44 protein-coding genes and 6 pseudogenes are annotated in these 55,580 nt (G+C 52.6%); 24 read left to right on the top strand and 26 right to left on the bottom strand.

Annotated features, from left to right (window positions below; genetic code table 11):
• The first annotated feature begins 211 nt into the window (after positions 1–211).
• Positions 212–886: a 6-hydroxyaminopurine reductase gene (gene yiiM / locus ABZJ92_RS05540; protein WP_001270270.1), complete on the top strand. Its 675-nt coding sequence runs from the start codon at positions 212–214 to the stop codon at positions 884–886.
• A 105-nt stretch (positions 887–991) separates the two neighbouring features.
• Here yiiM and cpxA read toward each other — a convergent pair whose 3' ends face one another.
• Positions 992–2,365, bottom strand: coding sequence for an envelope stress sensor histidine kinase CpxA (cpxA, locus tag ABZJ92_RS05535; protein WP_000580436.1), 1,374 nt, complete (start codon positions 2,363–2,365; stop codon positions 992–994).
• Positions 2,362–3,060, bottom strand: a complete 699-nt coding sequence (gene cpxR / locus ABZJ92_RS05530; protein WP_001033722.1) for an envelope stress response regulator transcription factor CpxR — start codon at positions 3,058–3,060, stop codon at positions 2,362–2,364. Before cpxR ends, cpxA begins: the two co-directional genes overlap by 4 nt.
• A gap of 149 nt (positions 3,061–3,209) precedes the next feature.
• On the opposite strand from cpxR, the gene cpxP reads away from it, so the two are divergent.
• From cpxP to cdh, 5 genes are all read left to right on the top strand, one after another.
• A complete protein-coding gene (gene cpxP / locus ABZJ92_RS05525; RefSeq protein WP_001223800.1) occupies positions 3,210–3,710 on the top strand; it encodes a cell-envelope stress modulator CpxP in 501 nt (166 codons plus the stop codon).
• Positions 3,711–3,857: 147 nt separating this feature from the next.
• Positions 3,858–4,760 (top strand): CDF family cation-efflux transporter FieF, encoded by a 903-nt coding sequence (gene fieF, locus ABZJ92_RS05520; RefSeq protein ID WP_001076748.1) that lies wholly within the window; start codon positions 3,858–3,860, stop codon positions 4,758–4,760.
• Positions 4,761–4,940: 180 nt separating this feature from the next.
• A complete protein-coding gene (gene pfkA, locus ABZJ92_RS05515; RefSeq protein ID WP_000591795.1) occupies positions 4,941–5,903 on the top strand; it encodes a 6-phosphofructokinase in 963 nt (320 codons plus the stop codon).
• A 319-nt stretch (positions 5,904–6,222) separates the two neighbouring features.
• The gene (gene sbp, locus ABZJ92_RS05510) at positions 6,223–7,212 is read left to right on the top strand and encodes a sulfate/thiosulfate ABC transporter substrate-binding protein Sbp (RefSeq protein ID WP_001045689.1); all 990 of its coding nucleotides are present in this window, start codon (positions 6,223–6,225) and stop codon (positions 7,210–7,212) included.
• Positions 7,213–7,318: 106 nt separating this feature from the next.
• Positions 7,319–8,074, top strand: coding sequence for a CDP-diacylglycerol diphosphatase (cdh, locus tag ABZJ92_RS05505; protein ID WP_005050421.1), 756 nt, complete (start codon positions 7,319–7,321; stop codon positions 8,072–8,074).
• Between the two features lie 54 nt (positions 8,075–8,128).
• Here cdh and tpiA read toward each other — a convergent pair whose 3' ends face one another.
• Together tpiA and ABZJ92_RS05495 are read right to left on the bottom strand one after the other, a co-directional pair.
• On the bottom strand, positions 8,129–8,896 hold the full coding sequence (tpiA, locus tag ABZJ92_RS05500; RefSeq protein WP_001216325.1) for a triose-phosphate isomerase: 768 nt from the start codon (positions 8,894–8,896) through the stop codon (positions 8,129–8,131).
• 107 nt (positions 8,897–9,003) lie between these two features.
• Positions 9,004–9,603, bottom strand: coding sequence for a YiiQ family protein (locus ABZJ92_RS05495; RefSeq protein ID WP_000802226.1), 600 nt, complete (start codon positions 9,601–9,603; stop codon positions 9,004–9,006).
• 100 nt (positions 9,604–9,703) lie between these two features.
• On the opposite strand from ABZJ92_RS05495, the pseudogene ABZJ92_RS05490 reads away from it, so the two are divergent.
• The 3 genes and pseudogenes from ABZJ92_RS05490 to uspD all read left to right on the top strand — a co-directional run bounded on the left by ABZJ92_RS05490 (position 9,704) and on the right by uspD (position 11,110).
• A pseudogene (locus ABZJ92_RS05490) lies at positions 9,704–10,144 on the top strand (DUF805 domain-containing protein).
• A 211-nt stretch (positions 10,145–10,355) separates the two neighbouring features.
• Positions 10,356–10,655, top strand: a complete 300-nt coding sequence (locus ABZJ92_RS05485) for a DUF406 domain-containing protein (protein ID WP_000655986.1) — start codon at positions 10,356–10,358, stop codon at positions 10,653–10,655.
• A gap of 26 nt (positions 10,656–10,681) precedes the next feature.
• Complete coding sequence (gene uspD / locus ABZJ92_RS05480; protein WP_000323556.1) at positions 10,682–11,110, top strand: universal stress protein UspD; 429 nt, start codon at positions 10,682–10,684, stop codon at positions 11,108–11,110.
• A 4-nt stretch (positions 11,111–11,114) separates the two neighbouring features.
• Here the strand turns inward: uspD and fpr are convergent, their stop codons facing one another.
• The 4 genes and pseudogenes from fpr to glpF form a co-directional block, all read right to left on the bottom strand.
• Positions 11,115–11,861 (bottom strand): ferredoxin--NADP(+) reductase, encoded by a 747-nt coding sequence (gene fpr / locus ABZJ92_RS05475; protein ID WP_000796320.1) that lies wholly within the window; start codon positions 11,859–11,861, stop codon positions 11,115–11,117.
• A 96-nt stretch (positions 11,862–11,957) separates the two neighbouring features.
• Positions 11,958–12,968 (bottom strand): class II fructose-bisphosphatase, encoded by a 1,011-nt coding sequence (gene glpX, locus ABZJ92_RS05470; RefSeq protein WP_001250644.1) that lies wholly within the window; start codon positions 12,966–12,968, stop codon positions 11,958–11,960.
• Between the two features lie 229 nt (positions 12,969–13,197).
• A complete protein-coding gene (gene glpK / locus ABZJ92_RS05465) occupies positions 13,198–14,706 on the bottom strand; it encodes a glycerol kinase GlpK (protein ID WP_000136780.1) in 1,509 nt (502 codons plus the stop codon).
• A 22-nt stretch (positions 14,707–14,728) separates the two neighbouring features.
• A pseudogene (gene glpF, locus ABZJ92_RS05460) lies at positions 14,729–15,574 on the bottom strand (glycerol uptake facilitator protein GlpF).
• 425 nt (positions 15,575–15,999) lie between these two features.
• On the opposite strand from glpF, the gene zapB reads away from it, so the two are divergent.
• Positions 16,000–16,245 carry a septal ring assembly protein ZapB gene (gene zapB, locus ABZJ92_RS05455; protein ID WP_001296623.1) on the top strand — a complete coding sequence of 82 codons (246 nt, stop codon included), beginning with the start codon at positions 16,000–16,002 and terminating at the stop codon, positions 16,243–16,245.
• Between the two features lie 84 nt (positions 16,246–16,329).
• On the opposite strand, the gene rraA is transcribed toward zapB, so the two are convergent.
• The 7 genes from rraA to priA form a co-directional block, all read right to left on the bottom strand.
• Positions 16,330–16,815 (bottom strand): ribonuclease E activity regulator RraA, encoded by a 486-nt coding sequence (gene rraA / locus ABZJ92_RS05450; protein WP_000872908.1) that lies wholly within the window; start codon positions 16,813–16,815, stop codon positions 16,330–16,332.
• Positions 16,816–16,907: 92 nt separating this feature from the next.
• Entirely contained in the window at positions 16,908–17,834 is a 927-nt protein-coding gene (gene menA, locus ABZJ92_RS05445) for a 1,4-dihydroxy-2-naphthoate polyprenyltransferase (protein WP_005050436.1), read from the bottom strand.
• Positions 17,835–17,900: 66 nt separating this feature from the next.
• Positions 17,901–19,232 carry an HslU--HslV peptidase ATPase subunit gene (gene hslU / locus ABZJ92_RS05440; protein WP_001293341.1) on the bottom strand — a complete coding sequence of 444 codons (1,332 nt, stop codon included), beginning with the start codon at positions 19,230–19,232 and terminating at the stop codon, positions 17,901–17,903.
• 9 nt (positions 19,233–19,241) lie between these two features.
• The gene (gene hslV, locus ABZJ92_RS05435; protein ID WP_000208242.1) at positions 19,242–19,772 is read right to left on the bottom strand and encodes an ATP-dependent protease subunit HslV; all 531 of its coding nucleotides are present in this window, start codon (positions 19,770–19,772) and stop codon (positions 19,242–19,244) included.
• A gap of 92 nt (positions 19,773–19,864) precedes the next feature.
• Positions 19,865–20,824 (bottom strand): cell division protein FtsN, encoded by a 960-nt coding sequence (ftsN, locus tag ABZJ92_RS05430; RefSeq protein ID WP_000068834.1) that lies wholly within the window; start codon positions 20,822–20,824, stop codon positions 19,865–19,867.
• A 91-nt stretch (positions 20,825–20,915) separates the two neighbouring features.
• Positions 20,916–21,941 (bottom strand): DNA-binding transcriptional regulator CytR, encoded by a 1,026-nt coding sequence (gene cytR / locus ABZJ92_RS05425; protein ID WP_000644904.1) that lies wholly within the window; start codon positions 21,939–21,941, stop codon positions 20,916–20,918.
• Positions 21,942–22,096: 155 nt separating this feature from the next.
• Positions 22,097–24,295, bottom strand: coding sequence for a primosomal protein N' (gene priA / locus ABZJ92_RS05420; protein WP_005050440.1), 2,199 nt, complete (start codon positions 24,293–24,295; stop codon positions 22,097–22,099).
• 202 nt (positions 24,296–24,497) lie between these two features.
• Between priA and rpmE the strand changes: the two genes are divergently transcribed.
• Positions 24,498–24,710, top strand: coding sequence for a 50S ribosomal protein L31 (gene rpmE / locus ABZJ92_RS05415; RefSeq protein WP_000710768.1), 213 nt, complete (start codon positions 24,498–24,500; stop codon positions 24,708–24,710).
• 60 nt (positions 24,711–24,770) lie between these two features.
• On the opposite strand, the gene ABZJ92_RS05410 is transcribed toward rpmE, so the two are convergent.
• Together ABZJ92_RS05410 and metJ are read right to left on the bottom strand one after the other, a co-directional pair.
• On the bottom strand, positions 24,771–25,379 hold the full coding sequence (locus ABZJ92_RS05410; RefSeq protein WP_000797352.1) for a YiiX family permuted papain-like enzyme: 609 nt from the start codon (positions 25,377–25,379) through the stop codon (positions 24,771–24,773).
• A 183-nt stretch (positions 25,380–25,562) separates the two neighbouring features.
• Positions 25,563–25,880, bottom strand: a complete 318-nt coding sequence (gene metJ, locus ABZJ92_RS05405) for a met regulon transcriptional regulator MetJ (RefSeq protein WP_000852812.1) — start codon at positions 25,878–25,880, stop codon at positions 25,563–25,565.
• Between the two features lie 276 nt (positions 25,881–26,156).
• Here metJ and metB point away from each other — a divergent pair, with 276 nt between their 5' ends.
• On the top strand, positions 26,157–27,317 hold the full coding sequence (gene metB / locus ABZJ92_RS05400; protein ID WP_353765427.1) for a cystathionine gamma-synthase: 1,161 nt from the start codon (positions 26,157–26,159) through the stop codon (positions 27,315–27,317).
• Positions 27,318–27,319: 2 nt separating this feature from the next.
• The gene (gene metL, locus ABZJ92_RS05395; protein WP_000110746.1) at positions 27,320–29,752 is read left to right on the top strand and encodes a bifunctional aspartate kinase/homoserine dehydrogenase II; all 2,433 of its coding nucleotides are present in this window, start codon (positions 27,320–27,322) and stop codon (positions 29,750–29,752) included.
• A gap of 138 nt (positions 29,753–29,890) precedes the next feature.
• Here metL and ABZJ92_RS05390 read toward each other — a convergent pair whose 3' ends face one another.
• Positions 29,891–30,025, bottom strand: a complete 135-nt coding sequence (locus ABZJ92_RS05390; protein WP_000660586.1) for a hypothetical protein — start codon at positions 30,023–30,025, stop codon at positions 29,891–29,893.
• Positions 30,026–30,100: 75 nt separating this feature from the next.
• On the opposite strand from ABZJ92_RS05390, the gene metF reads away from it, so the two are divergent.
• The 3 genes from metF (at position 30,101) to yijE (ending at position 34,499) form a co-directional block, all read left to right on the top strand.
• Positions 30,101–30,991 carry a methylenetetrahydrofolate reductase gene (gene metF, locus ABZJ92_RS05385; protein WP_000007523.1) on the top strand — a complete coding sequence of 297 codons (891 nt, stop codon included), beginning with the start codon at positions 30,101–30,103 and terminating at the stop codon, positions 30,989–30,991.
• Positions 30,992–31,319: 328 nt separating this feature from the next.
• Positions 31,320–33,500 (top strand): catalase/peroxidase HPI, encoded by a 2,181-nt coding sequence (gene katG, locus ABZJ92_RS05380; RefSeq protein ID WP_005086164.1) that lies wholly within the window; start codon positions 31,320–31,322, stop codon positions 33,498–33,500.
• 93 nt (positions 33,501–33,593) lie between these two features.
• Positions 33,594–34,499 (top strand): cystine transporter YijE, encoded by a 906-nt coding sequence (yijE, locus tag ABZJ92_RS05375; protein WP_001577485.1) that lies wholly within the window; start codon positions 33,594–33,596, stop codon positions 34,497–34,499.
• Positions 34,500–34,525: 26 nt separating this feature from the next.
• Here the strand turns inward: yijE and ABZJ92_RS05370 are convergent.
• From ABZJ92_RS05370 to ptsP, 4 pseudogenes are all read right to left on the bottom strand, one after another.
• Positions 34,526–35,133, bottom strand: a pseudogene (locus ABZJ92_RS05370) (DUF1287 domain-containing protein).
• A gap of 274 nt (positions 35,134–35,407) precedes the next feature.
• Positions 35,408–36,509 (bottom strand): annotated as a pseudogene (gene gldA / locus ABZJ92_RS05365) (bifunctional L-1,2-propanediol dehydrogenase/glycerol dehydrogenase).
• Positions 36,510–36,519: 10 nt separating this feature from the next.
• Positions 36,520–37,182, bottom strand: a pseudogene (gene fsa, locus ABZJ92_RS05360) (fructose-6-phosphate aldolase).
• A gap of 11 nt (positions 37,183–37,193) precedes the next feature.
• Positions 37,194–39,695 (bottom strand): annotated as a pseudogene (gene ptsP, locus ABZJ92_RS05355) (phosphoenolpyruvate--protein phosphotransferase).
• A 308-nt stretch (positions 39,696–40,003) separates the two neighbouring features.
• Here ptsP and ABZJ92_RS05350 point away from each other — a divergent pair.
• The 5 genes from ABZJ92_RS05350 to ABZJ92_RS05330 are packed head-to-tail and all read left to right on the top strand — an operon-like array spanning position 40,004 to position 44,953.
• On the top strand, positions 40,004–41,083 hold the full coding sequence (locus ABZJ92_RS05350) for a PTS fructose transporter subunit EIIC (RefSeq protein WP_001004442.1): 1,080 nt from the start codon (positions 40,004–40,006) through the stop codon (positions 41,081–41,083).
• A gap of 14 nt (positions 41,084–41,097) precedes the next feature.
• Entirely contained in the window at positions 41,098–41,418 is a 321-nt protein-coding gene (locus ABZJ92_RS05345; RefSeq protein WP_000161265.1) for a PTS fructose-like transporter subunit IIB, read from the top strand.
• 50 nt (positions 41,419–41,468) lie between these two features.
• Positions 41,469–43,766, top strand: a complete 2,298-nt coding sequence (locus ABZJ92_RS05340) for a formate C-acetyltransferase (protein ID WP_000184806.1) — start codon at positions 41,469–41,471, stop codon at positions 43,764–43,766.
• Positions 43,732–44,610: a [formate-C-acetyltransferase]-activating enzyme gene (locus tag ABZJ92_RS05335; RefSeq protein WP_000204109.1), complete on the top strand. Its 879-nt coding sequence runs from the start codon at positions 43,732–43,734 to the stop codon at positions 44,608–44,610. The genes ABZJ92_RS05340 and ABZJ92_RS05335 overlap by 35 nt, the downstream gene beginning before the upstream one ends.
• Position 44,611: 1 nt before the next feature.
• A complete protein-coding gene (locus ABZJ92_RS05330; protein WP_000323849.1) occupies positions 44,612–44,953 on the top strand; it encodes a PTS fructose-like transporter subunit IIB in 342 nt (113 codons plus the stop codon).
• On the opposite strand, the gene ABZJ92_RS05325 is transcribed toward ABZJ92_RS05330, so the two are convergent.
• The 4 genes from ABZJ92_RS05325 to argE form a co-directional block, all read right to left on the bottom strand.
• Positions 44,940–45,791 carry an AraC family transcriptional regulator gene (locus ABZJ92_RS05325; protein WP_000274623.1) on the bottom strand — a complete coding sequence of 284 codons (852 nt, stop codon included), beginning with the start codon at positions 45,789–45,791 and terminating at the stop codon, positions 44,940–44,942. The genes ABZJ92_RS05330 and ABZJ92_RS05325 overlap by 14 nt on opposite strands.
• 148 nt (positions 45,792–45,939) lie before the next feature.
• Positions 45,940–47,673 carry a phosphoethanolamine transferase CptA gene (locus tag ABZJ92_RS05320; protein ID WP_000556326.1) on the bottom strand — a complete coding sequence of 578 codons (1,734 nt, stop codon included), beginning with the start codon at positions 47,671–47,673 and terminating at the stop codon, positions 45,940–45,942.
• A gap of 182 nt (positions 47,674–47,855) precedes the next feature.
• Complete coding sequence (ppc, locus tag ABZJ92_RS05315) at positions 47,856–50,507, bottom strand: phosphoenolpyruvate carboxylase (protein ID WP_001005601.1); 2,652 nt, start codon at positions 50,505–50,507, stop codon at positions 47,856–47,858.
• A gap of 351 nt (positions 50,508–50,858) precedes the next feature.
• The gene (gene argE, locus ABZJ92_RS05310; protein WP_005050468.1) at positions 50,859–52,010 is read right to left on the bottom strand and encodes an acetylornithine deacetylase; all 1,152 of its coding nucleotides are present in this window, start codon (positions 52,008–52,010) and stop codon (positions 50,859–50,861) included.
• Between the two features lie 153 nt (positions 52,011–52,163).
• Here argE and argC point away from each other — a divergent pair, with 153 nt between their 5' ends.
• The 3 genes from argC to argH are packed head-to-tail and all read left to right on the top strand — an operon-like array spanning position 52,164 to position 55,386.
• The gene (gene argC / locus ABZJ92_RS05305) at positions 52,164–53,168 is read left to right on the top strand and encodes an N-acetyl-gamma-glutamyl-phosphate reductase (RefSeq protein ID WP_000935388.1); all 1,005 of its coding nucleotides are present in this window, start codon (positions 52,164–52,166) and stop codon (positions 53,166–53,168) included.
• Between the two features lie 7 nt (positions 53,169–53,175).
• The gene (argB, locus tag ABZJ92_RS05300; protein ID WP_077696320.1) at positions 53,176–53,952 is read left to right on the top strand and encodes an acetylglutamate kinase; all 777 of its coding nucleotides are present in this window, start codon (positions 53,176–53,178) and stop codon (positions 53,950–53,952) included.
• A 60-nt stretch (positions 53,953–54,012) separates the two neighbouring features.
• On the top strand, positions 54,013–55,386 hold the full coding sequence (gene argH, locus ABZJ92_RS05295; RefSeq protein WP_001230091.1) for an argininosuccinate lyase: 1,374 nt from the start codon (positions 54,013–54,015) through the stop codon (positions 55,384–55,386).
• The last annotated feature ends 194 nt before the right edge of the window (positions 55,387–55,580 follow it).

Raw genomic sequence — 55,580 nt, 5'->3', positions numbered from 1 at the left:
TAGTCTAAAAACTAGTATTAAGACTATCACTTAAATAAGTGATACTGGTTGTCTGGAGATTCAGGGGGCCAGTCTAATCCCCACAGCCGGATGAACTAACGTTCGTCCGGTTTGCTATTGAGTTCCTGCCTGGATACTTACCGCGAAAACAGCACGGCTGACATAAAATAAATATGGTCTAATGGGGAAATTTCTCGTGGAGAGGGAACAGATGCGATATCCGGTTGATGTATACACAGGCAAGATTCAGGCTTATCCCGAAGGCAAACCCAGCGCAATTGCCAAAATCCAGGTTGATGGTGAGTTGATGCTGACGGAGCTGGGGCTGGAAGGTGACGAGCAGGCGGAGAAAAAGGTTCACGGCGGGCCAGACAGAGCGCTGTGTCATTATCCTCGTGAGCACTATCTCTACTGGGTGCGGGAATTTCCGGAACAGGCGGAGTTGTTTGTTGCGCCTGCGTTTGGCGAAAATCTCTCAACCGACGGTCTCACGGAAAGTAATGTTCATATGGGCGATATTTTCCGCTGGGGAGAGGCATTAATTCAGGTCAGCCAGCCGCGCTCGCCTTGCTATAAACTCAATTACCATTTTGATATCAGCGATATAGCGCAGTTGATGCAAAACACAGGTAAGGTGGGGTGGTTGTATAGCGTGATAGCGCCAGGGAAAGTGTCTGCGGACGCGCCGCTGGAGTTGGTTTCCCGTGTCAGCGATGTGACCGTGCAGGAGGCTGCCGCCATCGCATGGCATATGCCGTTTGATGACGATCAGTATCACCGTTTACTCTCCGCCGCCGGGTTATCGAAAAGCTGGACGCGGACGATGCAAAAGCGCCGACTGAGCGGCAAGATCGAAGATTTTTCCCGCCGGTTGTGGGGAAAATAACCCCCGGAGTGTAGGCCTGATAAGACGCTATCAGCGTCGCATCAGGCATCCTGCTCAAATGCCGGATGCGGCGTAAACGCCTTATCCTGCCTACAAATGCGGAGTTTAACTCCGCTTATACAGCGGCAACCAAATCACCAGCCGTAAACCGCCCAGCGGGCTGTCTTCTGCCTTCACCCAGCCACGATGCTGCTGAATGGCGGTTTCAACAATCGCCAGCCCCAATCCTGTACCGCCAGATTCACGATCGCGTGCTTCATCGGTCCGATAGAACGGACGGAAAATCTGTTCGCGATCTTCCGGGCTAACGCCAGGACCATCGTCGTCCACCGTAATGGTGATACCGTCTTTATCTACCGCAAAGCCCACTTCAATCTTCGTATGGGAATAACGCAGAGCATTACGAACAATGTTTTCCAGCGCACTTTCCAGGGCGTTCGGATTGCCGTACAGCGGCCACGGCCCAGGCGGGAAGTTAACTGTCAACGACTTGCCCATTTGCTCGGCTTCGAACGCCGCGTTATCCAGCACTTCACTCCACAACTGGTTGGCTTTGATGGTTTCGCTAACCAGCGCGTTTTTTTGCTGATTACGTGACATCACCAACAGATCGTTGATCATGCTGTCCAGACGTTGCGCTTCGGTTTCAATACGCTCGAGTTCCTTGCTTTCACCGCTACGACGGCGCAGTAACGCCGTACCCAGTTGCAGACGCGTCAGCGGGGTGCGCAGCTCGTGAGAGATATCAGAAAGCAGACGCTGCTGAGAGGTCATCATGCGCTCCAGCGCGGTGACCATCTGGTTAAAACTGGCACCTGCGGCAAGGAATTCCTGTGGCCCCGCTTCCAGTTCCGGGTGCTGGCGTAAGTTTCCCTGGGCAACTTCATCGGCAGCGTTTTTCAGCTTACGCGCCGGTTTTGCCAGACTCCAGGCCAACCACAACAGCAGCGGCGTACTGACCAACATGGTGACAATCAGCAGTAATAGCGGGCGGTCAAACAATAAGTTAATGAAATCGGATTGAGAACTACTGGCCGGACGAATCAGATAAAGTTGGTAATTATCTTCGCCATCACGCACGGAGAACGGACCGACCAGTTCCACGCGGCCATACTTTTTCTTCTGCGGATGATCGGCGTTATCGGCCTGACCAATAAAGTTACGAATGATCTGCATTTCGCTGCGTTCAGCGCCGATCACGCGGCCTTCGGTGGTCACCAATAACAAACGCTGTCCTGGCGGTGCCCACTTATCAATCGCCCGGAACAGACGCCGCCACCACATTAAATCGTTGGGCGGATCGTTCGCCAGCTCCGCTTCGACATGCTGCTCAATCATCAGCCCCTGACGCTGTTCGCTATCCAGAAGCTCGGTCATCTGGCGTGAATCGAGCTTGGGTAACATCAAAACCAACATCAACACCAGCACCAGCGTCAGCCAGAAGATGGCGAAGATGCGCGCGGTTAAGCTGCCTATCATGAAGCAGAAACCATCAGATAGCCGCGACCACGCAAGGTTTTAAACCACGGGTGACCATCTTTACGATCCGGCAGTTTACGACGCAGGTTGGAAATGTGCATATCAATAGCGCGGTCGAAAGGCGTCAGGCGTTTGCCCAACACTTCCTGGCTTAAATGTTCACGGGAAACCACCTGACCCAGATGCTGTGCCAGCAAATAGAGCAGGGTAAACTCAGTACCGGTTAACTCCAGCGTTTGCCCGTCGAAGCTGGCTTCCTGACGGCCTGGATTCAGCACTAAGGCATCAACTTCCAGTGTCGGTGAACCGTTGTCGTTGTTTTGCTGTTGCTCGCTCCAGTGCGAACGGCGCAGGATTGCGCGAATACGTGCCACCAGCTCACGATCATTAAACGGTTTCGGGAGATAGTCATCTGCGCCCAGCTCAAGGCCGAGAACGCGATCAAGTTCACTGCCGCGCGCCGTCAACATAATGACAGGCGTCTGGTGTGTCTGGCGAAGTGCTTTTAATGTGTCGATACCATTTTTCTTCGGCATCATTACGTCAAGCAAAAGTAAATCAATGCTGTCGTCCAGAAGATCAAGCGCCTGTTCCCCATCGTGGGCAACAATCACGTTGAAGCCTTCCATCTCGAGCAGCTCCTTTAATAGGGAAGTCAGCTCTCGGTCATCATCAACTAACAGGATTTTATTCATTGTTTAAATACCTCCGAGGCAGAAATTACGTCATCAGACGTCGCTAATCCATGACTTTACGTTGTTTTACACCCCCTGACGCATGTTTGCAGCCTGAATCGTAAACTCTCTATCGTTGAATCGCGACAGAAAGATTTTGGGAGCAAATGATGCGCATAGTTACCGCTGCCGTCATGGCCTCAACGCTGGCAGTCAGTTCATTAAGCCACGCTGCTGAAGTCGGTTCAGGCGATAACTGGCATCCGGGTGAAGAACTTACGCAGCGCAGTACGCAGAGCCATATGTTCGACGGCATAAGTTTAACCGAACATCAGCGTCAGCAGATGCGAGATCTTATGCAACAGGCCCGGCACGAACAGCCTCCTGTTAATGTTAGCGAACTGGAGACAATGCATCGCCTTGTCACCGCAGAAAATTTTGATGAAAACGCTGTGCGCGCACAGGCAGAAAAAATGGCGAATGAGCAAATTGCTCGTCAGGTTGAGATGGCAAAAGTCCGCAACCAAATGTATCGCCTGTTAACGCCGGAGCAGCAAGCGGTTTTAAACGAGAAACATCAACAACGAATGGAGCAGTTGCGTGACGTGACGCAATGGCAAAAAAGTTCATCGTTGAAGCTATTGAGTAGTAGCAACTCACGTTCCCAGTAGTAAACCCTGTTTTCCTTGCCATAGACACCATCCCTGTCTTCCCCCACATGATGTGGGGTTTTTTTTATCCTCAATTTGCCTGCTGCTTAATGCATTGCAGATGATTTGCTTCCGTTATACTAGCGTCAGTTGATAGCGGGAGTATTTATGAATCAATCTTATGGACGGCTGGTCAGTCGGGCGGCGATTGCTGCGACGGCGATGGCTTCGTTGCTATTGCTGATTAAAATTTTTGCATGGTGGTATACCGGGTCGGTGAGTATTCTCGCCGCGCTGGTGGATTCGCTGGTGGATATCGGCGCGTCGTTGACGAATTTACTGGTGGTGCGATATTCCCTGCAACCTGCCGACGATAATCACTCGTTTGGTCACGGTAAAGCTGAGTCCCTCGCGGCGCTGGCGCAAAGTATGTTTATCTCCGGTTCGGCACTATTCCTGTTTTTGACGGGTATTCAACATCTGGTATCTCCAACACCGATGACAGATCCAGGCGTCGGGGTTATCGTGACAATTGTGGCGCTAATTTGTACGATTATCCTTGTCTCGTTTCAGCGGTGGGTGGTGCGCCGGACGCAAAGCCAGGCGGTGCGGGCTGATATGCTACATTACCAGTCTGATGTTATGATGAACGGCGCAATTCTGCTGGCGCTGGGGTTGTCTTGGTACGGCTGGCATCGCGCCGATGCTCTGTTTGCATTGGGAATCGGCATCTATATTTTATATAGCGCGTTACGCATGGGATATGAGGCGGTACAGTCATTACTGGATCGCGCATTGCCTGATGAAGAACGGCAAGAAATTATTGATATCGTGACTTCCTGGCCGGGTGTTAGCGGCGCTCACGATCTTCGCACGCGGCAGTCAGGGCCGACCCGCTTTATTCAGATTCATTTGGAAATGGAAGACTCTCTGCCTTTGGTTCAGGCACATATGGTGGCGGATCAGGTAGAGCAGGCTATTTTACGGCGTTTTCCGGGATCGGATGTGATTATCCATCAGGACCCCTGTTCCGTCGTACCCAGGGAGGGTAAACGGTCTATGCTTTCATAATCAGTATAAAAGAGAGCCAGACCCGCATTTTGTGTATAAAATACCGCCATTTGGCCTGACCTGAATCAATTCAGCAGGAAGTGATTGTTATACTATTTGCACATTCGTTGGATCACTTCGATGTGCAAGAAGACTTCCGGCAACAGATTTCATTTTGCATTCCAAAGTTCAGAGGTAGTCATGATTAAGAAAATAGGTGTGTTGACAAGCGGCGGTGATGCGCCAGGCATGAACGCCGCAATTCGCGGGGTTGTTCGTTCTGCGCTGACAGAAGGTCTGGAAGTAATGGGTATTTATGACGGCTATCTGGGTCTGTATGAAGACCGTATGGTACAGCTAGACCGTTACAGCGTGTCTGACATGATCAACCGTGGCGGTACGTTCCTCGGTTCTGCGCGTTTCCCGGAATTCCGCGACGAGAACATCCGCGCCGTGGCTATCGAAAACCTGAAAAAACGTGGTATCGACGCGCTGGTGGTTATCGGCGGTGACGGTTCCTACATGGGTGCAATGCGTCTGACCGAAATGGGCTTCCCGTGCATCGGTCTGCCGGGCACTATCGACAACGACATCAAAGGCACTGACTACACTATCGGTTTCTTCACTGCGCTGAGCACCGTTGTAGAAGCGATCGACCGTCTGCGTGACACCTCTTCTTCTCACCAGCGTATTTCCGTGGTGGAAGTGATGGGCCGTTATTGTGGCGATCTGACCCTGGCTGCGGCCATTGCCGGTGGCTGTGAATTCGTTGTAGTTCCGGAAGTTGAATTCAGCCGTGAAGACCTGGTAAACGAAATCAAAGCGGGTATCGCGAAAGGTAAAAAACACGCGATCGTGGCGATTACCGAACATATGTGTGATGTTGACGAACTGGCGCATTTCATCGAGAAAGAAACCGGTCGTGAAACCCGCGCAACTGTGCTGGGCCACATCCAGCGCGGTGGTTCTCCGGTGCCTTACGACCGTATTCTGGCTTCCCGTATGGGCGCTTACGCTATCGATCTGCTGCTGGCAGGTTACGGCGGTCGTTGTGTAGGTATCCAGAACGAACAGCTGGTTCACCACGACATCATCGACGCTATCGAAAACATGAAGCGTCCGTTCAAAGGTGACTGGCTGGACTGCGCGAAAAAACTGTATTAATGATTTCGGAAAAAGGCAGATTCCTTTAGCCTGAAACCGATGACAGAAGCAAAAATGCCTGATGCGCTTCGCTTATCAGGCCTACATGAATTCTGCAATTTATTGAATTTGCAAACTTTTGTAGGCCGGATAAGGCGTTCGCGCCGCATCCGGCATGGACAAAGCGCACTTTGTCAGCAATATGAGGCGGATTTCTTCCGCCTTTTTAATCCCTCAACATATACCCGCAAGTTATAGCCAATCTTTTTTTATTCTTTAATGTTTGGTTAACCTTCTGGCACGCTTTGCTCATCACAACACAACATAAGAGAGTCGGGCGATGAACAAGTGGGGCGTAGGGTTAACATTTTTGCTGGCGGCAACCAGCGTTATGGCAAAGGATATTCAGCTTCTTAACGTTTCATATGATCCAACGCGCGAATTGTACGAACAGTACAACAAGGCATTCAGCGCCCACTGGAAACAGCAAACTGGTGATAACGTGGTGATTCGTCAGTCACACGGTGGTTCAGGTAAACAAGCGACGTCGGTAATCAACGGTATTGAAGCTGATGTTGTCACGCTGGCTCTGGCCTATGACGTGGACGCGATTGCGGAACGCGGGCGGATTGATAAAGAGTGGATCAAACGTCTGCCGGATAACTCCGCACCGTACACTTCCACCATTGTTTTCCTGGTGCGTAAGGGCAATCCGAAGCAGATCCATGACTGGAACGATCTGATTAAACCGGGTGTTTCGGTGATCACGCCTAATCCGAAAAGCTCTGGTGGCGCACGCTGGAACTACCTGGCTGCCTGGGGCTACGCGCTGCATCACAACAACAACGATCAGGCAAAAGCACAGGATTTTGTTCGGGCACTGTATAAAAACGTCGAAGTTCTGGATTCTGGCGCGCGCGGCTCCACTAACACCTTTGTCGAGCGCGGGATTGGCGATGTACTGATCGCCTGGGAAAACGAAGCTCTGCTGGCAGCGAATGAACTGGGGAAAGATAAATTCGAAATCGTCACGCCGAGTGAGTCTATCCTCGCAGAGCCAACGGTGTCGGTGGTCGATAAAGTGGTCGAGAAAAAAGGCACCAAAGAGGTGGCGGAAGCCTACCTGAAATATCTCTACTCGCCAGAAGGTCAGGAAATTGCCGCGAAAAACTACTACCGTCCGCGCGACGCTGAAGTAGCGAAAAAGTACGAAAATGCGTTTCCAAAGCTGAAGTTATTCACCATTGATGAAGAGTTCGGCGGCTGGACGAAAGCGCAAAAAGAGCATTTTGCTAACGGCGGTACGTTCGATCAGATCAGCAAACGCTGATTTCCCTAGGATAATTATCAAACCCGGTGGTTTCTCGCGACCGGGTTTTTTATTTGTCACGATTTTGCGTTACCCTTGCATCTCTTTGAGGTACAGGGAAAAAAAGATGAAAAAAGCGGGTCTTCTTTTTTTGGTGATGATAGTTATCGCCGTTGTGGCTGCCGGTATTGGTTACTGGAAATTAACCGGTGAAGAGTCGGATACATTACGTAAGATTGTCCTTGAGGAATGTTTGCCCAATCAGCAGCAAAATCAAAATCCTTCGCCATGTGCGGAAGTCAAACCCAATGCCGGATACGTGGTTTTAAAAGATCTTAATGGTCCACTGCAATATCTGTTGATGCCAACGTATCGTATTAACGGTACTGAAAGTCCTTTGTTGACCGATCCTTCAACGCCGAACTTCTTTTGGTTGGCCTGGCAGGCGCGTGATTTTATGAGCAAAAAATACGGCCAGCCGGTTCCCGATCGCGCGGTTTCTTTGGCGATCAACTCCCGCACCGGGCATACGCAAAACCATTTTCATATTCATATCTCTTGTATTCGTCCTGATGTGCGCGAACAACTGGATAAAAATCTGGCGAACATCAGCAGCCGCTGGTTGCCACTGCCAGGTGGTTTGCGCGGGCATGAATACCTGGCGCGTCGGGTAACGGAAAGCGAACTGGTACAACGCAGCCCATTTATGATGCTTGCAGAAGAAGTGCCTGAGGCGCGGGAACATATGGGAAGCTACGGGCTGGCGATGGTACGGCAGAGTGATAATTCGTTTGTGTTGCTGGCGACACAACGAAATCTACTGACGCTGAACCGTGCTTCAGCCGAGGAAATCCAGGATCATGAGTGTGAGATTTTGCGTTAAGGCGAGGAGTTAAGGAAAGTAAGTGCCGGATATGAAATCCGGCACCTGTCAGACTTAAGCCTGTTTAGCCGCTTCTGCAGCTTTAACGATCACTGCGAAAGCGTCAGCTTTCAGAGAAGCACCGCCAACCAGCGCGCCGTCGATGTCTGGCTGAGCAAACAGTTCTGCAGCGTTAGACGCGTTTACAGAGCCGCCGTACTGAATGATCACTTGTTCAGCGATGTTAGCGTCAACTTTAGCGATGTGGTCACGGATGAATTTGTGAACAGCCTGTGCCTGAGCCGGAGTTGCAGATTTGCCAGTACCGATTGCCCATACAGGTTCGTAAGCGATAACCGCACCTTCGAATGCCGCAGCACCCTGAGTTTTCAGTACCGCGTCGATCTGACGTGCGCAAACTTCTTCAGTTTTTCCCGCTTCGTTTTCAGCTTCGGTTTCACCGATGCACAGAACCGGAGTCAGACCCTGCTCTTTCAGCACCGCGAATTTTTTCGCAATCAGTTCGTCAGACTCTTTGTGGTAAGTACGACGTTCAGAGTGGCCGATGATGATGTACTGAGCGCCGATGTCTTTCAGCATAGCGGCAGAAGTTTCACCGGTGAATGCGCCGGACAGGTTCAGGTCCACGTTTTGCGCACCCAGCATGATGTGGCTGCCTTCAGCTTCGCGCTTCGCCATATCGATGTACATTTCCGGTGGTGCGATTGCAACCGCACAGCCAGCAACACCTGCCAGCTCTTTACGCAGGTTAGAAACCAGCTCGTGAACCATGTGGCGGCTGCCGTTCAGTTTCCAGTTACCCATCACTAAAGGATGTCGCATTTTAATTCTCCACGCTTATAAGCGAATAAAGGAAGATGGCCGCCCCGCAGGGCAGCAGGTCTGTGAAACAGTATAGAGATTCATCGGCACAAAGGCTTTGCTTTTTGTCATTTATTCAAACCTTCAAGCGATTCAGATAGCGCCAGCTTAATCGGTTCAACAGCGAAGGTCAGCCCCTTTTCGCCGTTGTCCGCGACAACATAACGCAGTGCACCTTCTGTCTCGGTGTAATAACGTTTGTTTTTCCCCGCCGTTAGTAGCGACTGCAGTTTTTTCTGGCTTTGTGTTTTGGTCATTAATGGGGTGAGTGTGCGGATCACTGCTGCCATGTATTCCTGAGCTTTCGCTTTCGCTGCTTTTTGCTCTGGCCCCTGGATGGGTAGCCAGGTCATTTGAATGCTTTTGATTTTTAAGGTACCGCGCTCCAGCGCTGTAGAAGCATACAAGTTCTCGTTAATTTTACTTGCAGCACGAGTGAGATTGGCTTTGTCGGGACTGCTGTCGATGGCACGAAATTCGTTCAGTGGCAGGCTGGGATTCTGGCTGTTAAAGTCTTCTCGAAACTGGCTGATGGAGAGATCGAAAGTAGGGGCTCCAGCCAGCAGATAAGGCGCGGTCGTTGCCGTATCTGGTGTTTGTGCATGCGCCGTTGTTGTAACGGTTAATGCAGAACATAAGAGAAAAAACAGCGTACACCCTGGCTTCATTGACAGTACCTTTTGTTATGACTGGCTCCGATTAAAACGATATCTGTCGCCCTTGTCAAAAGGGTAGAATCCTGGAAAAGACAACCATCAAGGAACTTACATGACCATACAGCAATGGTTATTCTCATTTAAAGGGCGTATTGGACGCCGTGATTTCTGGATTTGGATAGGCCTGTGGTTCGCAGGCATGCTGGTGCTTTTCTCACTGGCGGGTAAGAATCTACTCGATATTCAGACCGCGGCGTTTTGCCTTGTGTGCTTGCTCTGGCCAACAGCGGCAGTAACTGTTAAGCGCTTGCATGATCGCGGGCGTTCCGGCGCATGGGCATTTCTGATGATTGTGGCGTGGATGCTGCTGGCGGGTAACTGAGCGATTTTACCGGGTGTCTGGCAATGGGCGGTGGGGCGTTTTGTCCCGACGTTGATTCTGGTGATGATGCTTATCGATCTTGGTGCGTTTGTTGGCACACAAGGCGAAAATAAATATGGTAAAGATACTCAGGATGTGAAGTATAAAGCCGACAATAAATCAAGTAATTAACCTTTAATATATCTCTTACTGCTATTTTTTTCCGGGATTGTTATTTCCACGATGCAAATGACAATACCCGGAAAATCCTTCTGAACTCTTCACCTTAAGCAATATCAAAAAAAATGGTAATCCATAAGATCATTACTTGTTTGTTCTTCCCTTAACGGCGCATTATTCTTAAGTCGTAATCGACAGAGAGGCGAATATACAGAGGTGCCCTATGAAAGATGTCGTAGATAAATGCAGTACTAAAGGATGTGCGATTGATATCGGTACGGTGATTGATAACGACAACTGTACCAGTAAGTTTTCGCGCTTTTTTGCCACCCGCGAAGAAGCAGAGTCTTTTATGACCAAACTGAAAGAGCTTGCCGCCGCTGCATCCTCTGCAGATGAAGGGGCCAGCGTGGCCTATAAGATTAAGGATCTGGAGGGGCAAGTTGAGCTTGATGCGGCCTTCACTTTCTCATGCCAGGCCGAGATGATTATTTTTGAGTTATCACTGCGTTCGTTAGCTTGATGGAGTTGCTTTAGAAGGAGTTAAACATGGCTTATAAACACATTGGCGTGGCAATTTCCGGGAATGAAGAAGATGCCTTACTGGTGAATAAAGCCCTGGAGCTCGCCAGACATAATGACGCTCACCTGACGTTAATTCATATTGATGATGGCTTAAGCGAGTTGTATCCGGGTATCTACTTCCCTGCAACAGAAGATATTCTTCAATTGTTGAAGAATAAGTCGGATAACAAGCTGTATAAACTGACGAAAAATATTCAATGGCCGAAGACAAAACTGCGTATTGAACGCGGAGAAATGCCGGAAACACTGCTGGAAATTATGCAAAAAGAGCAGTGCGACCTCCTTGTCTGTGGTCATCATCACTCATTTATCAACCGTTTGATGCCGGCATATCGCGGGATGATCAATAAGATGAGTGCGGATTTGCTCATCGTGCCGTTTATCGATAAGTAACCGCTTACCAGTAATGCTCCGCTGTCATATGGCCCGGTCGGCGACGTAAATGTTTCGTCATCTGCCGGGTCTCTTTCAGCAACTGTTGTGTATCGCGCACCATCTGTGGATTGCCGCACAGCATCACATGGCTGGTTTCTTTATTCATCGGCAGGCCAATCGCGCTTTCCAGTTCCCCACTTTCAATTAATGCCGGTATCCGTCCGGTGAGCGACCCCGCTGCCGTTTCCCGACTGACCACCGTCTGAATGCGCAGTTTGCCTTCGTAGCGTTTTTCCAGTTCTTGCATCAGTGGCAAATAGCTTAAGTCGGCGGCATAACGTGCGGCGTGAACCAGGACCAGATTTTTGAAGCGATCTAAATCTTTGCCTAGTTGCAGAATCGATAAATAAGGGCCAATCGCTGTACCGGTTGCCAGCATCCATAGCGTTTCGCAGTCCGGTACTTCATCCAGAACAAAGAAGCCAGCTGCTTCGCTAACCACCTGCACTTCATCGCCCGGTTTCAGTGCCGCCAATCGTGGGCTTAATTTGCCATCGGGGACGGTGACCAGGTAAAACTCCAGATCGGGATTATCGGGCGAGTTAACATAGGAGTAGGCGCGCTGGACGCGTTCGCCGTCGATTTCAAGGCCAAGCTTGGTAAATTGCCCGGCGGTAAACGGAAGCACGGGGGCGTGAACGGTGAGACTAAACAGGGCGTCGGTCCAGTTCTGCACTTTAGTGACTTTGCCTGTTACCCAATCAGCCATGTTTTTCTCCTGTTTTGATTGACTTGCCTTATCTTCGTTCTCCGAACAAAAAAATTCCAGTCCCGAAGGACTGGAAGGCTCAATCGATCAAATCACTCAGAGAATGTGCACCTGCATTTCCGGGTCTTTGCGATCCAGATAGTGGATGGACTGAATGCGGCGAATGGTGCGTGACTTGCCGCGGATCAGCAGCGTTTCGGTAGTCGCGATATTGCCTTTGCGGCTAATACCTTCCAGCAGATCGCCTTTGGTAATACCGGTGGCAGAGAAGATGACGTTATCGCTGCGCGCCATATCGCCCAGACGCAATACTTTACCGGCTTCGATGCCCATCGCTTTGCAGCGTGCCAGCTCCTGCTCGCCAATGCGACGATTCTCTTCGTTGTCGCCTTTGACGTCATGACGCGCCAGCAGACGACCGTTCATGTCGCCATCTAATGCGCGGATCACCGCCGCAGAAACCACGCCTTCCGGCGCGCCACCAATACCGTACAGCACGTCAACTTCGCTGTCTGGCATACAGGTGAGAATTGAGGCCGCAACGTCGCCGTCCGGAATAGCAAATACGCGTACGCCGAGTTGCTGCATTTCAGCGATAACGGCATCGTGGCGTGGTTTAGCCAGAATCGTTACCGTCAGTTCGCTCAACGGTTTGCCGAGCGCCGCCGCTACATTGCGCAGGTTATCCGCCAGCGGCAGGTTCAGATCAATGGTGCCTTTGGCTCCCGGCCCGACAATCAGCTTCTCCATATACATATCCGGCGCATTGAGGAAGCAGCCTTTATCGCCTACTGCCAGCACCGCCAGCGCGTTAGCCTGGCCCATCGCCGTCATGCGCGTGCCTTCAATCGGATCAACAGCAATATCTACCGCGTCGCCGCGACCAGTACCGACTTTTTCACCAATGTAGAGCATCGGTGCTTCGTCGATTTCACCTTCACCAATGACGATGGTGCCGTCAATGTTGACCTGGTTGAGCATAATACGCATGGCGTTTACCGCCGCGCCGTCCGCGGTGTTTTTATCGCCGCGTCCTAACCATTTGTAGCCAGCCAGCGCCGCAGATTCGGTGACGCGGGAAAATTCGATGGCAAGTTCTCGTCTCATAGCAAACTCTAAGCAGTAAGGAATGGCGCGAAGTGTAGCACAGGGGAAGGGTGGGATTATTGATGTGTGCGGGGTTGCCCCCGCACGGTTTCAGAGTCTGCGTGATGCCGGATGCGGCGTGAACGCCTTATCCCGCCTACACAAAATGGCATTGGCTCGTAGGCCTGATAAGACGCGTAAGCGTCGCATCAGGCGATCAGCATCAGGCAATCGATTCAGGTGCCTGACATTACTCGTCGTGTTCTTCCCACGCCATCGCGCGTTTGACCGCTTTTTTCCAGCCTGCGTAACGGTAATTACGCTCAGTGGTTTCGATGCCTGGACGGAACTCGCGCTCAATCACCGCTTTCTCTTGCAGCTCGTCGAGGTTCTGCCAGAAGCCAACCGCCAGGCCTGCGAGATAGGCCGCACCCAATGCGGTGACTTCGCGCACTTCCGGGCGCTCAACGCGGGTGCCGAGAATATCGGACTGGAACTGCATCAGGAAATTGTTTGCTACTGCGCCACCATCCACGCGCAGGGCGTGCAGACGGATACCAGAGTCGGCCTGCATCGCTTCCAGCACGTCACGCGTCTGATAAGCAATAGACTCCAGCGTCGCGCGTATAATGTGGTTAGCGTTCACCCCACGAGTCAGACCGAAAATCGCCCCGCGCGCATACGGGTCCCAGTACGGCGCACCCAGCCCGGTAAATGCCGGAACCACATACACACCATTGGTGTTTTGCACTTTGGTGGCGAAATATTCGGAATCGTAGGCGTCGTTAATCAACTTCATCTCATCGCGCAGCCACTGAATGGATGCGCCTGCCATAAACACCGCACCTTCCAACGCATAGTTCACTTCGCCAGTCGGGCCGCAGGCGATGGTGGTCAGCAGGCCGTTTTCTGATTTCACCGCTTTCTCGCCAGTGTTCATCAGCATAAAGCAGCCAGTGCCATAGGTGTTCTTCGCCATCCCTTCTTTCACGCACAACTGACCAAACAGCGCGGCCTGCTGGTCACCGGCGATCCCGGAGATTGGAATACGCGTGCCGCCTTTGCCGCCAATGTTAGTCTGACCGTATACTTCGGAAGAACGACGCACTTCTGGCAGCATCTCGCGCGGAATATCCAGCACTTCCAGCATTTTGTCGTCCCAGTCCAGGGTATGGATGTTGAACAACATGGTACGAGAGGCGTTGGTGTAATCGGTCACATGGACACGGCCCTGAGTCATTTTCCAGATAAGCCACGTATCAACCGTACCAAACAGCAATTCACCACGACGTGCACGCTCGTGAGAGCCTTCCACATGGTCGAGGATCCACTTCACTTTGGTGCCAGAAAAGTACGGGTCAATCACCAGACCGGTATTGCTGCGGATATAATCTTCTAAACCGTCACGTTTTAAATGCTCGCAGATTTCTGCGGTACGACGGCACTGCCAGACAATGGCGTTATAGATAGGCTTGCCGGTTTCTTTTTCCCAGACAATAGTGGTTTCACGCTGGTTCGTAATACCGATAGCTGCAATTTGATCGGAACTGATATCGGCTTTCGCCAGCACTTCTACCAGCGTGGAGCTTTGGGTGGCCCAGATTTCCATTGGGTCGTGTTCTACCCAACCTGGTTTTGGGTAGATTTGCTCAAATTCGCGCTGCGACACGCTAATGATATTGGCATCGTGATCCATTACGACCGCGCGGGAGCTGGTGGTGCCCTGGTCGAGCGCAACGATATATTTTTTTTCAGTCATGTTTAATTGTCCCGTAGTCATATTACAGCGAAGCTTTTTGTTCTGAAGGAGTTGTGGTTTCCTTTTCTTCCACAACACAGATATCGCAAGGCAAATGGCGACCAATCAGTTTGCGGTAGGCAAATGCACCTACAATCGCGCCAACGATAGGGCTGAAAAGCGGCACCAGGAAGTAAGGAATGTCTCTGCCGCCGGTAAAGGCGACATTGCCCCAGCCCGCCAGCTAGGCAAAGACTTTCGGACCGAAGTCACGCGCTGGGTTCATGGCAAAACCTGTCAATGGGCCCATAGATGCGCCAATGACCGCAATCAGTAGACCAATCAGCAAGGGAGCCAAAGGGCCGCGTGGTACACCGTTGCCATCGTCCGTTAACGCCAGGATCAGCCCCATCAGAATAGCGGTAATCACCATCTCAACTGCGAAAGCCTGCACAAAATTGATATGAGGATTAGGGTAAGTAGAGAAAGTGCCAGCCAGATCAACACTTTCAACGCTGCCGCGAACAATGTGATGAGTCTGCTCGAAGTCGAAAAATAAATTGTAGTAAAGCCCGTAAACTAAAGCCGCAGCGCAGAAAGCGCCGGCAACTTGTGAAACGATAAAAGGAATAACTTTGCGCTTGTCGAAACAGGCAAACAGCCACAATGCAATGGTAACAGCGGGATTAAGATGCGCGCCGGAAACCCCTGCGGTCAGGTAGATGGCCATTGCCACCCCCAGTCCCCAAATGACACTGATTTCCCACTGACCAAAAGACGCACCAGCGACTTTTAGTGCTGCAACGCAACCCACACCGAAAAAAATCAACAACCCGGTACCGAGGAATTCAGCAATGCACTGGCCTTTCAAGGTTGATGTTTGACTCATAATCGGATCCTGAAGAGTTAATGTTTGTTGTATGCGTGAAAGTCACGGACCTCCACGATGCTTGTAGGCATGCTGTTAACTTATCGTTAACGAGCAAAAACGAGAAATATCGAACTTAAAATGTGTGTGCTTCGTCATAAAATGAGCGTTATCGCGCCATTTATTCCATCTGATTGTACATGATGCATGTTTGTTAGATCATTCGCGCAACAAATTTATTAACATTTTCGATTGATGTGGATTATGTCACTAGGAGAAGGATGAAAAGTGTGGCAAACCGTAATCTGCAAGGCGTGCCGCTGGACAGCGATGGCGCGGCTTCATACAATCGGAGCTAACTAAAGTGCGCTCGTATTTATTAAGGCGTCACCGGTAATCGGGACGAGGATTTTTTATCCATCAACGCCTTGCAATTCAGGAGAGGTATGACAATGTCATTAGAAGTGTTTGAGAAACTGGAAGCAAAAGTACAGCAGGCGATTGATACCATCACTCTGTTGCAGATGGAAATCGAAGAGCTGAAAGAAAAAAACAACTCACTGTCGCAGGAAGTTCAAAATGCCCAGCATCAGCGCGAAGAGCTGGAGCGTGAGAACAACCATCTGAAAGAACAGCAGAACGGCTGGCAGGAACGTCTGCAGGCCCTGCTGGGTCGCATGGAAGAGGTCTGATTACGCTTCATCTTTCGCGTAATTTCTTTACTGTGTAGGCCAACAGGTAACGCAGAAAAAAGGCACCTTGCGGTGCCTTTCTTATCATTCAATATCCAGCGGATCTTCTGAAAGAATAATCCCGGTATTGTCGGCATAAAGATGGTCGCCGGAGAAGAAGGTGACACCGCCAAAATTGACGCGGACATCGCTTTCGCCAATGCCTTCGCCAGCGGCACCAACCGGAATTGCCGCCATCGCCTGGATGCCGATATCCAACTCTTCCAGGTCATCTACCTGACGCACCGCGCCGTAAATGACCAGACCTTCCCATTCATTTTGTACTGCCAGACGCGCCAGTTCAGCATCGACCAGTGCGCGACGAACAGAACCACCGCCATCGACGACAAGAACACGACCACGGCCATTCTGTTCGAGCAGATCGTACAGCAACCCGTTGTCCTCGAAACATTTTACCGTGATTATTTGTCCGCCAAACGACGCCCGTCCGCCAAAGTTGGAGAACAGCGGTTCCACGACGTTAACATCTTCTTGATAGATGTCACAAAGCTCGGAAGTATCGTATTTCATAGGCTTAACATTCAGTTGCTGCGAGAATTTTCAGTATATCGCGCTATGTGGGCTGTTGGCAAAATCATCAATTGTTAATTGATATTTGTCAGTTATGCTGCCCACTGGCTTAGGAATATCCCTAAAACAAACAGCAGGTTAGTCAGTAACGCTCCCTTGACAGTACGTTCCAGCATTGGTCGCATCGCCACCGGGTCCATTTCCCGCATCACATAACGGGCTTGCTTCACCAGTAATGGTGCCGCCAGCAGGAACAGCCAGCCCCACAGGCTATGCAGCGAAAAGAGATTAAACAGCGCCAGACACACCAGCGAGCCCATCAGCAGGCAGGCATGATAACGACGCGCGTTCACTTCACCTAAGCGCACCACCAGCGTGTTTTTGCCATTTTCGCGGTCGCTATTGATATCACGCAGGTTATTAATATTCAGTACTGCCGTTGCCAGCAGGCCGCATGCGGTCGCCGGAAGGATCAGTGCCGGAATCAATGTATGAGCCTGTAAATACCAGCTCCCCATGACACTCAACCAGCCAAAGAAAACCAGTACGGAAATATCACCCAGACCGATATAACCATAAGGACGATTGCCCACGGTGTAGGTGATAGCGGCAATGATCGACAACCCGCCAAGAATCAGGAAACCGACAAAATCGGCCAGCGTATGGCATGCCACTGCAACCAGTGCCAGCCCGGAGAGACAGATGAGCACGACGGTAATAATGAGCGCCCGTTTCATCTTTTGCTGGGTAATGACCCCTTTTTGCATGCCGCGTAGCGGCCCAATGCGGTCAGGTTTATCGCTGCCTTTTACCGCATCGCCGTAATCATTGGCGAGGTTAGAAAGGATCTGTAATAGCCCGGCGGTAATTAGTGCCAGCAGGGCGACCAGCGGATCGAAGTGACCTTGCCACCATGCCAGCGCCGTCCCGACGATAATTGCAGCAAAGGCGAGGGGGAGGGTTTTAGGTCGTAAACTTTCCAGCCACGCCTGAGTTCGGCTAATTTGTTGTTCAGTCATAATACGCGCCAATAAAAATGGGGCCTTTCAGCCCCATCAAACAATGATGAAAATGATTGAACGCGATTATAGGATAAAACGGCTCAGATCTTCATCTGCCACCAACGCATCCAGATGTTTGCTCACATAATCTGCGTCAATAGTGATATTTTGACCGCTTAAATCGCTGGCGTCGTAGGAAATCTCTTCCATTAAACGCTCCAGAACAGTGTGTAAACGACGAGCACCGATGTTTTCGGTAGATTCGTTCACCTGCCATGCCGCTTCCGCGATGCGTTTAATACCGGAGTCGGTAAACTCGATATTTACGCCTTCAGTCGCCATCAGTGCTTTGTACTGCACGGTGATAGAGGCATTCGGCTCGGTCAGAATACGCTCGAAGTCGCTGGTGGTCAGTGCCTGCAGTTCAACGCGGATTGGCAGCCGACCTTGCAGTTCCGGGATCAGGTCAGACGGTTTCGCAATCTGGAACGCGCCAGAAGCGATAAACAGAATGTGGTCAGTTTTGACCATCCCGTGTTTGGTGGAAACGGTGCAACCTTCTACCAGCGGCAGCAGGTCACGCTGAACGCCTTCACGAGAAACATCCGGACCGGAAGACTCGCCGCGCTTACAGATTTTGTCGATTTCGTCGATAAACACGATCCCGTGCTGCTCAACAGCGTCGATAGCGTCTTGCTTCAGCTCTTCCGGGTTCACCAGTTTCGCCGCTTCTTCTTCAATCAGCAGCTTCATGGCGTCTTTGATTTTCAGCTTACGCGCTTTTTGCTTCTGGCCGCCCAGGTTCTGGAACATGGACTGCAGCTGGCTGGTCATCTCTTCCATGCCCGGAGGAGCCATAATTTCAACGCCCATCGGTGCTGCGGCAAGATCGATCTCGATTTCTTTGTCATCAAGCTGGCCTTCACGCAGTTTTTTGCGGAATGCCTGACGAGCAGCGGAAGGTTCCTGCTGCTGTTCAGTCTGTCCCCAGTTGTTTTTAGCAGGTGGGATCAGCACGTCGAGAATACGTTCTTCTGCCAGTTCTTCAGCGCGATAACGGTTTTTCTCGATAGCCTGGACGCGTACCATTTTCACGGCGGCATCGGTCAGATCGCGAATAATAGAATCAACTTCCTTACCGACGTAGCCCACTTCGGTAAATTTGGTCGCTTCAACTTTGATGAACGGCGCATTCGCCAGCTTAGCCAGACGACGGGCGATTTCAGTTTTACCGACACCGGTCGGGCCGATCATCAGGATATTTTTCGGGGTCACTTCATGGCGCAGCTCTTCGTTGAGCTGCATGCGACGCCAGCGGTTACGCAGAGCAATCGCCACAGAACGCTTGGCGTTGTCCTGGCCGATGATGTGCTTATCCAGTTCGCTGACGATTTCGCGTGGGGTCATTTCAGACATGGGAGATCCTTACGCTTTGTAGCTTAATTCTTCGATGGTGTGGAAATGGTTGGTATAGATGCAAATGTCGCCTGCAATATCCAACGCCTTTTCAGCAATTTCACGGGCGCTAAGTTCAGTGTTTTCTAACAGCGCGCGCGCCGCAGCCTGGGCGTAAGGGCCGCCGGAGCCGATAGCAATAAGATCGTTTTCTGGCTGCACCACGTCACCGTTACCGGTGATGATAAGCGATGCAGTTTCATCCGCGACTGCCAGCAGTGCTTCAAGTTTGCGCAGCATGCGATCGGTACGCCAGTCTTTTGCCAGCTCAACGGCGGCTTTAACCAGATGGCCCTGATGCATTTCCAGTTTACGTTCAAACAGTTCGAACAGCGTAAAAGCATCCGCAGTACCGCCCGCAAAGCCCGCGATGACTTTGTCGTTGTACAGACGGCGGACCTTTTTCACGTTGCCTTTCATTACGGTATTGCCCAACGTGGCCTGACCATCACCAGCGATGACCACATGGCCGTTACGGCGTACGCTTACTATAGTTGTCACGAGCTGACCCCTTGGTTACGAATACAGAGTACAAACCCCGTACAAAAGTACGGGGCATAATGCAATTATAGATGGGGGGGATTTTGAGGGTTTCAACCCCCGGCGGCGAGCCGAATGCAGTTTGTATGACCCGCCATCTTCAACCGATTGAGGGTGCTGTCTGCGTTCTCTTTGCCTTTCACCGGGCCAATGACCACACGATTCCAGCCATTGTTGGTGGTGATTTTCGAGTCAAATCCTTCGAACGCCAGCTGAGCACGTACCGTCTCTGCCTGTTCCGCGCCTCTGAACGAACCGCACTGCACCATCCAGCGGCGTTCGTCTTTTTTCTCCGCCGTCGGTTTTGGCGCGTCAGCGGCACGAGCAACCGGCGCAGCTTGCTGCGGCTTCGACTGCGCGGTCGTGTGCGCAGGGGTTTGCAGCAGATCCTGGTACGGCTGCTGAGTAGAAGCTGGTTTAGACTGGCGCGGTTGCGCCTGTACCGGCGCGGCTTGCGACGTACGCGTCTGCTGCTGCCAGCTTTGTTCAGTCGTACGCGACTGCTGAGCCAGGCGTTGCTGCTCCGCTAATTGCTGCGCCTGACGCTGGCGTTGTAGCGTTTGCTGACGCTGTTCCGGCGTCTGTTCATTCCACGGAACCTCAACCAGCTGCGTTGGCTGCTGGCGCATATCAGCCTGCATTTGTTCAAGAAGCTGACGTTGTTCTGGTGTCAGTTGCTCCGGCGTTTTCACTTCACCACCGGCAGAAGGTTCTGTGGGCGCACGCACACCCGGCTGGCGACTTTCCAGCTCTTTAATGTAGCGCCAGCGTTCTTCTGGTTTTGGTGGTAGTCCGTTTCCGGTCACTTTCTGGCTTTGCAGCGTCTCGGACTCTTCTTTCTTGTGATGCGTAATGAAGTACAGACCACCGATAAAGGTCACAAGAACGGCGGCAGCAATAGCGACCATAGCGGGAGAAACCGCAGGCAGATTTCGTTGCTTTTTCCGTGAGGTGCTCTTTTTTCGCCGCGAAGGTGCCGGTTGGCTGCGGCGTACATAATCTCGTTGTGCCACTATCGTTTCGCTGTATTTATTCGTTCGTCAGCCCGCCATGTTACTTAAGCGGCGGGCCTTTGACCAGTCACGGCAGTCTTAAAGGTTTACTTTAAGGTAACGCGCGTGTTGATCCCCGGATGATAAGTTCGCAGTCCATTAAACGAGAGCCACTGCCAACGTGTTGCCCCTGCATTTGATCAAGCAATAACAGCATAGCTTCCCGACCGATTTCGTAACGCGGCTGCGCGATGGTTGTCAGCGGCGGATCACAAAATTGCGTCAGGTCGATGTTATCAAAACCGATTATGGAAAGGTCTTCCGGGACTTTCAGCCCCTGGCGTTTTGCCTGAGAAAGTGCGCCGAGCGCCATCACATCGCTATGGCAGAAGACTGCAGTAGGCGGTTGTGGAAGATCAAGCAGCTGTTGCATTGCTTTGCTTCCGGCTTCGAAGGTGAAGTCGCCACGGGCGATGTATTGTGGATCAACCATAATTCCGCAGCGACGCAGCGCCTGAACATAGCCTTGCAGGCGGTAGTGACACAGTGGCATCTCTTCGGGACCGGCTATACAGCCAATCCGTTTATGCCCTTGCTCATATAAATAATTTACTGCATCAAATGCGGCGGTCAGATTGTCGATATGAACGGTAGGCAGCTCCAGTTCCGGTGCAAATTCGTTCGCCATCACCATCGGCGGCAGATTACGCTGTTCCTCAATGCTGGCATCAAACGGCAGCCTTGAACCCAGCAGCAACATGCCATCAATTTGCTTGGTGATGATCAAATCGATAAAGGTTTTTTCCTGCTGATTTTGATGCGCACAGTCGCCAATCAGCACCAGATATCCGTGATTTGCCGCCGTAACTTCGATACCGCGAATAATTTCGCTAAAGAAGGGATCGCAGATATCCGGGACAATCACCAGAATGGTGCGGGATTCATTACGCTTGACGTTGCGCCCCATAGGCTGCGGTAAATAACCCACTTCCCGGGCCGCTTTTTCAACCCGATTACGGGTGGCCTGGGAGACTTTATCGGGATTCATTAATGCTCGGGAGACAGTCGCTGTAGAGACTTTTGCCTTGAGGGCAACGTCTTTCATGGTCGCGGCAGTTTCCTGCTTCTTCGCTTTCACACTCACTCCTCGCCTGGCACGTCAGGCGTACTACATCCATGTTTACTTCACATCGGCAACATTTTTAGCAGATAGCGCGTGAAAACGGTTACAGAATTTTCATGAAAAGTGTGATGAATATTGAATTTTTCGATCCGCCTCGCATCGTAAGCGGTTTAACCCTCAATCGGATCAACATCCAGTACCCATTTCACCTTGCGGGAATCCGGTATTGTATTGATGAGCGCCAGCGTACCACTAATGATGTGTTGCAAGCGCACGCGGGAAGGGTGCTGCAACAATATCTGCCAGCGCCAGCGACCGCCACGTTTAGGTGCCAGTGCCGGAACCGGACCGAGAACCCACAGTTTGTCGTCTGCCAGCGGGCTGGAGAGGATCAGATTACGCAGTTGTTGCAGGAACAGCGGCGCATGCTGATTGTTATGATCTTCCGCACGCACAATCACATGGCTGGTCCATGGCGGCAGTTGCATCATCCGTCGCTCAGCCAGCGCCTGTTCGGCAAAGGCATCGTAGCCTTTATAGAGCAACGTTTGCAACAGAGGATGTTCCGGATGGTGCGTTTGCAGCACCACTTCGCCTTGTTTACCCGCACGCCCGGCACGACCAGCGACCTGGGTGTAAAGCTGAGCGAAACGCTCTGCCGAGCGAAAATCGGCAGAAAACAGCGCGCCGTCCACATCCAGTAACGCCACCAGCGTCACATCCGGAAAGTGGTGACCTTTCGCCAGCATTTGTGTGCCGATCAAAATCCTCGCACCGCCGCGATGTACTTCCGCCAGTTGCTGTTCCAGCGCCCCTTTGCGGCTGGTGGTATCGCGGTCGATACGAGAAATGGGCACATCAGGGAACAGCGGCGCAAGCGTCTGTTCAAGCTGTTCGGTGCCCAGCCCCACGGGTACCAGGTGCGTGGAACCGCAGGAAGGGCACTGGCGCGGCACCGGACGCTGACTGTCACAGTGGTGACAGCGCAAATGCTGTTGCGCCTGATGCAGCGTGTAGTAGTGATCGCAACGTGGGCATTCGGCAATCCAGCCGCAGTCGTGGCACAGTAGCGCAGGCGCAAAGCCACGGCGGTTAAGAAAGAGGATAACCTGATTGTTGGCCTGTAAATGCTGGCGCATACGGGTGATTAACGCCGGAGCCAGACCTGCCTGCACCTTCTGACCTTTTAAATCCAGCACGTGTTGAATTGCCGGACGCGCATTCCCCGCCCGGCGCGTCAGGCGCAGCAGGCGGTATTTTTTCTGCTGGACGTTGCACAACGTTTCCAGCGCGGGCGTTGCGGAGCCAAGAATAATCGGGATTTGCTCGCTATGCGCACGATACACCGCCAGGTCGCGGGCATGATAGCGCCAGCCTTCCTGCTGCTTGTAGGAACTGTCGTGCTCTTCGTCAATGACAATCACGCCGAGATTTTTAAACGGCGTAAACAGCGCGGAGCGGGTGCCGATCACAATCGCCGCCTCGCCATTTTTCGCTTTCAGCCACGCCGAAAGACGCTCGCTGTCGTTCAGACCGGAATGCAGAACTTCCACGGGCGCATTAAACCGTTCACGAAAACGGGCGATAGTTTGCGGTGTCAGGCCGATTTCCGGCACCATCACCAGCGCCTGTTTGCCCTGAGCGAGCACGTTTTCCAGTACACTGAGATAAACCTCCGTTTTACCGGAACCGGTAACGCCCGCCAGCAGCCAGGCAGAAAAAGTATCTGCCGCGCTATGAATTGCGCCAACGGCGGTGGCCTGTTCGGTATTCAATCGCAACCGCTCACCAGAAACGGCATAGTTCGTTCGCCAGTCGCTAAACTCTGGTGTTTCACTTGCTAAATCACACAGACCTTTTTTGCGCAGCGCCTGCAACGCGGCATCATTAAATTCGAGCGTGGCAACCTGGTCGCGCCAGATTTTGCCTTGCCGTAACGCTGCCAGCGCCTGTTGTTGCTTGGGTGAGCGTTTCAGGCTGTTCAGATCCACCGCCTGACCTTGTTCAGTGGCAAACCAGTACCACATCGGCGCGTTCGCCGCAGGCCGCCCCTGGCGTAGTAAAATCGGCAAGGCATGAAACAGCACATCGCCAATCGGATGATGATAGTAATCTGCCGCCCATAGCAGCAATCGCCAGACGGAGTGAGTAAACACCGGCTCACCATCCAGCACTTCGACTACCGCTTTTAGCTCAGTGAGCGGCAGTTCGCTGGCATCGCTAACTGATACCACAATCCCGATGCGCTCCTGCTGTTTGCCAAACGGCACGCGCACGCGACACCCAGCTTTAACCGTCATGCCTTCTGGCAGCAGATAGTCAAAGGTACGAGGAAGCGGAACGGGCAAGGCAACGTGGGCAACGGGCATAGCATCATCCTGACTTGAAATTCGGTGGGTTAGTATACACATTGCCGTAGAAGAGTGCGGATCAGTTTGCATACGCTGGTTAATTTCTGTATGATTTCGCGCCTTCGTACGAAATGATCGTATTGAAGCTATACTTTTAACATCGCGTGGTGTCTGGCGTTAGGGCTGGAAGAGCGACGCGGCCTTAAACCGAGGTTTTCCCATGAAAAAAGATATTCACCCGAAATACGAAGAAATTACTGCTAGCTGCTCTTGCGGTAACGTAATAAAAATCCGCTCCACCGTTGGTCATGACCTGAACCTCGACGTGTGCAGCAAGTGCCACCCGTTCTTCACTGGCAAACAGCGTGATGTTGCTACCGGTGGCCGTGTTGACCGCTTCAACAAGCGTTTCAACATCCCGGGCAGCAAATAAGACCGGATTTCCGAAAAAAGCGCCGCACGGCGCTTTTTTTGTGCCTGAATTTTGGTCGTATCACCACGAAAACAGCGGCCACTCTTTGGCAACCGTGGTGAGTTGTGGCGCGTCGAAAACGGCTTGTGGTGAAACTACCGTTTCCTCAAGCGGAATATTTTTACCGTAGCGTTCTTTGAGCTTCGCCTGGACCAGCGGGTTGCTGAGATCAAACTCTTTCAACTTCTGCTGTTCGCCCACGCGCATTCCCAGCGCGTTCTGGTAAACCTTCCACACCACTTCCGAACAGTACTGGCGATCGTCGCTCCATGAGAAGCTGAAATCATACGGTTTACCGAGATAACGTTTTGCCGTTTGCGTCAGTTTTTGCTGTTGTTCAACACTCAGTCCGCCTTCAACGCGGCGAACAACGTAGTTGCCCTTTTCACCATGGGCAATCCACTGCTTGAGCGGGGTGTATTTCACCGGGCCGACCGCTTCAAAAACGTAGGGCTTTTTGTTACGCATCACCAGCATACCGGTGTGGCTGTAATCGGAATGGGTTGCCAGTTGGATCGCTTTACTTTGCGATGAGCGAGAGATTTGAAAGATGATGTCGCCAGTTTGCGGCTGCCAGGCAAAGGCAGGTACAGAAACCAGCAGGCTGAGGATCAGCAGCCTGTTTTTCATAGTTAAACGTCCATGTATAAAAAGCGGTGGGTCGCAGACAACGTGCTCGTTGTTTATGCCGGATGCGGCGTGAACGCCTTATCCGGCCTACAAGTTCGTGCAAATTCAATAAATTGCAATATGACGTAGGCCTGATAAGCGTAGTGCATCAGGCGATTCCACTCCGCGCCGCTCTTTTCCGCTTTAGTATTCCCACGTCTCCGGGTTAATCCCCATCTCACGCATGATCTCTTTTGCCGCTTCCGGGATTTCGTCGCTGCGCTCTTTACGCAGATCGGCATCATCCGGCAAAGGTTGCCCGGTAAAGGCATGCAGAAACGCTTCGCACAGCAGCTCGCTGTTGGTAGCGTGACGCAGGTTGTTCACCTGACGACGCGTGCGTTCATCGGTGAGGATTTTTAACACCTTAAGAGGAATGGAAACCGTAATCTTTTTGACTTGTTCACTCTTCTTGCCGTGCTCAGCGTATGGGCTGATATATTCGCCGCTCCATTCAGCCATGAGATACTTAATCCTCTTCGTCAATAAATTGAGACCAGACCCCACAATTTATGTGGGTACTGACCGTAAACCCGCATAGTTTACCGTACAGGCGTTACCGTGACATCGTGTAATGCACCTGTCGGCGTGATAATGCATATAATTTTAACGGCTATTTGGGATTTGCTCAATCTATACGCAAAGAAGTTTAGATGTCCAGATGTATTGACGTCCATTAACACAATGTTTACTCTGGTGCCTGACATTTCACCGACAAAGCCCAGGAAACTTCATCACATGACGCGTAAACAGGCCACCATCGCAGTGCGTAGCGGGTTAAATGACGACGAACAGTATGGTTGCGTTGTCCCTCCCATCTATCTTTCCAGCACCTATAACTTTACCGGATTTAATGAACCGCGCGCGCATGATTACTCGCGTCGCGGCAACCCAACGCGCGATGTGGTTCAGCGTGCGCTGGCAGAACTGGAAGGCGGTGCTGGCGCAGTACTTACTAATACCGGCATGTCCGCGATTCACCTGGTAACGACCGTCTTTTTGAAACCTGGCGATCTGCTGGTTGCGCCGCACGACTGCTACGGCGGTAGCTATCGCCTGTTCGACAGTCTGGCGAAACGCGGTTGCTATCGCGTGTTGTTTGTTGATCAAGGCGATGAACAGGCATTACGGGCAGCGCTGGCAGAAAAACCCAAACTGGTACTGGTAGAAAGCCCAAGTAATCCATTGTTACGCGTCGTGGATATTGCGAAAATCTGCCATCTGGCAAGGGAAGTCGGGGCGGTGAGCGTGGTGGATAACACCTTCTTAAGCCCGGCATTACAAAATCCGCTGGCATTGGGTGCCGATCTGGTGTTGCATTCATGTACGAAATATCTGAACGGTCACTCTGACGTGGTGGCTGGCGTGGTGATTGCTAAAGACCCGGACGTTGTCACTGAACTTGCCTGGTGGGCAAACAATATTGGCGTGACGGGCGGCGCGTTTGACAGCTATCTGCTGCTACGCGGGTTGCGAACGCTGGTGCCGCGTATGGAGCTGGCGCAGCGCAACGCGCAGGCGATTGTGAAATATCTGCAAACCCAGCCGTTGGTGAAAAAACTGTATCACCCGTCGCTGCCGGAAAATCAGGGGCATGAAATTGCCGCGCGTCAGCAAAAAGGCTTTGGCGCAATGTTGAGTTTTGAACTGGATGGCGATGAGCAGACGCTGTGTCGTTTCCTGGGCGGGCTGTCGTTGTTTACGCTGGCGGAATCATTAGGGGGAGTGGAAAGTTTAATCTCTCACGCCGCAACCATGACACATGCAGGCATGGCACCAGAAGCGCGTGCTGCCGCCGGGATCTCCGAGACGCTGCTGCGTATCTCCACCGGTATTGAAGATGGCGAAGATTTAATTGCCGACCTGGAAAATGGCTTCCGGGCTGCAAACAAGGGGTAAAAATGAGTGTGATTGCGCAGGCAGGGGCGAAAGGTCGTCAGCTGCATAAATTTGGTGGCAGTAGTCTGGCTGATGTGAAGTGTTATTTGCGTGTCGCGGGCATTATGGCGGAGTTCTCTCAGCCTGACGATATGATGGTGGTTTCCGCCGCCGGTAGCACCACTAACCAGTTGATTAACTGGTTGAAACTAAGCCAGACCGATCGTCTCTCTGCGCATCAGGTTCAACAAACGCTGCGTCGCTATCAGTGCGATCTGATTAGCGGTCTGCTACCCGCTGAAGAAGCCGATAGCCTCATTAGCGCTTTTGTCAGCGATCTTGAGCGCCTGGCGGCGTTGCTCGACAGTGGTATTAACGATGCGGTGTATGCGGAAGTGGTGGGCCACGGTGAAGTGTGGTCGGCGCGCCTGATGTCTGCGGTACTTAATCAACAAGGGCTGCCAGCGGCCTGGCTTGATGCCCGTGAGTTTTTACGCGCTGAACGCGCTGCGCAACCGCAGGTTGATGAAGGGCTTTCTTACCCGTTGCTGCAACAGCTACTGGTACAACATCCGAGCAAACGTCTGGTGGTGACCGGGTTTATCAGCCGTAACAACGCCGGTGAAACGGTGTTGCTGGGGCGTAACGGTTCCGACTATTCCGCGACACAAATCGGTGCGCTGGCGGGTGTTTCTCGTGTAACCATCTGGAGCGACGTCGCCGGGGTATACAGTGCCGACCCGCGTAAAGTGAAAGATGCCTGCCTGCTGCCGTTGCTGCGTCTGGATGAGGCCAGCGAACTGGCGCGTCTGGCGGCTCCCGTTCTTCACGCCCGTACTTTACAGCCAGTTTCTGGCAGCGAAATCGACCTGCAGCTGCGCTGTAGCTACACGCCGGATCAAGGTTCCACGCGCATTGAACGCGTGCTGGCCTCCGGTACTGGTGCGCGTATTGTCACCAGCCACGATGATGTCTGTTTGATTGAGTTTCAGGTGCCCGCCAGTCAGGATTTCAAACTGGCGCATAAAGAGATCGACCAGATCCTGAAACGTGCCCAGGTGCGTCCACTGGCGGTTGGCGTGCATAACGATCGCCAGTTGTTGCAATTTTGCTACACCTCAGAAGTGGCCGACAGTGCGCTGAAAATCCTCGACGAAGCGGGATTACCTGGAGAACTGCGCCTGCGTCAGGGGCTGGCGCTGGTGGCGATGGTCGGGGCGGGTGTCACCCGTAACCCGCTGCATTGCCACCGCTTCTGGCAGCAACTGAAAGGCCAGCCGGTCGAGTTTACGTGGCAGTCCGATGACGGCATCAGTCTGGTGGCAGTACTGCGCACCGGCCCGACCGAAAGCCTGATTCAGGGGCTGCATCAGTCCGTCTTCCGCGCAGAAAAACGCATCGGCCTGGTATTGTTCGGCAAAGGCAATATCGGCTCTCGCTGGCTGGAACTGTTCGCCCGCGAGCAGAGCACGCTTTCGGCGCGTACCGGCTTTGAATTTGTGCTGGCAGGCGTGGTGGACAGCCGCCGCAGTCTGTTGAGTTATGACGGGCTGGACGCCAGCCGCGCGTTAGCCTTCTTCAACGATGAAGCGGTCGAGCAGGATGAAGAGTCGCTTTTCCTGTGGATGCGCGCCCATCCGTATGATGATTTAGTGGTGTTGGACGTTACCGCCAGCCAGCAGCTTGCTGATCAGTATCTCGATTTCGCCAGCCACGGTTTCCACGTCATCAGTGCCAACAAACTGGCGGGAGCAAGCGACAGCAATAAATATCGCCAGATCCACGACGCCTTCGAAAAAACCGGGCGTCACTGGCTATACAACGCCACCGTTGGTGCGGGCTTGCCGATCAACCATACCGTGCGCGATCTGATCGACAGCGGCGATACCATTTTGTCGATCAGTGGGATCTTCTCCGGCACGCTCTCCTGGCTGTTCCTGCAATTCGACGGTAGCGTGCCGTTTACCGAGCTGGTGGATCAGGCGTGGCAGCAGGGCTTAACCGAGCCTGATCCGCGTGACGACCTCTCCGGCAAAGACGTAATGCGCAAGCTGGTGATTCTGGCGCGTGAAGCGGGTTACAACATTGAACCGGACCAGGTACGTGTGGAATCGCTGGTGCCTGCTCATTGCGAAGGCGGCAGCATCGACCATTTCTTTGAAAATGGCGATGAACTTAACGAGCAGATGGTGCAACGGCTGGAAGCGGCCCGCGAAATGGGGCTGGTGCTGCGCTACGTGGCGCGTTTCGATGCCAACGGCAAAGCGCGTGTGGGCGTGGAGGCGGTGCGTGAAGACTATCCGCTGGCATCACTGCTGCCATGCGATAACGTCTTTGCCATCGAAAGCCGCTGGTACCGCGATAATCCGCTGGTGATCCGTGGGCCTGGCGCTGGGCGCGACGTCACCGCCGGGGCGATTCAGTCGGATATCAACCGGCTGGCACAGTTGTTGTAATTTCAGAAATTTAATAATGCCCGGTACTCATGTTTTCGGGTCTATGGTTTCTAATGAAATATATTGAATTATCATAGAATTAGGCCGGATGAAGCGTTTACGACGAATCCGGCAAGAAGCAATAAGTACATGGTTAGTTTATATTTGCAGTCCGGTTTGCTTTGCATATCGGATTTTCTTTTTCTTACCATCCTGAAGTTTTTTCATCTTCCCTGATTTTTCCTCACCATCATTGGTCATTTTTCGGTTGACGCCCTTCGGCTTTTCCTTCATCTTTACATCTGGACGTCTAAATGGATAGATGTGCACAACACAACATATAACTACAAGCGATTGATGAGGTAAGGTATGAGCTTTTTTCACGCCAGCCAGCGGGATGCCCTGAATCAGAGCCTGGCAGAAGTCCAGGGGCAGATTAACGTTTCGTTCGAGTTTTTCCCGCCGCGTACCAGTGAAATGGAGCAGACCCTGTGGAACTCCATCGATCGCCTTAGCAGCCTGAAACCGAAGTTTGTATCGGTGACCTATGGCGCGAACTCCGGCGAGCGCGACCGTACGCACAGCATTATTAAAGGCATTAAAGATCGCACTGGTCTGGAAGCGGCACCGCATCTTACTTGCATTGATGCGACGCCCGACGAGCTGCGCACCATTGCACGCGACTACTGGAATAACGGTATTCGTCATATCGTGGCACTGCGTGGCGATCTGCCGCCGGGAAGTGGTAAGCCAGAAATGTATGCTTCTGACCTGGTGACGCTGTTAAAAGAAGTGGCAGATTTCGATATATCCGTGGCGGCGTATCCGGAAGTTCACCCGGAAGCAAAAAGCGCTCAGGCGGATTTGCTTAATCTGAAACGCAAAGTGGATGCCGGAGCCAACCGCGCGATTACTCAGTTCTTCTTCGATGTCGAAAGCTACCTGCGTTTTCGTGACCGCTGTGTATCGGCGGGCATTGATGTGGAAATCATCCCGGGCATTTTGCCGGTATCTAACTTTAAACAGGCGAAGAAATTTGCCGACATGACCAACGTGCGTATTCCGGCGTGGATGGCGCAAATGTTTGACGGGCTGGATGACGATGCCGAAACCCGCAAACTGGTGGGCGCGAATATTGCCATGGATATGGTGAAGATTTTAAGCCGTGAAGGAGTGAAAGATTTCCACTTCTATACGCTTAACCGCGCTGAAATGAGTTACGCGATTTGCCATACGCTGGGTGTTCGACCTGGTTTATAAATAGTGTGGCTTTTGTGAAAATCACACAGTGATCACAAATTTTAAACAGAGCACAAAATGCTGCCTCGAAATGAGGGCGGGAAAATAAGGTTGTCAGCCTTGTTTTCTCCCTCATTACTTGAAGGATATGAAGCTAAAACCCTTTTTTATAAAGCATTTGTCCGAATTCGGACATAATCAAAAAAGCTTAATTACGATCAATTTGATCTACATCTCTTTAACCAACAATATGTAAGATCTCAACTATCGCATCCGTGGATTAATTCAATTATAACTTCTCTCTAACGCTGTGTATCGTAACGGTAACACTGTAGAGGGGAGCACATTGATGAGCACGTCAGACGATATCCATAACACCACAGCCACTGGCAAATGCCCGTTCCATCAGGGCGGTCACGACCAGAGCGCGGGGGCGGGCACAACCACTCGCGACTGGTGGCCAAATCAACTCCGTGTTGACCTGTTAAACCAACATTCTAATCGTTCTAACCCGCTGGGTGAGGACTTTGACTACCGCAAAGAATTCAGCAAATTAGATTACTACGGCCTGAAAAAAGATCTGAAAGCCCTGCTGACAGAATCTCAGCCGTGGTGGCCAGCCGACTGGGGCAGCTACGCCGGTCTGTTTATTCGTATGGCTTGGCACGGCGCAGGTACTTACCGTTCAATCGATGGACGCGGCGGCGCGGGTCGTGGTCAGCAACGTTTTGCACCGCTGAACTCCTGGCCGGATAACGTAAGCCTCGATAAAGCGCGTCGCCTGTTGTGGCCAATCAAACAGAAATATGGTCAGAAAATCTCCTGGGCCGACCTGTTTATCCTCGCAGGTAACGTGGCGCTGGAAAACTCCGGCTTCCGTACCTTCGGTTTTGGTGCCGGTCGTGAAGACGTCTGGGAACCGGATCTGGATGTTAACTGGGGTGATGAAAAAGCCTGGCTGACTCACCGTCATCCGGAAGCGCTGGCGAAAGCACCGCTGGGTGCAACCGAGATGGGCCTGATTTACGTTAACCCGGAAGGCCCGGATCACAGCGGCGAACCGCTTTCTGCGGCAGCAGCTATCCGCGCGACCTTCGGCAACATGGGCATGAACGACGAAGAAACCGTGGCGCTGATTGCGGGTGGTCATACGCTGGGTAAAACCCACGGTGCCGGTCCGACATCAAACGTAGGTCCTGATCCAGAAGCTGCACCGATTGAAGAACAAGGTTTAGGCTGGGCGAGCACTTACGGCAGCGGCGTTGGCGCAGATGCCATTACCTCTGGTCTGGAAGTAGTCTGGACCCAGACGCCGATCCAGTGGAGCAACTATTTCTTCGAGAATCTGTTCAAGTATGAGTGGGTACAGACCCGCAGTCCGGCTGGAGCAATCCAGTTCGAAGCGGTAGACGCACCGGAAATTATCCCGGATCCGTTCGATCCGTCGAAGAAACGTAAACCGACAATGCTGGTGACCGACCTGACGCTGCGTTTTGATCCTGAGTTCGAGAAGATCTCTCGTCGTTTCCTCAACGATCCGCAGGCGTTCAACGAAGCCTTTGCCCGTGCCTGGTTCAAACTGACGCACAGGGATATGGGGCCGAAATCTCGCTACATCGGGCCGGAAGTGCCGAAAGAAGATCTGATCTGGCAAGATCCGCTGCCGCAGCCGATCTACAACCCGACCGAGCAGGACATTATCGATCTGAAATTCGCGATTGCGGATTCTGGTCTGTCTGTTAGTGAGCTGGTATCGGTGGCCTGGGCATCTGCTTCTACCTTCCGTGGTGGCGACAAACGCGGTGGTGCCAACGGTGCGCGTCTGGCATTAATGCCGCAGCGCGACTGGGATGTGAACGCCGCAGCCGTTCGTGCTCTGCCTGTTCTGGAGAAAATCCAGAAAGAGTCTGGTAAAGCCTCGCTGGCGGATATCATCGTGCTGGCTGGTGTGGTTGGTGTTGAGAAAGCCGCAAGCGCCGCAGGTTTGAGCATTCATGTACCGTTTGCGCCGGGTCGCGTTGATGCGCGTCAGGATCAGACTGACATTGAGATGTTTGAGCTGCTGGAGCCAATTGCTGACGGTTTCCGTAACTATCGCGCTCGTCTGGACGTTTCCACCACCGAGTCACTGCTGATCGACAAAGCACAGCAACTGACGCTGACCGCGCCGGAAATGACTGCGCTGGTGGGCGGGATGCGTGTACTGGGTGCCAACTTCGATGGCAGCAAAAACGGCGTCTTCACTGACCGCGTTGGCGTATTGAGCAATGACTTCTTCGTGAACTTGCTGGATATGCGTTACGAGTGGAAAGCGACTGACGAATCGAAAGAGCTGTTCGAAGGACGTGACCGCGAAACCGGCGAAGTGAAATACACAGCCAGCCGTGCGGATCTGGTATTTGGTTCTAACTCTGTCCTGCGTGCAGTAGCGGAAGTTTACGCCAGCAGCGATGCCCACGAGAAGTTTGTTAAAGACTTCGTAGCGGCATGGGTGAAAGTGATGAACCTCGACCGTTTCGACCTGCTGTAATCTGACCTTCTTCAGCGACTGTCTTTCAGGCAGTCGCTGAAGTTTCTTTACCGGCGTATAGTGTCCACAGGAAAACTACACACTGGATCTCTCATGTCTGCCGCAGGAAAGAGCAACCCACTGGCAATCAGTGGCTTGGTTGTGCTCACACTTATCTGGAGTTATAGCTGGATTTTCATGAAGCAAGTCACCAGTTACATCGGTGCCTTCGACTTTACCGCCTTACGCTGCATTTTCGGCGCTCTCGTTTTATTCATCGTCCTTTTATTACGTGGTCGCGGAATGCGCCCGACGCCGTTTAAATACACCTTAGCCATTGCCCTGTTACAAACCTGCGGGATGGTTGGTCTGGCGCAGTGGGCGTTGGTCAGCGGAGGTGCGGGGAAGGTGGCGATCCTGAGCTATACCATGCCGTTCTGGGTGGTGATTTTCGCCGCGTTGTTTCTCGGTGAACGCCTGCGACGTGGGCAATATTTCGCGATTCTGATTGCCGCTTTCGGCTTATTTTTGGTGTTGCAGCCGTGGCAACTCGATTTCTCTTCGATGAAAAGTGCCATGCTGGCAATCCTCTCCGGTGTTAGTTGGGGGGCGAGCGCGATTGTTGCTAAACGCCTATACGCCCGTCATCCGCGCGTGGATTTATTATCGTTAACATCCTGGCAGATGCTGTATGCGGCGCTGGTGATGAGTGTGGTCGCTTTACTGGTGCCGCAACGTGAAATTGACTGGCAGCCCACCGTGTTCTGGGCGCTGGCCTACAGTGCGATTCTGGCGACGGCGCTAGCGTGGAGCTTATGGCTGTTTGTGCTGAAAAACTTGCCTGCCAGTATTGCCAGCTTAAGCACACTGGCCGTTCCCGTTTGTGGCGTACTCTTTTCCTGGTGGCTGCTCGGTGAGAATCCGGGGGCCGTTGAAGGTAGCGGTATTGTGCTGATTGTGCTGGCACTGGCGCTGGTGAGCCGTAAGAAAAAAGAAGCTGTCAGTGTAAAAAGCATCTGAATTTTTTCTTCATGTGGGGCGATCTCTTATTTAACAAAATAACGATAATGCCCCACCATCCGCCAGCTAAACAGCACATCTTCTTCCTGCGCGCCTGCGCCAATGTTATGTATCACCAGCGGCGTACCGTCGCGGGCGAAGCCATCTGACGCCACCCCAATATGCGCCAGCCCGTTATCTAATCGCCAGGAGACAATATCGCCCGCTTGATAGTCACCGGCATTTTTACTGATGGGGCGTGTTTTGTTGTGGCGGCTAAACCAGGTTTCCAGATTAGGCACCCGACGGTGATCGATGTTGCTGTCCGGGCGCTTTAACTTCCATTTTTGCGGGTACTCAGCAAAATTCTTCGCCATATCTTCGTGAACCAGTTTCTGCAAATCGACCTTCTGGCTGCGCAATGCGCGGATCACCATATCGGAACATACACCGCGTTCTTGCGGAACATCACCGCCAGGATAGGTAAGCTGCGATCGTAAAATAGCGTGCTGCCAATTTGCTGTCTGGCACCGTCTGCGATGGCAAGGTTGGTATTGGCCTGGATTTGTACCACGGTTGGTGGAACGGCGGGAGATTTTAAGGAGTGGCTGGTAAATGCCGTTAGCAGGCTGAGCAGCGCCAGTGAAGCTTTCATCTGGTTCGTCCGTGAAAATAAGAGTCACAGATTCGACCTTCCGGGCTAACGATTGTTCTGTGGAGAAAATGTCCAGAAGCGGATAAAAAACTCCTGAACAACGTGGGAGTTTCAGATTACTGGCACAGAGTGCCGGATGCGGAGTGAACGCCTTATCCGGCCTACAAAAGCACGCAAATTCAATATATTGCAGAGATTGCGTAGGCCTGATAAGCGTAGCGCATCAGGCAATTTTGCGTTCAAACTCCCGGACAAGCCGGGAGTTTGGAGTAGGTTATTCCCACTCTTGCAGGAAACGCTGACCGTACTGGTCAGCTACCAGCAGTGCGGCGTAAACCTGATCTGGCGTCGCGCCGCCAGGCATGTTGTGGATGGTTTCACCTTCTGCACAAGATGCTTTTGCAACAATGCGCATTTTCGCCGGGACATCTTCTTTAATATCCAGTTGAGCGAGAGTTATTGGCAAACCTACCGCATGGCTAAGTGCAGCTACGGTTTCGATTTCCTCCACCGGCGCGTTTTCCAGTACCAGCTGCGTCAGCGTACCAAATGCCACTTTTCACCGTGATAATAGTGATGCGCGTCCGGGATAGCGGTCAGGCCGTTATGCACCGCGTGAGCCGCCGCCAGCCGCCGCTTTCAAAACCAACGCCGCTCAAATAGGTGTTCGCTTCAATCACGCGCTCCAGCGCCGGGGTTACTACATGCTGTTCGGCGGCAAGCATCGCTTTTTCGCCTTCTTCCAGCAGGGTGTTGTAGCACAGTTCAGCCAGTGCCAGCGCCGCCTGGGTGCACTTGCCGCCCGCCATGGTGGTCGCGCCGCTACGAGAGCAAGCACGCGCTTCAAACCAGGTTGCCAGCGCATCGCCGATACCCGCTGCTAACAGACGTGCAGGTGCGCCCGCGACGATTTTGGTGTCGACAATGACCATATTCGGGTTATTTGGCAACAGCAGATAGCGGTCAAACTCACCCTCATCGGTGTAGATAACAGACAATGCGCTGCACGGTGCATCGGTCGAGGCGATAGTCGGTGCGATCGCTACCGGAACACCCATGAAATGTGCCAGTGCTTTGGCAGTATCGAGGGTTTTTCCGCCACCGATACCGAGAATTGCGCCACACTGCGCAGTCTCCGCGATGCCACGCAGACGGTCGATCTCATTTTGCGAACATTCACCGCCAAACGGCGTAATTTCTACTACCAGTCCAGCATCTTTAAAGCTTTTCTCGACAGTGGATTGAGCAAAAACTAAAACAAATTTGTCACCCACCACTAACCAGCGTTCTGCCAGCGGCTTCAGGTATTCGCCCAGACGATTAATCACATCAGCGCCCTGGATGTATTTACCCGGTGATTGAATAATGCGGTCCATAATTGCTCCTTTAGAGATGAGTAGTGCCAAATGCGGCATTCCAGTCGTGTTCGAACTTCTCTATAGCTGACTCTACCGCAGGGGTGTTGAGCATTTGTTGCGCTACATCTAAGGGCAGGGTGATGGATTCACATCCTGCCAGTAAACAGTCCAGCGCCTGACGCGGCGTTTTAAAGCTGGCTGCCAGCACCATGCTTTCTGGCGCGTGCATTTCTAACAGCGTTTGCAGCTCCTGAACCGTACGAATGCCGTCCCCGCCCTGGGCATCTACGCGGTTAACATACGGAGCAACGTATTTTGCCCCTGCCAGTGCGGCTAATAACCCTTCTGCGGCGCTATATACAGCGGTGCCAAGTGTAGTAATACCCTATTTTTTCAGTATTTTAATTGCTGCCAGACCTTCGGAAGTCACCGGGATTTTCACCACAATACCCGGAATAGCGTCGCGCAGGCGCTTCGCTTCTTCCACCATCCCCTGCGCGTCGCGGCTCATGGTCTGAGCAAACAGAATGCCCTCATCACCAATCGCTTTTTGCAGACGCGGCAGCACTTCCCAGATGGACTCCTTGCTGGCAGCGATAATGCTCGGGTTAGTTGTCACCCCGGCAATCGGGAATATGCGTGCCAGACGTTCGACTTCTGCGACGTTAGCGGTGTCCAGATACAGTTCCATGATGTTTCCTTTTACAGTTCCAGTTCATGTTGCAGCAGGCTGGCGATAGCGTCGGCAGAGGCGGCGTTAACCAGCGCGTTACGGAATTCTTCGTGCATGATGCGGCGAGCGAGGCGCGAGAAAATGCGCATGTGCTGATCGCCCGCAGCGTGTTTGTTCAGGGTTAACATAATGATGAATTGCGCTTCATCATCGCCCCAGCGCACCGGCGCTTGCAGACGCGCCACGCTGATGGTGGATTGCTCAATGTGTTCTGATTTGCTGTGTGGAATGGCAAAACTAAAGCCCAGACCGGTAGAGAAAACGGCCTCGCGCGCCCATAAGTCGGCTTCCAGTTTACGCGGATAGCGGCAGCGGCCCGCCAGCAGCAGGTTATCGGTCATGCCTTTGAGCACTTCTTCTTTGCTGCGCCAGTCACTTTCCAGCGTGATGCACTCGGCGGTGACCAGCGGTGCGTCCTGTTGGGTCATGCGGAATTGCGCCAGCAGGTGTTCCACTTCCAGCGAAGTACGGCAGGCCATTGCCTGGTTGAGCAACTTGCGGCACTCACGGCTATCAAGTTGCGCCATCCGCGCTTTCGCCGCCGGAATTGATGGTGCGCTCATGCTGAGTTCATCCAGCCCTAAGCCGACCAGCAACGGCAGCACGGAACCTTTCGCTCCCAGCTCACCGCACAGACCAATCCATTTACCCTGGCGATGCACCGCCTGCACGTCGTAATCGAGCGCCCGCAAGAATGCCGGATTCAGGCTGTTGTAGTGACGAGTAACCTTAGCGTTATCGCGATCCACTGCCAGCAGATATTGCGTCAGGTCATTACTACCAATACTAAAGAAATCAATCTCTTCGCAGCATTGATCGATGATGAACATCACCGACGGCACTTCCAGCATAATGCCGAGCTGGATCTTCTCATCAAACGGAATGTGTTCGTTACGTAGTTGCTGTTTGGCTTCTGCCAGTTTTTCTTTCACCCATAAGATCTCTTCCATTGAGGAGATCATCGGGATCATGATTTTCAGGCTGCCGTGAGCGGAGGCGCGCAGGATCGAGCGTAGTTGTGTGGTAAATAACGACGCGTATTCTTCATAAATACGCACGGCGCGATAACCGAGGAACGGGTTTGCCTCTGCGGGAATGTTTAGATAATCAACGGGTTTGTCGCCGCCAATGTCCATAGTGCGCACAATAATGCTGCGTCCGTTGGCAGACTCCAGCGCCTGACAAAAAATGTTGTACAGCTCGCTTTCGCCCGGTGCACTGGTGCGATCCATATAGAGCATTTCAGTGCGGAACAAACCAACGCCTTCCGCACCATTGCCGAATGCGGCCTGCGCTTCCACGGAGTGAGCGATGTTAGCGGCAATTTCAATGCGGATACCGTCAGCGGTACGGGCTTGTTGGGTCAGCTAGACACGCTGTTGCTCACGCAGGGCGTCCTGTACGCGGGCTTCTTGCTGATAATAACGAGCTACGGCTTCTCCTGGCTCAACCACAATCGCCCCGGCGTTGCCGTCGATATAAATCGTTTGATGCTGCCACGGAGTGAGGGCATCAATATCCACACCAACCAGCGTCGGAATGTTGAACGAACGGGCAAGGATCACCGTATGTGAGGTGGTGCCGCCGCTTTTCAGTAACAATCCTTTGAGGTGATTTTTATCCAGTTCGAGGAACTGGCTGGGGGTCAGTTCATCAGCCATACAAATGGCGGACTGCGTCAGTTTGCCCGGTGCCGGGAAGCGTTGCTCACCGTAGATTTGCTGGAGTAACTGGAAGCAGACGTCGCGTACGTCCAGGGCACGTTCTTGCAGGTATCTGCTGCTGGAACGGGCAAACTCTTCGCAAAAGTGATTCGCACTGGCGACAATCGCTTCGGCGCAGCTTAATCCGGCGCTGACGCCTGCCAGTAAATGTTCGTGCAGGGAAGTATCGCCAGCCAGGGATCGGTGCGCTTCCAGAATCGCGCTGGTAGCACCGTCGCTATCCAGCAGACGAAACTCAATGTTTTTCAGTACCAGCGTCAGGCCGTTTTCCAGTGCGGATTGCTCGGCGTCAACGTCTTTGGCTGCGGGAAGATTACTCAGCGCATTGAGATCTAAAGAAGAGATCGGCGTCAGAATGCCGCCTGCACTACCGCTGCACACGGTGCGGGCGCGGATAATTTGCGGATTCAGATTGGTCAGTGAAACCGGCAGTGGTTCCAGTTCGTCAGATTTAACTTCCGCCAGCGGCGCATCGCAGTGGGGGAATTCATCGCGCAGCCATTGGCTTAAACGCTGGTGCCCTTCCTGTTCGTCGGCCCCGGAAATCAGTAGCTGGCAGTTATCACCCACCAGCGTATCGGTGCCAATCAGCGCCAGAGCGCTTTTGGCGTTGCCTTTACGGTCAGTACGCAGGTTATGCCACTCAATTTGAGATGAAAAAGTATTACACAGCGTTTCAACGTGGCTTGCCGGACGCGCATGTACGCCGTTAGGTAGCTCACAAATAAATTCCACAATCAGGGCCATTGCCTTTCTCCCGGTACGGTTTTCTGTTTACAGGATAAGAGCGCACGGTAACGGCCTGCCATGTGACAAATCTGCCAAAAGCTGGACAAATGTAATGTAACCGTCAATTTGCGACGCGTCTCACAAGACGCCGTTTTGCGGCATGCTTCCGGATTATCGCAAGTTATGAGGCGGATCGCATTTTTGTACTGATATTACAAAAGTCCAGTAAATGGCCTTTTTATCCACTGTTTGCTCCGCCTGCGATTGCCTATTGTTTCCTCCATCAAAAATATGGACATGGGCTTTTGCAAGCCCGGGAGCAGCTTATGAATGAGTTGGTGCAGATCCTGAAAAATACCCGTCAGCATTTAATGACGGGCGTTTCACACATGATTCCCTTCGTGGTATCGGGCGGTATTTTGCTGGCGGTTTCCGTCATGTTGTATGGCAAAGGCGCAGTGCCGGATGCCGTAGCCGATCCGAATTTGAAAAAACTGTTTGATATCGGCGTTGCAGGTTTGACGCTGATGGTGCCTTTCCTCGCCGCTTACATTGGTTACTCCATTGCAGAGCGTTCTGCGCTGGCTCCGTGCGCTATCGGTGCCTGGGTTGGTAACAGCTTTGGTGCGGGCTTCTTTGGTGCGCTGATCGCCGGGATTATCGGCGGCATCGTGGTGCATTACCTGAAGAAAATTCCGGTGCATAAAGTTCTGCGCTCGGTGATGCCCATCTTCATTATTCCTATCATCGGCACACTGATTACCGCAGGCATCATGATGTGGGGCTTGGGCGAGCCTGTAGGGGCGTTGACCAACAGCCTGACTCAGTGGCTTCAGGGGATGCAGCAGGGCAGCATTGTTATGCTGGCGGTGATCATGGGGCTGATGCTGGCGTTCGATATGGGCGGTCCGGTTAACAAAGTGGCCTATGCCTTCATGCTGATTTGCGTTGCTCAGGGTGTTTATACCGTGGTGGCCATTGCTGCCGTGGGTATTTGTATCCCGCCGCTGGGGATGGGGCTGGCGACGCTGATTGGTCGTAAAAATTTCTCCGCAGAAGAGCGCGAAACCGGCAAAGCGGCACTGGTGATGGGCTGTGTTGGCGTTACTGAAGGGGCGATTCCTTTCGCCGCTGCCGATCCGCTGCGTGTCATTCCTTCCATTATGGTCGGTTCAGTTTGTGGTGCAGTAACTGCGGCGCTGGTCGGTGCGCAGTGCTATGCAGGCTGGGGTGGTCTGATTGTGCTGCCGGTGGTTGAAGGTAAGTTGGGTTATATCGCAGCAGTGGCTGTCGGAGCAGTGGTGACGGCTGTTTGTGTGAACGTGCTGAAAAGTCTGGCGCGTAAAAATGGGTCTTCGACTGATGAAAAAGAAGACGACCTGGATTTGGATTTTGAAATTAATTAATTGAGGAACGAGCCATGACGAAAATTATTGCAGTAACCGCATGTCCTTCAGGTGTTGCCCATACCTATATGGCAGCAGAGGCGCTGGAAAGTGCCGCGAAAGCGAAAGGCTGGGAAGTGAAAGTAGAAACCCAGGGGTCAATTGGTCTGGAAAATGAACTGACTGCGGAAGACGTGGCGAGCGCTGATATGGTGATTCTGACCAAAGATATCGGCATCAAGTTTGAAGAGCGTTTTGCTGGCAAGACCATCGTGCGCGTCAACATCAGCGATGCAGTAAAACGTGCTGACGCCATTATGAGCAAAATTGAAGCTCACCTGGCGCAAACCGCTTAAGTTCTTCTCCCGCTCGCAAGGGCGGGTTCGCTTTCCCACAGGAGTTCCTCATGACGAATCGTATCTCTCGCCTCAAAACTGCACTGTTTGCCAATACCCGTGAAATCTCGCTGGAGCGGGCGCTGCTTTATACCGCCAGCCATCGGCAAACCGAAGGCGAACCGGTGATATTGCGCCGGGCGAAAGCAACAGCGTATATCCTTGAACATGTTGAAATTTCGATTCGTGATGAAGAACTGATTGCCGGTAACCGCACCGTAAAACCGCGCGCCGGGATTATGTCGCCGGAAATGGACCCTTACTGGCTGCTGAAAGAGCTGGATCAATTCCCGACGCGTCCGCAGGACCGCTTTGCTATCAGCGAAGAAGATAAACGTATCTACCGTGAAGAGTTGTTCCCGTACTGGGAAAAACGTTCGATGAAAGATTTCATCAACGGGCAGATGACAGATGAAGTAAAAGCCGCGACCAACACGCAGATTTTCAGCATCAACCAGACGGATAAAGGCCAGGGGCACATTATTATTGATTACCCACGCCTGTTGAATCACGGTCTGGGTGAGCTGGTGGCACAGATGCAGCAACATTGTCAGCAACAGCCGGAGAATCACTTTTATCAGGCCGCGTTGTTACTGCTGGAAGCCTCGCAGAAACACATTTTGCGTTACGCCGAACTGGCGGAAACGATGGCGGCAAACTGCACAGATGCCCAGCGTCGCGAAGAGCTGCTGACTATTGCGGAGATCTCCCGCCATAACGCGCAACATAAGCCGCAGACGTTCTGGCAGGCGTGCCAGTTATTCTGGTACATGAACATCATTCTGCAATACGAATCCAACGCCAGTTCGCTGTCTTTAGGGCGCTTCGACCAGTATATGTTGCCGTTCTATCAGGCATCTTTAACCCAGGGCGAAGATCCGGCGTTCCTGAAAGAACTGCTCGAATCTTTATGGGTGAAATGCAACGACATCGTGCTGTTGCGCTCCACCAGTAGCGCGCGTTATTTCGCCGGTTTCCCGACCGGCTATACCGCACTGCTCGGCGGGTTAACCGAGAACGGACGTAGCGCGGTGAACGTGCTTTCGTTCCTTTGCCTTGACGCCTATCAAAGCGTGCAATTACCGCAACCGAACCTCGGCGTGCGCACTAACGCCTTGATCGACACGCCGTTCCTGATGAAAACCGCCGAAACCATTCGCCTCGGCACCGGTATTCCGCAAATCTTTAACGATGAAGTGGTGGTGCCAGCGTTCCTCAACCGTGGCGTTTCGCTGGAAGATGCGCGCGACTATTCCGTAGTGGGCTGTGTGGAATTATCTATTCCCGGCAGAACCTACGGCTTGCATGACATCGCGATGTTTAATCTGCTGAAAGTGATGGAAATCTGCCTGCATGAAAATGAAGGCAATGCTGCGCTGACTTATGAAGGTTTACTGGAGCAGATCCGCGCCAAGATCAGCCACTACATCACCCTGATGGTTGAGGGCAGCAATATTTGTGATATCGGCCATCGCGACTGGGCACCTGTACCGCTGCTCTCGTCTTTTATCAGCGATTGTCTGGAAAAAGGTCGCGATATTACCGATGGCGGCGCGCGTTATAACTTCTCCGGCGTACAGGGAATTGGTATCGCCAACCTGAGCGATTCTCTCCATGCGTTGAAAGGGATGGTTTTTGAGCAACAGCGTTTAAGTTTTGACGAATTGCTGTCGGTATTAAAAGCCAACTTTGCAACGCCAGAAGGCGAAAAAGTCCGCGCTCGCTTAATTAACCGCTTTGAGAAATACGGTAACGATATCGACGAGGTGGATAACATTAGCGCCGAACTGTTGCGCCACTACTGCAAAGAAGTGGAAAAATACCAGAACCCGCGCGGCGGTTACTTCACGCCGGGATCGTATACCGTTTCTGCTCACGTTCCGTTGGGATCGGTGGTTGGCGCGACGCCAGACGGTCGTTTTGCCGGGGAACAACTGGCAGACGGCGGCTTGTCACCTATGCTGGGTCAGGACGCACAAGGGCCAACGGCGGTACTGAAGTCAGTCAGTAAGCTCGATAATACGCTGCTGTCTAACGGTACGTTGCTGAACGTGAAATTCACTCCGGCGACCCTGGAAGGTGAAGCGGGATTACGCAAACTGGCCGACTTCTTACGGGTGTTTACCCAGCTTAAGTTGCAGCATATTCAGTTTAACGTGGTGAACGCCGACACGTTGCGGGAAGCGCAACAGCGCCCACAAGATTATGCCGGGCTGGTGGTGCGCGTTGCCGGATACAGCGCCTTCTTTGTCGAACTGTCGAAGGAGATCCAGGATGACATCATCCGCCGGACAGCGCATCAGCTGTAACGTTGTGGAAACGCGCCGCGATGATGTGGCGCGCATTTTCAACATTCAGCGTTATTCACTGAATGACGGCGAGGGCATTCGTACGGTGGTCTTTTTTAAAGGCTGTCCGCATCTTTGCCCGTGGTGTGCTAATCCGGAGTCGATCTCCGGCAAAATCCAGACGGTACGCAGAGAGGCGAAATGTCTGCACTGTGCGAAATGTTTGCGTGATGCGGATGAATGCCCCTCCGGGGCGTTTGAACGGATTGGTCGCGATATCAGCCTTGACGCTCTGGAACGGGAAGTGATGAAAGATGACATTTTCTTTCGCACGTCCGGCGGCGGCGTCACGCTTTCTGGCGGCGAAGTGTTAATGCAGGCGGAGTTTGCTACCCGTTTTTTACAGCGACTGCGGCTGTGGGGTGTCTCATGCGCCATTGAAACTGCCGGAGACGCGCCAGCAAGCAAGCTGTTACCGCTGGCGAAATTGTGCGATGAAGTGCTGTTCGATTTAAAAATTATGGACGCGACTCAGGCGCGGGATGTGGTGAAGATGAACCTGCCACGCGTGCTGGAGAATCTGCGTTTGCTGGTGAGTGAGGGTGTCAACGTGATCCCGCGTTTACCGTTGATCCCTGGTTTCACGCTCAGCCGGGAGAATATGCAGCAGGCGCTGGATGTACTGACCCCGCTGAAAATCAGGCAGATCCATCTGTTACCGTTTCATCAGTACGGCGAACCGAAATACCGCCTGCTGGGGAAAACATGGTCGATGAAAGAGGTGCCTGCGCCGTCGTCAGCCGATGTGACAACGATGCGCGAAATGGCAGAACGGGCCGGATTTCAGGTTACCGTGGGAGGTTAAAATGGCATACCTGGTGGCAGTAACCGCCTGCGTAAGCGGCGTGGCGCATACTTATATGGCGGCGGAACGGCTGGAAAAGTTGTGCCAGTTAGAGAAGTGGGGCGTCAGCATTGAAACTCAGGGCGCGCTGGGAACGGAGAATCGTTTAGCGGACGAGGATATCCGTCGGGCGGATGTTGCTCTGTTGATTACGGATATCGAGCTTGCCGGTGCCGAGCGATTTGAACATTGCCGCTATGTGCAATGCAGCATCTACGCATTCCTGCGTGAGCCGCAGCGGGTAATGAGCGCGGTGCGCAAAGTGCTTTCTGCGCCGCAGCAAACCCATCTTATTCTGGAGTAGTCGGTTTTTCTGTCAGTTGGCTGTGGTACTGCCGGCGATATTCCGACGGCGAGTGTTCGGTGTTTTTACGAAACAGACGGCAGAAGTAGTTGCTGTCGACAAAGCCGCAGGCGTGCGCCACTTCTTTTACCTTCAGGTCATAGCCTTTCAATAACGTCTTAGCGTGCTCCAGTCGCGTGTGATTCAGGTATTCGTTAAAACCAATGGCCCCCGTTTTTTGAAACAGGTGCGAGAGATAGTTTGGTGAAATATAGAATGCCTGTGCGACAGATTCGCGGGTAAGCGCGGAGGCATAGCGTTCGTCGATATAATCGCGAATAGCTTCAAATAGTGCCTGGCTGCGTGAGGCGGTCTGGATTTGGCTGCCGAGCAAATCGCGGCAGTGGCTAAGCAGGCTGGCTACGATAAGCCTTGCCGTTTGCTGCTCCTGCGGCTGCATTTGCATTTCATTGAGCGTTTGTAGCAGAAAAGAACCTATGCGTGGGCCGCGTCGGGCGACGTGTTGCTTCGCCAGATTTTGATATTGTTTGCCATCCCATTGCACGACGCTGAAGCCGAGTTGCTGTTTGCCAAACAGCACGCTAAAGGTGGTAGCGGGTGTTTTCCATTGTGGGAAATTCCAGCCACCAGCGGCAACGTACAGCACATCGCCGGGAACTAACGTTGCTCCAGCGCCGGTATCAACAAACTCACCTTCCAGCACAATTTCCAGCCGTGGAAAATCGACCTGATACGCAAGATCGGGCACCGGGCCGTTACTGCTGGCAAAGTAAATCTGGCGCAGGGACAGCGGGCCGTTGATCAGGCGGGAGAGCAGATAGCTGACGTCGTGATACATGTTATTCCCTTAGGTATGTAGACGGGAAAACAGTAACTGGCATTATTAAAAAAGGCCACCTGAAAAGTGTGGCCTGAGGGGAGTTCGATGTAAACATTGCGGCAGTATCGCATCCGGCAAATAGCGCCAGACGCGATACAAAGGTCATCTACTGATTACCCACCTGATCGCCATACGGCAGAGTGTCGTAATCGATCAGCGCGTTTTTCTTGTACGGGTTACCAATCCAGCGGGTAGTTTCTTTGAACTGCGGATTCACCACTGAACGGGTTGGATCGTAACCGTCGTAAGATAAGCCCGCCAAATCTGACCAGGTGTGGATCAGTTCCGCCAGGCTGTATTTACGATCGACATCCTGTGAGAAATCACGGGGATGAGTCGCTTGCCATTTTTCCGACGTCCACAGCAGGAACGGAATGGTGTACATGTGGCGCGTCGGGTTGTCTTCGTTACGCCCCTGAGTTTTGTGCGGCGGCGTGTCGTAAACCTCTTCACCGTGGTCAGAGAAGTAAACCAGGAATCCGTTCGGGTCTGCCGCTTTAAAGTCTTTAATCAGGCTGGCAACCACATGATCGTTATACAGGTTAGCGTTGTCATAATCGTTATATGATTCCAGCTCTTCTGCGCTTAATCCTGGCGGAACATGATCGGTATTGCCATCAAACTTGCCCTGATTTTCCGGGTAGCGGTATTTGTATTTGATATGCGTACCCAGCAGATGAACGATGATCAGTTTCTTCGGCGCAGGGTCATTCAGCACATCCTGGAACGGCTTCAGCACGTTGGTGTCGTATTCACGCGCACTCTGCGTACGTTGCTGGTTCATGTAGTACTGCTTGTCGGTCTGGCGCGAAAATACCGTCAGCATGGTATTGCGGGCGGTCATCGTCTGCTGGTTGGTGATCCAGAAGGTTTTATAACCCGCCTGTTTCATCATGTTCATCAGCGACGGCTGCGTCAGATACAGATCCGGGTTCTTTTCATTGGCAAAGGTCAGCGCCTGTTGCAGGATTTCAATGGTGTACGGACGAGACGTAACTACGTTATTAAACACGGTCAGATTCGGATCGGTTTTATGCAGCGCATCCAGCTCCGGCGTGGTTTCACGCGGATAACCGTACAGACTCATGCGTCCGCGCTGGGTCGACTCGCCAATCACCAGCACTAAAGTGCGCGGTTCGTTACCCGATTCATCTTTGAAATTAGCCAGTGGCGGCAAGGCATTATTTTCATTCAGTAACTTTGTTAGCGAGTTTAGTTGCTGACGATACTGATAATAGCCGGTCAGGAATTGCCACGGTGCGGCAGGCTCCATACGCGAGGCTAGGTTATCCAACGTTTTCTCAAACGGCTTGTTTTTGATAAACGTATTCATGGCGATCGGATGCAGAATCAAGCCATAAAGCAGGGCAAAAGAGACAACATAACGCCACGGCTTTGGAATATAGACCGGGCGCAGGCGTGTCCACAGCAGAACTGCCACCGCCGTATAGGCCAGCGCGATAAGCACAATTTTCAGGCTGAAATACTGGCTTAAATACTCGCTGGCTTCGTTGGTGTTGGTTTCGAACATCACAAACAGAACGCTCTGCGAGAACTCCTGCCCGTAGATGACGTAGTAGCACAGCGCCGCCAGAGAGGCCGTCCATAGCACCACGCCGATCACTGCGGCAATAATTTTAATCCGCTTCGGAAAGAGGAATACCGGGATCAACCACAGCGAGCTGAATAACAGCGAGTCGCGAATGCCGTTGGTGCCACTATAACCACTGATGTAAATAATGGCCTGTAGCAGAGTAGAGAAAAACCAAAAGTAGAGCAGTGCCCAACCCAGGGCTTTCCAGCTAGAAAGGGGTTTAGCCTGGACTTCTGTGGAATGCATAGTAAGAACCTGTCTTGAAAAAAATATCGCCGAATATAACGACAATTCCTTAAGGATATCTGAAGGTATATTCAGAATTTGAATAAAATGCAGACAGAAATATATTGAAAACGAGGGTGTTAGAACAGAAGTATTTCAGAAAACCCTCGCGCAAAAGCACGAGGGTTTGCAGAAGAGGAAGATTAGCCGGTATTACGCATACCTGCCGCAATCCCGGCAATAGTGACCATTAACGCTTGTTCGACGCGAGGATCCGGTTCCTGGCCTTCTTTTTCTGCCTGGCGGGAGCGGTGCAGCAACTCGGCCTGCAATACGTTCAGCGGGTCGGTGTAAATATTCCGTAGCTGAATAGACTCTGCAATCCACGGCAGATCGGCCATCAGATGGGAATCGTTGGCAATCGCCAGCACCACTTTGATGTCTTCTTCTTGCAGGTTGCGTAACTCTTTACCTAACGGCCACAGTGCTTTGTCTACCAGACGTTGATCATAGTATTCCGCCAACCACAGGTCTGCTTTGGCGAAGACCATCTCCAGCATGCCGAGACGCGTCGAGAAGAATGGCCAATCGCGGCACATGGCTTCCAGCTCGCTCTGTTTGCCATCTTCGACCACTTTTTGCAGCGCCGTACCTGCACCCAGCCAGGCGGGGAGCATCAGGCGGTTTTGCGTCCAGGCAAAAATCCACGGTATGGCGCGCAGCGACTCGACGCCGCCGGTTGGGCGACGTTTCGCCGGACGTGAACCCAACGGCAGTTTGCCCAATTCTTGTTCCGGCGTAGCGGAGCGGAAGTAAGGCACAAAATCTTTGTTTTCACGTACGTAGCCACGGTAGAGATCGCAGGAGATGACTGACAGTTCATCCATAATGCGACGCCAGCTCTCTTTCGGCTCAGGTGGTGGCAGCAGGTTGGCTTCCAGAATCGCCCCGGTGTAAAGCGACAGGCTGCTGACGGTGATTTCTGGCAGACCATATTTAAAGCGGATCATCTCGCCCTGTTCAGTCACGCGCAGGCCACCTTTCAGGCTTCCTGGCGGTTGTGACAGCAGCGCCGCATGGGCAGGTGCGCCGCCGCGACCAATGGAACCGCCGCGACCGTGGAACAACGTCAGCTCAATACCCGCTTTTTCGCAGGTTTTGATTAATGCATCCTGTGCCTGATATTGCGCCCAGGAAGCTGCCATCACGCCCGCATCTTTTGCTGAGTCGGAATAGCCAATCATCACCATCTGTTTGCCCTGAATCAGGCCGCGATACCAGTCGATATTGAGCAGCTGGGTCATGACATCGTTGGCGTTGTTCAGGTCATCGAGGGTTTCAAACAGCGGAGCAACCGGCATCGCAAACCCGATACCCGCTTCTTTCAGCAGCAGGTGGACAGCCAGTACGTCGGACGGCGTTTTCGCCATCGAGATCACGTAGGCGGCAATGGAGCCTTGCGGCGCTTCGGCAATCACCTGGCAGGTATCGAGCACTTCGCGCGTTTCGGCGCTTGGTTGCCAGTTGCGCGGCAGAAGCGGACGTTTGGAGTTCAGTTCGCGGATCAGGAACGCCTGTTTGTCGGCCTCTGACCAGCTTTCGTAGTCGCCGATACCGAGGTAGCGGGTCAGCTCGCCCAGCGCTTCGGTATGGCGGGTGCTCTCCTGACGGATATCAATACGGACCAGCGGTACGCCGAAACATTTCACGCGGCGCAGGGTGTCGAGCAGATCGCCGTTGGCGATAATACCCATGCCACACGCCTGAAGTGACTGGTAGCAAGCGTAGAGCGGTTCCCACAGTTCTTCGTTTTGTGTCAGCAGCCCTTCTGGTTTTGGCAGTTCTTCGCCTTTCAGGCGCGCTTCCAGCCATGCCTGTGTCGCCATCAGGCGAGAACGCAGGTTTTTCATCAGATAGCGATACGGTTCTGCGGCACCTTCTTCGCCAACCAGCGCCAGCAGTTCAGGGGTCGCTTCAACCATCGACAGTTCAGAAACCAGAACCTGAATATCTTTCAGGAACAGATCGGTGGCTTTCCAGCGGCTGAGCAGCAGGACGTGGCGGGTGATATCGGCAGTGACGTTCGGGTTGCCGTCGCGGTCACCGCCCATCCACGAGGTAAAACGTACCGGAACAAATTCGACGGGCAGTTTGTAGCCGAGATTCTCTTCCAGTTGTTCGTTCAGTTCGCGCAGGTAATTCGGTACGCCTTGCCACAGGCTGTTTTCTACTACGGCAAAGCCCCATTTGGCTTCATCTACCGGGCTTGGACGCAGCTTACGGATTTCATCGGTATGCCATGACTGGGCGATCAACTGGCGCAGGCGACGCATCAGCTGGTTGCGTTCGTAGTCAGCGATATCTTTGTTATCGAGCTGTTTTAAACAGGCGTTCACTTCCACCATTTTGTGGATCAGTGTACGACGGGTAATTTCGGTTGGGTGAGCCGTGAGGACCAGTTCCAGCGACAGCGATTCCACTGCTTTTTTGATGGTGTCTTCGCTCAGTTCCGGCTGGTTTTTCAGTTTACGCAGGGTGCGGGCGATCACTTCCGGGTTGCTGGCAGCTTCGCCTTTCGGCGAAATGCTGTGGTATTGCTCGGCGGTGTTGGCCAGGTTCAGGAACTGACTAAACGCACGCGCAACGGGCAGCAGCTCGTCGTTCGACAAATTTTGTAAGGTGGTGAGCAACTCCTGGCGGTTAGCATCATTGCCAGCGCGTGAAGATTTCGACAACTTACGGATAGTTTCTACGCGTTCAAGAATGTGTTCTCCCAACGCATCCTTGATGGTTTCTCCCAGCACTTTGCCGAGCATACTGACATTACTACGCAATGCGGAATATTGTTCGTTCATATTACCCCAGACACCCCATCTTATCGTTTGATAGCCCTGTATCCTTCACGTCGCATTGGCGCGAATATGCTCGGGCTTTGCTTTTCGTCGTCTTTTATAAAGCCACGTAAAAGCGGTGACGTCAAATGCTGCGAAATCGCTTCAGCAAACGAATAAATAGCAGGAATTTACGCCATTAAATTCACGACGCTTTAAATAAGCGTAACTTATGGAAATGTTAAAAAATCGCCATACATAACACCAAAGGTGTAGGTCGGATAAGATGCGCAAGCATCGCATCCGACATTATTGCGGCACCGGAGTTTGGCAACGGTGCCGGATGCGGCGCGAGCGCCTTATCCGGCCTACGTTTTAATGCCAGCAAAAATGGTGAATTACCTGGATAATCAACTCACGGGTGGGTTTAATAAACCGCGTCTCCAGATATTCATCAGGCTGATGAGCTTGATTGATGGAACCCGGACCGAGCACCAGCGTCGGGCATAACGTTTGAATAAACGGCGCTTCGGTACAGTAATTCACCACTTCGGTTTTTGCTCCGAGCAATTTCTCAACCACTTCAACCAGTTGATGATTCGGTGGGCATTCATAGCCAGGGATCGGCGGATGCAGCTCGTCGACCGTCAGACGACCCGGCCAGCGTTCGCTCACCGGAGCCAATGCATCGTTGAGCAAACCATTAAGTTCATTGAGTGTCATGCCAGGCTGCGGACGAATATCCATATGCAACTCACAGCAAGCGCAAATACGGTTAGAAGCGTCGCCACCGTGAATATGCCCGAGGTTGAGCGTAGGGTATGGCACGGTAAATGCTTCGTAGTGATAACGTTCTTTCAGGTTATCGCGCAATTGCAAAATATGCCCGATGGCGTCGTGCATTAGTTCGATAGCGTTAATTCCGCGTGCTGGATCGCTGGAGTGCCCCGACTGGCCCTGAATACGGATGGCGTTAGAGATATGACCTTTATGTGCGCGTACCGGTTGTAGTGACGTCGGTTCGCCAATGATGGCGCAATCCGGGCGCAGGGCGGTAGTTTCGGCAAAATAACGCGCTCCGGCCATACTGGTTTCTTCATCAGCAGTCGCCAGAATGTAGAGCGGTTTTTTCAGTTTCGTGACGTCGACATCGCGTAGCGCATCAAGGATAAACGCAAAAAAGCCTTTCATGTCGGCGGTGCCTAAGCCGTAAAGCTTGCCGTCATGCTCCGTCAGTGTAAACGGATCGCGCGTCCAGCGACCGTCATCAAATGGCACCGTATCGGTATGCCCCGCCAGCAACAAGCCGCCAGCCCCCTGTCCGTAACTGGCCAGCATATTAAATTTGTTGCGAGTTCCTGGAACAGGCTGCACTTCCACATTGAAGCCCAAATCTTTAAACCAGTCCGCCAGCAGAGTGATTAAATCTGCATTGCTTTGATCGAGTGCCTCTTCCGTAGCGCTTATTGAAGGTGTGGCAATCAGAGCGCGGTAAATCTCGATAAATGGCGGTAATTTGTTTTTCATTGTTGACACACCTCTGGTCATGATAGTATCAATATTCATGCAGTATTTATGAATAAAAATACACTAACGTTGAGCGTAATAAAACCCACCAGCCGTAAGGTGAATGTTTTACGTTTAACCTGGCAACCAGACATAAGAAGGTGAATAGCCCCGATGTTGAATACGCTGATTGTGGGTGCCAGCGGCTACGCTGGCGCAGAGCTAGTGACCTATGTAAATCGCCATCCGCATATGAACATAACCGCTTTGACTGTTTCAGCGCAAAGCAATGATGCGGGAAAGTTAATCTCCGATTTGCATCCGCAGCTAAAAGGCATCGTTGAGCTGCCGTTGCAGCCGATGTCGGATATCAGCGAGTTTAGCCCAGGGGTGGACGTAGTGTTTCTCGCCACCGCCCATGAAGTTAGCCACGATTTAGCGCCGCAGTTTCTTGAAGCGGGCTGCGTGGTGTTCGACCTTTCCGGCGCGTTTCGTGTTAACGACGCCACCTTCTATGAAAAATATTACGGCTTTACCCATCAATACCCGGAACTGCTGGAACAGGCAGCCTACGGTCTGGCGGAGTGGTGCGGTAATAAATTAAAAGAAGCGAATTTGATTGCGGTGCCAGGCTGTTATCCGACGGCGGCACAGCTGGCGCTGAAACCGTTGATTGATGCCGATCTTCTTGACCTCAATCAGTGGCCGGTGATCAACGCCACCAGCGGCGTGAGCGGTGCAGGACGTAAGGCAGCGATTTCAAATAGTTTTTGTGAAGTTAGCCTGCAACCGTATGGCGTCTTTACTCATCGCCATCAACCAGAGATCGCCACACACCTCGGTGCTGACGTTATCTTCACCCCACATCTGGGCAATTTCCCGCGCGGCATTCTCGAAACCATTACCTGCCGCCTGAAATCGGGTGTGACCCAGGCGCAAGTCGCGCAAGCGTTACAGCAGGCGTATGCCCATAAACCGCTGGTGCGGCTGTATGACAAAGGCGTTCCGGCGCTGAAAAATGTCGTTGGGCTGCCATTTTGCGATATCGGGTTTGCCGTTCAGGGCGAGCATCTGATTATTGTGGCGACCGAAGACAACTTACTGAAAGGCGCGGCGGCACAAGCGGTACAGTGCGCCAATATTCGTTTCGGCTATGCGGAAACGCAGTCTCTTATTTAAGGGTGCAATGATGAATCCATTAATTATCAAACTGGGCGGCGTACTGCTGGATAGTGAAGAGGCGCTGGAACGTCTGTTTAGCGCATTGGTGAATTATCGTGAGTCACATCAGCGTCCGCTGGTGATTGTGCACGGCGGCGGTTGCGTGGTGGATGAGCTGATGAAAGGGCTGAATCTGCCGGTGAAAAAGAAAAACGGCCTGCGGGTGACGCCTGCTGATCAGATAGACATTATCACCGGAGCACTGGCGGGAACGGCAAATAAAACCCTGTTGGCATGGGCGAAGAAACATCAGATTGCGGCCGTAGGTTTGTTTCTCGGTGACGGCGACAGCGTCAAAGTGACCCAGCTTGATGAAGAGTTAGGTCATGTTGGACTGGCGCAGCCAGGTTCGCCTAAGCTTATCAACTCCTTGCTGGAGAACGGTTATCTGCCGGTGGTCAGCTCCATTGGCGTAACAGACGAAGGGCAACTGATGAACGTCAATGCCGACCAGGCGGCAACGGCGCTGGCGGCAACGCTGGGCGCGGATCTGATTTTGCTCTCCGACGTCAGCGGCATTCTCGACGGCAAAGGGCAACGCATTGCCGAAATGACCGCCGCGAAAGCAGAACAACTGATTGAGCAGGGCATTATTACTGACGGCATGATAGTGAAAGTGAACGCGGCGCTGGATGCGGCCCGCACGCTGGGCCGTCCGGTAGATATCGCTTCTTGGCGTTATGCGGAGCAGCTTCCGGCACTGTTTAACGGTATGCCGATGGGTACGCGGATTTTAGCTTAAGTTTTGTTAGCCGGAGGCGCAGCTTTCCGGCATTGAATTTCAAAATAAGGAAACAGAGTTATGGCACTTTGGGGCGGGCGTTTTACCCAGGCAGCAGATCAACGGTTCAAACAATTCAACGACTCACTGCGCTTTGATTACCGTCTGGCGGAGCAGGATATTGTTGGCTCTGTGGCCTGGTCCAAAGCCTTGGTAACGGTCGGCGTGTTAACCGCAGAAGAGCAGGCGCAACTGGAAGAGGCGCTGAACGTGTTGCTGGAAGATGTTCGCGCCAGGCCACAACAAATCCTTGAAAGCGACGCCGAAGATATCCATAGCTGGGTGGAAGGCAAACTGATCGACAAAGTGGGCCAGTTAGGCAAAAAGCTGCATACCGGGCGTAGCCGTAATGATCAGGTAGCGACTGACCTGAAACTGTGGTGCAAAGATACCGTTAGCGAGTTACTGACGGCTAACCGGCAGCTGCAATCGGCGCTGGTGGAAACCGCACAAAACAATCAGGACGCGGTAATGCCAGGTTACACTCACCTGCAACGCGCCCAGCCGGTGACGTTCGCGCACTGGTGCCTGGCCTATGTTGAGATGCTGGCGCGTGATGAAAGCCGTTTGCAGGATGCGCTTAAGCGTCTGGATGTCAGCCCATTAGGCTGTGGCGCGCTGGCGGGAACGGCCTATGAAATCGACCGTGAACAGTTAGCAGGCTGGCTGGGCTTTGCTTCGGCGACCCGTAACAGTCTGGACAGCGTTTCTGACCGTGACCATGTGTTGGAACTGCTTTCTGCTGCCGCTATCGGCATGGTGCATCTGTCGCGTTTTGCTGAAGATCTGATTTTCTTTAACACCGGCGAAGCGGGGTTTGTGGAGCTTTCGGACCGCGTGACTTCCGGTTCATCATTAATGCCGCAGAAGAAAAACCCGGATGCGCTGGAGCTGATTCGCGGTAAATGCGGCCGGGTGCAGGGTGCGTTAACCGGCATGATGATGACGCTGAAAGGTTTGCCGCTGGCTTACAACAAAGATATGCAGGAAGACAAAGAAGGTCTGTTCGACGCGCTCGATACCTGGCTGGACTGCCTGCATATGGCGGCGCTGGTACTGGACGGCATTCAGGTGAAACGTCCGCGTTGTCAGGAAGCGGCGCAGCAGGGGTATGCGAACGCCACTGAACTGGCGGATTACCTGGTGGCGAAAGGCGTACCTTTCCGCGAGGCGCACCATATTGTGGGTGAAGCGGTGGTGGAAGCCATTCGTCAGGGCAAACCGCTGGAAGATCTGCCACTCAGTGAGTTGCAGAAATTCAGTCAGGTGATTGGCGAAGATGTCTATCCGATTCTGTCGCTACAATCGTGCCTCGAAAAGCGTGCGGCAAAAGGCGGCGTCTCACCGCAGCAGGTGGCGCAGGCGATTGCTTTTGCGCAGGCTCGGTTAGAGTAATTTGTTTATATTGCTCCCCTGAAAATGGGGAGTTTACCACGCCTACAAAGTGCGACACTTCGTAGGCGGATAAGGCGTTTACGCCGCATCAGGCAGAAATTTGTCAGCATTCTGGTGTAATGCCGATCAGTTAAGGATCAGTTGACCGATCCAGTGGCTGTGTAAGAATCCGGAAACGCTCACTTGTTTCCGGA

This window comes from Shigella sp. FJ200513 (assembly GCF_040495915.1).
GTDB lineage: Bacteria > Pseudomonadota > Gammaproteobacteria > Enterobacterales > Enterobacteriaceae > ECMA0423.
Note: the sequence above shows the minus strand (reverse complement) of the source record. Positions and strands in the feature narration are given on the sequence as shown.

Coding starts and splice junctions, on each gene's coding strand:
- fpr (WP_000796320.1), bottom strand. CDS start 11,861: ATGGCTGATTGGGTAACAGGCAAAGTCACTAAAGTGCAGAACTGGACC.
- metL (WP_000110746.1), top strand. CDS start 27,320: ATGAGTGTGATTGCGCAGGCAGGGGCGAAAGGTCGTCAGCTGCATAAA.
- metJ (WP_000852812.1), bottom strand. CDS start 25,880: ATGGCTGAATGGAGCGGCGAATATATCAGCCCATACGCTGAGCACGGC.
- priA (WP_005050440.1), bottom strand. CDS start 24,295: ATGCCCGTTGCCCACGTTGCCTTGCCCGTTCCGCTTCCTCGTACCTTT.
- argB (WP_077696320.1), top strand. CDS start 53,176: ATGATGAATCCATTAATTATCAAACTGGGCGGCGTACTGCTGGATAGT.
- yiiM (WP_001270270.1), top strand. CDS start 212: ATGCGATATCCGGTTGATGTATACACAGGCAAGATTCAGGCTTATCCC.
- argC (WP_000935388.1), top strand. CDS start 52,164: ATGTTGAATACGCTGATTGTGGGTGCCAGCGGCTACGCTGGCGCAGAG.
- katG (WP_005086164.1), top strand. CDS start 31,320: ATGAGCACGTCAGACGATATCCATAACACCACAGCCACTGGCAAATGC.
- ppc (WP_001005601.1), bottom strand. CDS start 50,507: ATGAACGAACAATATTCCGCATTGCGTAGTAATGTCAGTATGCTCGGC.
- ABZJ92_RS05485 (WP_000655986.1), top strand. CDS start 10,356: ATGAAAGATGTCGTAGATAAATGCAGTACTAAAGGATGTGCGATTGAT.
- yijE (WP_001577485.1), top strand. CDS start 33,594: ATGTCTGCCGCAGGAAAGAGCAACCCACTGGCAATCAGTGGCTTGGTT.
- sbp (WP_001045689.1), top strand. CDS start 6,223: ATGAACAAGTGGGGCGTAGGGTTAACATTTTTGCTGGCGGCAACCAGC.
- ABZJ92_RS05330 (WP_000323849.1), top strand. CDS start 44,612: ATGGCATACCTGGTGGCAGTAACCGCCTGCGTAAGCGGCGTGGCGCAT.
- ABZJ92_RS05335 (WP_000204109.1), top strand. CDS start 43,732: ATGACATCATCCGCCGGACAGCGCATCAGCTGTAACGTTGTGGAAACG.
- ABZJ92_RS05345 (WP_000161265.1), top strand. CDS start 41,098: ATGACGAAAATTATTGCAGTAACCGCATGTCCTTCAGGTGTTGCCCAT.
- rraA (WP_000872908.1), bottom strand. CDS start 16,815: ATGAAATACGATACTTCCGAGCTTTGTGACATCTATCAAGAAGATGTT.
- ABZJ92_RS05350 (WP_001004442.1), top strand. CDS start 40,004: ATGAATGAGTTGGTGCAGATCCTGAAAAATACCCGTCAGCATTTAATG.
- menA (WP_005050436.1), bottom strand. CDS start 17,834: ATGACTGAACAACAAATTAGCCGAACTCAGGCGTGGCTGGAAAGTTTA.
- ABZJ92_RS05325 (WP_000274623.1), bottom strand. CDS start 45,791: ATGTATCACGACGTCAGCTATCTGCTCTCCCGCCTGATCAACGGCCCG.
- fieF (WP_001076748.1), top strand. CDS start 3,858: ATGAATCAATCTTATGGACGGCTGGTCAGTCGGGCGGCGATTGCTGCG.
- uspD (WP_000323556.1), top strand. CDS start 10,682: ATGGCTTATAAACACATTGGCGTGGCAATTTCCGGGAATGAAGAAGAT.
- cpxA (WP_000580436.1), bottom strand. CDS start 2,365: ATGATAGGCAGCTTAACCGCGCGCATCTTCGCCATCTTCTGGCTGACG.
- zapB (WP_001296623.1), top strand. CDS start 16,000: ATGACAATGTCATTAGAAGTGTTTGAGAAACTGGAAGCAAAAGTACAG.
- cpxR (WP_001033722.1), bottom strand. CDS start 3,060: ATGAATAAAATCCTGTTAGTTGATGATGACCGAGAGCTGACTTCCCTA.
- rpmE (WP_000710768.1), top strand. CDS start 24,498: ATGAAAAAAGATATTCACCCGAAATACGAAGAAATTACTGCTAGCTGC.
- ABZJ92_RS05390 (WP_000660586.1), bottom strand. CDS start 30,025: ATGAAGGAAAAGCCGAAGGGCGTCAACCGAAAAATGACCAATGATGGT.
- glpK (WP_000136780.1), bottom strand. CDS start 14,706: ATGACTGAAAAAAAATATATCGTTGCGCTCGACCAGGGCACCACCAGC.
- glpX (WP_001250644.1), bottom strand. CDS start 12,968: ATGAGACGAGAACTTGCCATCGAATTTTCCCGCGTCACCGAATCTGCG.
- cpxP (WP_001223800.1), top strand. CDS start 3,210: ATGCGCATAGTTACCGCTGCCGTCATGGCCTCAACGCTGGCAGTCAGT.
- metF (WP_000007523.1), top strand. CDS start 30,101: ATGAGCTTTTTTCACGCCAGCCAGCGGGATGCCCTGAATCAGAGCCTG.
- cdh (WP_005050421.1), top strand. CDS start 7,319: ATGAAAAAAGCGGGTCTTCTTTTTTTGGTGATGATAGTTATCGCCGTT.
- tpiA (WP_001216325.1), bottom strand. CDS start 8,896: ATGCGACATCCTTTAGTGATGGGTAACTGGAAACTGAACGGCAGCCGC.
- ABZJ92_RS05495 (WP_000802226.1), bottom strand. CDS start 9,603: ATGAAGCCAGGGTGTACGCTGTTTTTTCTCTTATGTTCTGCATTAACC.
- metB (WP_353765427.1), top strand. CDS start 26,157: ATGACGCGTAAACAGGCCACCATCGCAGTGCGTAGCGGGTTAAATGAC.
- ABZJ92_RS05410 (WP_000797352.1), bottom strand. CDS start 25,379: ATGAAAAACAGGCTGCTGATCCTCAGCCTGCTGGTTTCTGTACCTGCC.
- ABZJ92_RS05340 (WP_000184806.1), top strand. CDS start 41,469: ATGACGAATCGTATCTCTCGCCTCAAAACTGCACTGTTTGCCAATACC.
- hslU (WP_001293341.1), bottom strand. CDS start 19,232: ATGTCTGAAATGACCCCACGCGAAATCGTCAGCGAACTGGATAAGCAC.
- ABZJ92_RS05320 (WP_000556326.1), bottom strand. CDS start 47,673: ATGCATTCCACAGAAGTCCAGGCTAAACCCCTTTCTAGCTGGAAAGCC.
- pfkA (WP_000591795.1), top strand. CDS start 4,941: ATGATTAAGAAAATAGGTGTGTTGACAAGCGGCGGTGATGCGCCAGGC.
- argE (WP_005050468.1), bottom strand. CDS start 52,010: ATGAAAAACAAATTACCGCCATTTATCGAGATTTACCGCGCTCTGATT.
- argH (WP_001230091.1), top strand. CDS start 54,013: ATGGCACTTTGGGGCGGGCGTTTTACCCAGGCAGCAGATCAACGGTTC.